This is a genomic window from Streptomyces sp. NPDC054842, assembly GCF_053611025.1.
In genome coordinates this window covers 56,178-110,974 of sequence record NZ_JBSGZN010000030.1, presented here as the reverse complement: position 1 = coordinate 110,974, position 54,797 = coordinate 56,178, and the positions used below count along the sequence as shown (strand labels likewise).

Here is a 54,797-nt window from a genome sequence, read left to right as displayed (position 1 = left end):
GCCCGGACCACTCCGGGCGCCCTCTTCGCGTTACGTCGGCCTTCTCGTGCGTCGGCCTTCTCGTGCGTCGGCCTTCTCTAGGGTTGGCGTCTCGCGCGTAGGCGTCTCGTACGCCGGACTTCTCGTACGTCGGCGCCGTCACGCTCCGTCCTCGCGGCCGGACGCGGGTCTCGGCGCCGTCGTCAGCCGCGGACCTCGACCGTGCGGGCCAGGCGGTCGTGCAGGCCCCGGCCGTCGCGGTCCCAGATCAGGGCCGGTACCGCCACGCACAGCAGCGCCGTCCGCAGCAGGGCACGCAGCGGGTTCAGCCGGCCGCCGCCCTCGGGGACGACGCGCAGTCCGAACAGGCGCTTGCCCGGCGTGAAGCCCACGGTGCCGACGGTGAGGACGCCCAGGACGAAGAAGACGAGCAGCGCCCAGTTCCCCGTCGTCCGGTCGTAGCCCTCGGTGAGCAGCCCGTATGCGATCAGCAGGCACAGGCCCCAGTCGACGGCGAGGGCGCCCAGGCGGCGGCCCGGGCGGGCGATCGAGCCAGGCCCCTCCTCGGGCAGACCGAGCTGTTCCCCCCGGTATCCGAAGTCGGCACCGGCTTCCTCCGCGGCCGCGCGGGGGCCGGACAGCCACGATCCGATTGCTTGCCTGTTGTCCACCCGTCCACGGTACTGCGCCCGGGTATGTGCCCTACCGGCCGGGGTATGCGTAGGCTGCTGTCGAACCCGGGCCGGTTAACTTGCGCGAAACAAATGGGTCACGCTTGAGAAATCCCCGGTCCCTAAGGTCGGGCGCAGCGTGTGCCACCGCACTGGCCGCACGAACGAACTACCACCCCGGTCCTAGTGGGCGGGAGTAGGAGGAGCTGGATGTTCCAGAACGCCGACGAGGCCAAGAAGTTCATCGCGGACGAGGACGTCAAGTTCGTCGACGTCCGCTTCTGCGACCTTCCGGGCGTGATGCAGCACTTCACGATCCCGGCCCAGGCCTTCGACCCGGCCGAGGAGCTGGCCTTCGACGGCTCCTCGATCCGCGGCTTCCAGGCCATCCACGAGTCCGACATGGCGCTCCGCGCCGACCTGTCCACCGCGCGCGTCGACCCCTTCCGCCGCGACAAGACGGTCAACATCAACTTCTTCATCCACGACCCGATCACGGGCGAGCAGTACTCCCGTGACCCGCGCAACGTGGCGAAGAAGGCCGAGGCGTACCTCGCCTCCACCGGCATCGCCGACACCGCGTACTTCGGCCCCGAGGCCGAGTTCTACGTCTTCGACAGCGTGCGCTTCAAGACCGCCGAGAACGAGTCCTTCTACCACATCGACTCCGAGGCGGGCGCCTGGAACACCGGCGCCATCGAGGACAACCGCGGTTACAAGGTCCGCTACAAGGGCGGCTACTTCCCGGCCCCGCCCGTCGACCACTTCGCCGACCTGCGCGCCGAGATCTCCCTGGAGCTGGAGGCCTCGGGCCTCCAGGTCGAGCGCCAGCACCACGAGGTCGGCACCGCCGGCCAGGCGGAGATCAACTACAAGTTCAACACGCTGCTCGCCGCGGCCGACGACCTCCAGCTCTTCAAGTACATCGTGAAGAACGTCGCCTGGCGCAACGGCAAGACCGCGACCTTCATGCCGAAGCCGATCTTCGGCGACAACGGTTCGGGCATGCACGTCCACCAGTCGCTGTGGGCCAACGGCGACCCGCTGTTCTACGACGAGGCCGGCTACGCGGGCCTCTCGGACACCGCCCGCTTCTACATCGGCGGCATCCTCAAGCACGCCCCGTCGCTGCTCGCCTTCACCAACCCGACGGTGAACTCGTACCACCGTCTGGTCCCGGGCTTCGAGGCGCCGGTCAACATGGTCTACTCGCAGCGCAACCGCTCCGCCGCGATGCGTATCCCGATCACCGGCTCGAACCCGAAGGCCAAGCGCGTCGAGTTCCGCGCCCCGGACTCCTCCGGCAACCCGTACCTCGCCTTCTCGGCGCTGCTGCTCGCCGGTCTCGACGGCATCAAGAACAAGATCGAGCCGGCCGAGCCGATCGACAAGGACCTCTACGAGCTGGCTCCCGAGGAGCACGCGAACGTGGCGCAGGTCCCGACCTCGCTCCCGGCCGTCCTCGACGCCCTCGAGCGCGACCACGAGTTCCTCCTCCAGGGCGACGTCTTCACGTCGGACCTGATCGAGACGTGGATCGACTACAAGCGCACGAACGAGATCGCGCCGCTCCAGCTGCGCCCGCACCCGCACGAGTTCGAGCTGTACTTCGACGTGTAAACCGTCACGGCTCCCGGCCCGAGCCCCGTCGCCGCCCTCACGGGCCGGCGGCGGGGCTCAGTCGTACGGCGGGCCGTCTCAGCGGCCCTTCCGTTCCTGGCGGCGCGACTCCAGCGGGCGCTCGCGGCGGTAGCGGCGCTCCCACCGTGCCTGCCGGTCGCGGCGGGCACGGTAGGCGCGGTAGCTGGAGTCCACGCGGGCGGCGGACCCGCCCGAGGCGCCGGGAGCGGCCGGCGCGCCGGTCGAGGAGGCGGTGGGCGCGCCCGTGCCGGCGCGCCCGAAGCGGACGTACAGGAAGAGGACGGCGACCGCGGCCAGCCAGAGGCCGTGGTGGGTGAAGCCGAGGACGACCAGGACCGCGGTCGCCGAAATGATCAAGGTGCCCATGACGGGACTCCTTGGGGCGTGGGTTACGGGTCTTCGAGAGGTGCTCCGACGCGGCGCTGGGGTGGGCGGCCGTCGGTGCGTAGAGACTAGCCCCGGCACCGCCGGCTGAAGCCTGTCCGGAGGGAAGCGGTGCCCGGCGGCTCCGGAACGCGTGCCCAGCGTAGGGACCCGCTCTCAGCGCGTGCATCCCTATTTCCGGCGGCCCCTGCCGTTCCCGGCCCCGGGTCAGACCCCGGGGGCCGCTCTGACCACGCCCGCGGCCACGGCGGCGCACAGCGTTCCGTGGTCCAGGGCGTTCTGGTCGGCGTAGTGCAGGGCGAAGTCCGCCACGGCGCGCTCGAAGGCGTCGGCGCCGCCGAGGTAGCCGGCGATGGCGACGCGGTCACCGGAGCGGGCGTGGGCGCGGGCGAGGGCGGCGCCGCACAGACGGGCGTAGTCGTGGAGTTCGTCCGGGCTCATGCCGGCGACGTCCGGGGAGCCCTTCATGTCGCGTAGCCGCCGCCAGTAGTACGGCCGTCCCTGGGGCCCCGTCATCCAGCCGAGGAAGATGTCGCCGGTGGCCTGGAGCAGCCGCTGGCCGGCGACGACGCGGTGGCCGGGGTGGTCGTAGGGGCCGGTGGGCAGGTGCTCCTCCAGCACGGACCGGCCGGCTTCCTTGAGCTGGAGGAGCAGTCGGTCGTCGGCGTCCCGGCCGGCGAGCAGCACGACGTAGCAGCGGACGCCGACGCTGCCGACGCCGACGGCCTTGCGGGCGGCGTCCATGAAGCGGTAGCGGTCGAGGAGCAGCCGGCGTTCCTCGGAGAGCGTGGAGCGGTAGTCGCTGAAGATCTTCCGCAGGGCGCCCATGTCGGACGGCCCCGCCGTCTCCAGCAGGGGCGGGTCCTGGACGATGCGGGGCCGGCCCTCGGCGATCTCGGTGAGTCTGCCGAGCGCCTGCAGGCTGGTCCGGCGGCGGGCCCGCGCGAGGGTGGACTCCAGGCGTTTGCGGTGGTGGGCGGAGCGGACCAGCGGGAGCAGCCGGTCGGCGTCGATGCGCTCGTACCAGACGGACAGCTCGCCCCGGCGGGCGAGGCCGCGCATGGCGTGCCGGTACTCGGCGGCCGAGGCGCGCGCCGCGCGGCGGGCCCGTGCCTCGCTGTGCCCGTTCTCGCGGGCGGCCACGGCGACGCTGGCGGCCAGCCGTTTGACGTCCCATTCGAAGGGCCCGGGGAAGGTCTCGTCGAAGTCGTTGAGGTCGAAGAGCAGGGCGTGTTCCGGGGAGGCGAAGAGGCCGAAGTTCAGCAGGTGGGCGTCGCCGCAGAGCTGCACGGTGAGGCCCGTGTGGGGGCGGGCCGCAAGGTCGGCGGCCATCACGGCGGCCCCGCCGCGCAGGAAGGCGAAGGGCGAGGCGGTCATCCTCCCGTATCTGACCGGGAGGAGTTCCTGGAGCCGGTCCCGGCCCTGGCGTTCGAGTACGGCGACGGGGTCGGGCCGGTCGAGGGCGGCCGGCCAGTCGGCGTGCGCGGAACGGGGGAGGATCTTGCGGACCGCTCTGCCCTTCTGGGCGCGGTCGGCCGGCGTGGTCATGAGCGGGGACGCGCTGCGGCGGCCGTCGCGACGAGCCCTCGTCCACCCTGACCGCCCATCGCCGTCCCGCCTTTCCCCGCGCCTGCGGTCCCTGCTCTCCCCCGGTCGCCCCAGTGAAGTCCGCCGGGCGGGCCGCACGCATGCCGGGTACGGCATTCGGGTGACGTGCCCCAAGGGCGGCCGGGTGTTCGGGAGGATGGGGGAGGTACCGGGGATCCGGTGCGCGGGCGGCCGGAGAGGCGGAGGCGACGTGGAAGCGCGGCGGCACATCGGAGTGGCGGAGCGGCGGGCCAGGCTGGCGCTGCGGCACCGGCTGGCGGGGGCGGCGCGCGCGGCCCGTGCCGAGGAGGTGGCGGATTCGCTCGTCGCCCTGCACGGGACCGATCCTGCGACGGTGTACCTGGCGGTGGGCGCGCGGCTGGCGGACCCCGGGAAGACCGTGGGCGAGCTGGAGCGGGCGCTGTACGAGGACCGCACGCTGGTGCGGATGCACGGGATGCGGCACACGGTGTTCGTGTTCCCCGCCGCGCTGACGGCCGTGGTGCACGCCTCGACGGGGCTCGCCGTCGCCGCGCGGGCGCGGACCGGGCTGCTCAAGGAATTGGCGGACGGCAGCGGGGGGCGGCTGACCGCGGAGTGGCTGGCCGAGGTCGAGGAGGCCGTGCTCGCCGCACTGGCCCGGCGCGGGGAGGCCACGGTGGACGAACTCGTGCGGGACGAGCCGCGGTTGAGGGAGCGGTTCACCTACGGCGCGGGCCGCGGCTACGAGAGCGAGCAGAACGTGTCGTCCCGGCTGATGCGGGTCCTCGGGGTCGAGGGGCGGGTCGTGCGCGGGCGGCCGCTGGGCACGTGGACGTCGACCCGGTTCCGCTGGGCCGTCGCGCCGCCGCATCCCGAGCTGGAGCCGGCCGCGGCGCAGGCGGACCTGATGGGGCGCTGGCTGGCCGCGTGCGGTCCGGCGACGGAGGACGACCTGAAGTGGTGGACGGGGTGGAAGGTCACCGATGTGCGCCGGGCGCTGGCGGCGGCCGGGGCGGTGGCCGTGTCGCTCGACGGCGGAGTGACGGGGTACGTGGCGGACGGTGACGCCGGGCCGGTGGCCGGGCCCGCCGAGCCGTGGGCCGCGCTGCTGCCGGGGCTCGACCCGACGGCCATGGGGTGGCGGGACAGGGACTGGTTCCTCGACCCGGAGCTGCGGCCCGCCCTCTTCGACCGGAGCGGGAACGTGGGGCCGACGGTGTGGTGGAACGGGCAGGTCGTGGGGGGCTGGGCGCAGCGGCCCGACGGGGAGGTGGTGTGGCGGGTGCCGGACGCGGCCCGGCTGGGCCGGGAGGGGCGTGCGGCCGTCGCCGCGGAGGCCGCCCGGCTGTCCGCGTGGGTGGGCGCGGTCCGGGTCACGCCCCGCTTCCGGACGCCGCTGGAGCGGGAGTTGGCGGCGGGGTAGGCCCCCGCCGCCGGCTCCCGTACCGGGGGCCGCGCCCGGGCCGCGTTCCTCGCGGGCGGGCGGAGCCCCCGGTGTGTGTCAGCGGGCGTACCGCATCAGCGCCCTGACCATGTGGCACGTGGTGTCGGACGGCGGGTGGACGCCGATGAGCGCGGCGGCGCTGTGGATCGTCTCGTTGCGGGCGTGGTCGGCCATGTAGACGCCGGAGTCGAGCAGGGCGATCGCCAGGCGCATCGCCTTGAGCCGGCGGTTGTGCGTGACGTACCAGTCGCGAGGGCGTCCCGGCGGGAGCGGACGCTTCTCCACGGGCTCGTACGGCAGGTCGAGCGGGACCGCCCTGCGGGCGGTGGATTGGGTGGGCTTCGGCTTCAGTGCGGCAGCGGGCACGGGCATCCTCCTGTCGCGGTCAGGGCCTCGCCGGAACGTCCGGCGGCACCCTCGAACACTGCTTCTATTCTACCGCCCGGCACTGACAAAAGCCTGTGGTCACAAGGGCGTTGACCTGGTGTGACGCAGGTGAGAGAGGGTGTTCCGGGTACCGTGTGAGCATGGAGATCTGGATCAACCCGGCCTGTTCGAAGTGCCGCAGCGCCGTGAGCCTGCTCGACGCGGAGGGCGCCGACTACACCGTGCGCCGCTACCTGGAGGACGTGCCCGCCGAGGACGAGATCAGGGCCGTGCTGGAGCGGCTCGGGCTCGAACCGTGGGACATCACCCGGACCGGGGAGCCGGCCGCCGGGGAGCTCGGGCTCAAGGGGTGGGCGCGGGACGCCGGTTCGCGGGACCGCTGGATCACGGCGCTGTCGGAGCACCCCGAGCTGATCCAGCGGCCGATCATCACGGCGGACGACGGGACCGCGGTGGTGGCCCGTACGGAGGAGGCGGTACGGGACGCCCTGTCCCGCTGACCATCCGGCACCCGCCCCTGTGGCCCACGTCACTCGCCTGGTCACCGTGACCGTTGAGTGACCTCGTTCGGTATCTCGTACCTAGCGGCGTACGTTCCCCCGGACCCAGGAGGCGCGCATGTCGCGTAGGAGAACGCTCAGCACCCCGAAGAAGCTCGCCCTGCTGGCCGGTGCCGCCGCCGTGGCCGGAGGCGGGGCCTTCGCCCTGGCGGCCACGTCGAACGCGGCGCCGGTCCAGAACGCGGGCAACTCGACGGTCTGCCAGGGGCTGGCGACCGCGGTCGGCAACAACCAGCGGTTCATCGACGCCCAACGGGCCGCCCCCGACGCCCAGTCGGAGGCCCGCATCGCCAACCGCGAGGCCGTCATCAAGGAGATCGGGCGCCAGCAGGAGGCGTCCGGCTGCGAGGTCGGGGAGTCGGCTCAGGACTCCCAGGCCACCGCGCCGGCCACCACCGCGCCCGCCACGACCGCTCCCGGGGAAGCAGCGCCCGGCGCGACGGCTCCCGGGGAGGCCGCGCCCGGCGACGAGGCCGGTGCCGGGGGCGGGGAGGCCGCCGCCGGGGAGCAGGTCTGCGCCGGTTCGACCGTCACGCTGTCCGGGGAGAACGGCGCGCCGGCCGCGTCCAGCAACCAGTTCCCGGCCGGGACGAAGCTCAAGGTGACCAACCTGGACAACAACAAGTCCACGACCGTGGAGGTCACCTCGGTCTCGGGCAGCTGCGTCCTGCTGAACAACGCGGCGTTCGAGCAGGTCAGGGAGCCCGGCAAGTTCCTGATCCGCAAGGCGCGCATCGAGAAGGTCGGCTGACCGCCCGCCGCGACGGCGCCCGCGGCGTGCGCGGCGTCCGAGGGGCCCGTCCCTCCCGTACCGGAGGGGCGGGCCCTTCTCGCACGCCGCCGCGTTCTCACCCCCGTGACCCCGGGCACACGAGCCGCCAGGTAACACGGGGTTCACACGTGGGCAACGGCCGGGAAACCGCCTGTTGACAGGCTGCCGGGCATCCCCAGCGGCGCCCCAGTGCCGCAGCGCCGCAGCACCCGCAAGTGCGCCTGCAGACCCACCCCGAAGGATGTGGCCCGTGACCTTCAAGGCTGAGTACATCTGGATCGACGGCACCGAGCCGACGGCCAAGCTCCGTTCGAAGACGAAGATACTGGCGGACTCCGAGAAGGGTGCCGACCTGCCGATCTGGGGATTCGACGGGTCGAGCACCAACCAGGCGGAGGGCCACGCCTCGGACCGCGTACTCAAGCCGGTCGCCACGTACCCGGACCCGATCCGCGGCGGCGACGACGTCCTCGTCATGTGCGAGGTCCTGAACATCGACATGACGCCGCACGAGTCCAACACCCGTGCCGCGCTGGCCGAGGTGTCGGAGAAGTTCGCCGCGCAGGAGCCGATCTTCGGCATCGAGCAGGAGTACACCTTCTTCAAGGGCGCGCGCCCGCTCGGCTTCCCCGAGGGCGGCTTCCCCGCCGCGCAGGGCGGCTACTACTGCGGTGTCGGCTCGGACGAGATCTTCGGCCGTGACGTGGTCGAGGCGCACCTGGACAACTGCCTCAAGGCGGGCCTCGGCATCTCCGGCATCAACGCCGAGGTCATGCCCGGCCAGTGGGAGTTCCAGGTCGGCCCGCTGGCGCCGCTGGAGGTCTCCGACCAGCTGTGGGTGGCGCGCTGGCTGCTCTACCGCACCGCCGAGGACTTCGGCGTCTCCGCGACGCTGGACCCCAAGCCGGTGAAGGGCGACTGGAACGGCGCGGGCGCGCACACCAACTTCTCCACCAAGGCGATGCGCGAGGGCTACGACGCGATCATCACCGCGTGCGAGTCGCTGGGCGAGGGCTCGAAGCCGCTCGACCACGTGAAGAACTACGGCGCCGGCATCGACGACCGCCTGACGGGTCTGCACGAGACCGCCCCGTGGAACGAGTACAGCTACGGCGTCTCGAACCGCGGCGCCTCGGTCCGCATCCCGTGGCAGGTCGAGAAGGACGGCAAGGGCTACATCGAGGACCGCCGTCCGAACGCGAACGTCGACCCCTACGTGGTGACGCGCCTGCTCGTCGACACCTGCTGCTCCGCCCTGGAGAAGGCCGGCCAGGTCTGATCCCCCGCTTCCCGTGAAGGGGCGCCCGCCGGTCCGGCGGGCGCCCCTTCCGCGTGGCAGGGGCCGGATCGCGCCAAGGTCCGTATCACGTGCCGAGAAGGTCCGTACGGGATCTGCTCCGGACCGGGCTCATCTGCTTCAATGGGGCCATGGCCAGCTTCCAGAAGGACACCGCGACGGGTCGCCACGACCTGGAGCCGTTCTGGCCGTCCCGTCAGCACCACGACTTCGACCGGGTGTGTTGCCGCGCGATGAACGCGCGGGCCCTCTAAAGCCGTACACCCCGGCCTTCGGCCAGCGCGCACGACGTACGTCTCTCGACAGCCGCGACCAAGAACTCGCCGCCGTCGACACCACACGACGACTCCTCGCGCGAAAGAGCTGACCTCTCATGGCGAACACCCGTTCCTTCTCCACCGCCGGCACTCTCACCGCCACCTCCCCGGGCAGCGCACGGCACCGGCTGCGCGCCGTCGACCGGGACGAGGTGATCGACGTCGCCGACTTCCTGCCGCCGGGCGCCACCTGGCTGCCCGCTCCCCCGCACACGCTGCCGACGCTGCCGGGCCGCCCGCCGATGGTCGGCTACCTGGTCCTCGTCCCGGCCGACCAGCAGCCGCTGCTGCCGGTCGCCGTGCCGGACGCGCCCGAGCCGGAGGGCCCCGGCGACGACGGGACCCAGCCCCTCGTCCGGGTCGACTCCGTACAGCGCACCGCGCGGGTCGACGGCCGCGCCCTGGACCTGACGTACCTGGAGTTCGAGCTGCTCGCCCATCTCGTCGCGCACCCCCACCGGGTGCACACCCGCGACCAGTTGGTCACCACGGTGTGGGGCTACGGGCACGTGGGCGACGGCCGCACCGTCGACGTCCACGTCGCCCGGCTGCGGCGCAAGCTCGGCGCGGAGCACCGCAAGGCGATCCAGACCGTGCGGCGGGTCGGCTACAAGTACGCGCCGCCGGCGGGGCGCTGACCGGGATCTCCTGTCAGCAGATTCCCGTTCCGGCCGGCCGCCCCGTCGGGCAGAGTCGCCGGTATGAGGCTTCTGATGCTGGGTGGTACGGAGTTCGTGGGGCGCGCCGTCGTGGAGGCGGCGCTCGCGGCCGGCTGGGACGTGACCGTGTTCCACCGGGGCCGGGGGGAGACTCCCCCGGGGGTGCGGACGCTGCACGGCGACCGCGCCGCCCCGGACGGTCTCGCGGCGCTCGCCGGGGGCGAGTGGGACGTCGTCGTCGACACCTGGTCGGCGGCGCCGCGGGCGGTGCGGGAGGCGGCACGGCTGCTGGCCGGGCGGGCCGGGCGGTACGTGTACGTGTCGAGCTGCTCGGTGTACGCGTGGGCGCCGCCCGCCGGGTACACCGAGGACGCTCCGCTCGTGGACGGCGCCTCGGCGGACGCGGAGCAGACCGACTACGCCCGCGACAAGCGGGGCGGCGAGCTGGCCGTGCTGGAGAGCTTCGGCGCGGACCGCTCGGTGCTGGTGCGCAGCGGGCTGATCCTCGGGCCGTACGAGAACATCGGGCGGCTGCCGTGGTGGCTGAACCGGATCGCGCGCGGGGGCCCGGTACTGGCGCCCGGTCCGCGTGACCTGCCGCTCCAGTACGTCGATGTCCGCGACCTCGCCGAGTGGATCGTCGGGGTGGCGGAGCAGGAGGTGAGCGGGGCGTACAACCTGGTCGCACCGCGCGGGCACACCACGACCGGCGGACTCCTCGACGCGTGCGTCCGGGCCACCGGCGGACGGGCGGACCTGCGGTGGACCGGTCCCGCGGCGGTCCTGGAGGCCGGGATCGAGCCCTGGACGCACCTGCCCGTGTGGGTGCCGCCGGACAGCGACCTGCACGACGCGCTGCACGGGGCGGACGTGTCCCGCGCGCTCGCGACGGGGCTGCGCGCCCGTCCGGTCGAGGAGACGGTCGCCGACACGTGGAGCTGGCTCCTCGGCCTCGGAGGCGTCGCCCCGCAGCGGTCCGACCGGCCGGCGGTGGGCCTGGATCCCGCCGTGGAGGCGAAGGTGCTCGGGGTGTGACCCCGCGGGTGCCCGGCCTCTTGCGCCCGGGCACCTCAAGCGGACGGGCGGCCCCCGGGAGTGCACTCGGCTACACCCCCGGACGGGGGGCCCGCCCCAGTGACCGGTGGACCCGGTGCCGGGAGACTGGGCGCATGGAGACGATGCGGGCCGGCGGTGACGGCGTCCGGGCGAGGGCAGGTGAGGCCGCCGTGGCGGGGGCGCGGGGGCTGGTCCTCGCCGTGGCGGGGTTCGCCGCGTCGACCGTGCTGCTGGTGCTGACCGCCGTGTCGGTGGCGCTGGTGCCGGTCGGCGTCGGCATTGTCACCACCCCCTGGCTGCTGACCGGCGTACGCGCGTTCACCGGCCGGGAGCGCGACCTCGCCGGACGGTGGTGCGGGGTGCGCATCCCCTCGGCGTACCGGCCGCCGCCCGCCGGCGCCCCCGCGTGGAGACGGTGCTTCGGCATGCTCCGGGACCCGGCGACCTGGCGGGACCTGCGGTGGCTGCCGGTCCGGATGACGGCCGGGTTCGCGACCGCACTGCTGCCGGCCGCCCTGCTGCTCTGCCCGCTGGAGGGCCTGGCATTGGCCCTGTGGTGGGTCTTCGAGGGCGGTACGCACGGCGGCCGGTGGTACGGCTCCGGACCGGCCGGTGCCCTCGCGGCCGGGGCCCTCGGCGCCGTGCTCCTCTTCGCCGCGTACCGGTTCTCCCCGGCGCTGCTGCGGGTCCACTTCCTGCTCGCCCGGTCGGTGCTCTCCCCCGGGCGGGCCGAACTGGCCGAACGCGTGCAGGTGTTGACGGACACCCGGCGGGACGCCGTGGACACCTCGGCGGCCGAGCTGCGGCGGATCGAGCGGGACCTGCACGACGGGGCACAGGCGCGGCTCGTCGCCATGGGCATGGACCTGGGGACCGCGGAGGCGCTGCTCGACAAGGACCCGGCCCGGGCGCGCGAGCTGCTCGCACGGGCCCGTCAGTCCTCCGCGGACGCGCTCACCGAGCTGCGCGACCTGGTGCGGGGCATCCATCCGCCGGTGCTGGCCGAGCGCGGACTGGGCGACGCCGTACGGGCGCTGGCGCTGCGCCTGCCCCTGGAAGCGGAGGTCGCCGTCGATCTGCACGGCCGCCCGGAACCGCCCGTCGAGTCCGCCGCCCACTTCGCGGTCAGCGAGGTCCTCACCAACGCGGTCAAGCACTCCGGCGCCGGCCGGGTACGGGTCGGCATACGTCACGCGGAGGGGGTCCTGCGGATCACCGTCACCGACGACGGCCGCGGCGGGGCGGTCGCCGGAGCGGGTTCCGGGCTCGCCGGGGTGGAGCGGCGGCTCGGTACATTCGACGGCGTCCTGACCGTCAGCAGCCCCGCGGGCGGTCCCACGACGGTGACCATGGAGATTCCGTGCGTGTTGTCCTGGCCGAGGACCTCTTCCTGCTCCGTGACGGACTCGTGAGGCTGCTGGAGGCCCACGACTTCGAGATCGCCGCCGCCGTGGGGAGCGGCCCCGAACTCAGCAGGGCGCTCGCCGAGTCGGCCCCGGACATCGCCCTGGTCGACGTACGCCTGCCGCCCTCGCACACCGACGAGGGCCTCCAGTGCGCCCTGGAGGCACGCCGCAGGAGGCCGGGGCTGCCGGTGCTGGTCCTCTCCCAGCACGTGGAGCAGCTGTACGCGCGGGAGTTGCTGGCCGACGGCACCGGCGGGGTCGGCTATCTGCTCAAGGACCGGGTGTTCGACGCGGAGCAGTTCATCGACGCCGTACGACGGGTCGCGGCGGGTGGCACCGCCATGGACCCGCTGGTCATCCAGCAGTTGCTGGCCCGGCGGAGCGCCACCGACCAGCCGCTCGGCCGGCTCACGCCGCGCGAGACGGAGGTGCTGGAACTGATGGCGCAGGGACGCTCGAACACGGCGATCGCGGGCCAACTGGTGGTCACGGAACGGGCGATCGCCAAGCACACGTCCAACATCTTCGCCAAGCTGCGCCTGGAGGTCTCGGACGACGACAACCGGCGCGTCCTCGCGGTGCTGGCGTACCTGGACCGGGGACGCTGAGTCCCGGTCCGCGACGGCTCCGGCTGCCGGCTCCCGCGGCCCCGCTGAACATGGTTCAAACCTGTTCGCGTAGATCAACTGCCTTTGTTTTCACGGCGTTTGAGGTGACTGATGCCGGAATCGGCCACCGGGATTCCCAAGTTCTTGCGGGGATCCTGAACGCCCCACCCGCCTCACCCGTATGGAACGGAGCCGCTTCACTCCTGTCGGGCGCCTCGCTGCCCCGCAAGGAAGTCAGAGGAGTTCCATGGGACGCAACACACGAAAACGCCGTTCACCGCTTGCCGTCCGCGCCATAGCCGCATCGGCGGCCCTGGCGATCGGTGGTGGCGGGCTGGTCTGGGCGAATTTCTACGCTTCCGCGCATGAGGAGAACTCGGCGCAGAACGACACCAAGGCCGCCGCCGCTCAGGTGGCCACCATCAAGTGCCCGGACGTCGGACAGCAGTTGACCAAGGTCCCGTACCGGGCACGCTCCGGCGTCGACAGGGAGCTGGCGACCCTCGACAAGCAGATCACCGAGGCGTACGCCCGGCTCGCCGCCTCGCGCGACGCCGCGGCCAAGGACGCCGGCTTCGTCCAGAACTCCATCCTCGGCCCGCTGAAGGACAAGCGGACCGCGACGATCGAACGGATCAAGATCGAATTCAAGCGGACCGGCAGCACCGCGCCGAGCTCGCTGGACGGACTCGCCCCCTGCACGGGCGTACCCGCGGACCCGCCGGAGACCACCGACGGACAGGCCGGCGACGGACAGGACCAGAACGGGGACGGCCAGGCCGACGGCGGCCAGGACCAGAACGGCGGCGGCCAGGACCAGGGCGCCGGCGGTCAGGGCGACGACGGCGGTCAGGACCAGGGCGGCCAGGCGGGCAACGGCGGTCAGGCGGGCAACGGCCCGGTGGCTGCCGACTTCGTGGACATCACGAAGGTCCAGCCCAACGTGGCCCGCAAGCCCCGCACCCGCTCCGGCGGCTCGGCCGGCACCTTCACCAGCTCCTGCGGTGTCAACGCCAACAAGAAGTTCAACACCGACAACGTGATCGTGGCACCCGGTGTCACCAACGGCGCCCACCACCTTCACGACTACGTCGGCAACCAGTCGAACGACGCCTTCGCCAACAACGACACGTTCGCCGCGGCCCAGACCAGCTGCGCGAACCAGGGCGACAAGTCGTCGTACTACTGGCCGGTGGTGCGTATCCAGAACGGTACGCAGGACTTCGACCAGAACAACGACGGCGGTGGCAAGGAAGGCAACGTCGGGCAGATCCAGCAGACCAAGCAGGCGTCGATCAAGTTCGTGGGCAACCCGCGGAGCAAGGTCGTCGCGATGCCGAAGTTCCTGCGGATCATCACCGGTGACGCGAAGACCACGACCAACGGTCTCGCGAACGCCAACGCCCACTGGAGCTGCACCGGGTTCGAGAGCAAGGTGCAGCTGACCGAGCAGTACCCGATCTGCCCCGAGGGCAGCGACGTGGTCCGCTCGTTCGCCTTCCAGAGCTGCTGGGACGGGCAGAACGTCGACAGCGCCAACCACCGTACGCACGTCGCGTTCGCCGACGCCCAGGGCAACTGCGCGAACGGCTTCAAGGCGATCCCGCAGCTGACGATGCGCCTGGTGTACGACGTGCCGGCGCCGACCATCGAGAACGGGCAGGTCAAGAACCCGTACGCGGTGGACGGCTTCCCCGAGCAACTGCACAAGCCGAGCACCGACCACGACGACTTCATCAACGTCTTCGACGAGAAGCTGATGAACAAGATGGTCAACTGCATCAACACCGGCAGGAAGTGCAGGTGACCGGCTGACCCGGTCCGCGTCAGGAGGCCGGCGGTGGGAGCTCCCACCGCCGGCCTCCGGCGTTCTCCGCTCGCCCCGGGATGCCCCCGAGGCCCCGTGAACCGGCGGGGTCAGCCGCCGTGGTGACCGGAGTGCGCGGTCTCGTCCCCTCCGCCACCGCCGCCGCCCGAGTGGTGCGAGGTCCCCTTCTCCATCGTCCCGCCGAGCCGGCCGCGCAGCGCCGTGACCGTCCCCGGCTCCCCCACGGCGACCCACTTGCTGCCGACGAGGTACGAACCGCCGTAGTCCTTCGCCTCGTTGAGCCACTCGCGCTGGCCCCGGTCGGTGGCGAAGGTGGCGAGGATGAACTTGCCGTCGGTGTTCTTGCAGACGGCCTGGCGGATCTCGTCCGCGTCCGTCTGGATGTCCGGCTCGCACTTCGCCTCGGAGGCCAGGTGTTCCAGGCTGCCGGTGGCCGTGGCCGGGACCTTGTCGTCCTCGGCGCCGGTGCCGCCCGGCCCGCCGCAGCCGGTGAGCAGCAGCAGTGCCGCAGCCGCCCCGGTCGCTCCGGCCGCGAACCCCTCGCGCGTCACCCTCATACGTTCCTCCGGTCCTCGCGGCGACCTGAACCCGTCGCCTCTCGTACGCACCGTCGAGCACGGACGCCCGTCCGGTCAGCATGCCGCACCCGCCGGGACGGGGGGCACGCGGACGGGCGGTCCGTCGCGACGCACGGTGCCGGGCGCGGCCGGTGCCACCGGCCTCGGAACCGCCTCGGGGCGGCGGTCCCGGCCCACGCCACGGGAAGCCCCGGCACAGGGCCCCGCCTTCGATACGGCTCCGGCGCCCTCCGCGCTCAATCGGCGCGTCATCCGGCCCGTCATCCGTGAAGCGGCGGACGGTTCCCCCGGGTGCCGGGCCCTGTGGGAGGCCCCGGCCCGAACCCTCCCGGCACCCAGGGCTGGGCGGGCCCGCGCACCGGGCGCCGGGGACGCGGACTGCCGGGTCCGGTGGCAGGAAGATCACGCGGCCGATGGTCCGGGCCGGGGTGCCTGTGCGAGGGTGGGAGGGTGAACGACGACTGGGACATGCGCGTGGCGGCGGCCTGGGCCACCTTCGACGACTACGACCAGGCACGGGCGGGCGAGTTCCGCGCGGTGATCGACGAACTCGTCGCCGAACTCCCGGAGGGCAGCCCCCTCGGCCTCTTCGAACGGGCCTGCGCCTGGGACTCGACGGGCCACTCGGACCGGGCGGTCCCCCTCTACCAGGAGGCGCTGGCAGGCGGCCTCGACAGCCACCGGACCCGGCGCACCAAAATCCAACTCGCCAGCTCCCTGCGGAACATCGGGCAGGCGGAGGAGGGCGTCAATCTCCTCACCCCCGAACTGCTGGCGCCCTCCGACGAGTTGGACGACGCGGTACGGGCCTGTCTCGCGCTCTGCCTCGCCGACCTCGGCCGTGAACGGGAGGGCCTCGCCCTGGTGCTCGGCGCCCTCGCCCCCCATCTGCCGCGCTATCAGCGGTCCATGGCGAACTACGCCCGGCTGCTGGTGGAACCGGGAGCGTAAAGCCCTCGTCCGCTCCCGCGGGCCGAGGTGACCAACCGACGATTCGCTCGTTCTGCTGAACGTGCAGTCACAGGATGTAGCCCCGCGCCCCGCACCCGAACCGGCCGTCGACGTCGAGCAGGCCGAGGCCGCGCTCGTCGAGCACTACCCGCGGCTCGTCCGGCTCGCCTACCTGGTGCTGCCGCCGAGCCTCGGCCGCAACCGCCGGGTGCTCACGGCGCACGCCCTCACCCAGCGCGCCCTGCCGCGCGGACGGACCACCGCCGCCCTGATCCCCGCCCAGGCGGGCGGCCGTGACAGCGACCCGGGGTACGCCGTCGTCCGCCTCCACGTGGTGCGCAGCGCCCTGGAGGCGGGCCTGCCGCTGAAGCGACTGGCCTGGCCGAAGCGGGCCCAACTGCCGCCGCTGCTGCCGCAGGTGTGGGGCCTCAGGCTCTTCCCGCGCTCCGGCGGTGCCGACGAACTCGCCCTGGACCAGCGGCTCTCCGGGCTCACCGGGCCGGCCCGCGCGGCCTTCGTCCTGCGCGCCCTGGAGCGCATGCCGGACACCGACGTGCGGGAGGTGCTGGAGGCGGCGGGCGTCGGGGAGCCCGGCGCGGCGCTCACGGAGGCCGGCACCGTGACGGCCGGGGAGGAGCTGCTGCTCTCCCCCGAGTTCGATCCCTGCTCGCTGCACGCCCGGCCCACCGACCTGATGCGGCGCAGGCAGCACCTCAAGGCCGCGCTCGCCGCCGCCGCGGCCGTCGCGGTGTGCGGCGCGCTGCTCGGCCTGCCCGGCGACGGCTGGGGTCCGGACGGGGCCGCCGCCCCCTCGTACGCGCAGAACCCCGCCGCCGAGGCCGCGCTCGACCCGGCGAAGGTCGTGAAGGTGCCGGCGACGGCCTGGCGGTCCGCCGCGCGCACCGACTTCTCGGTGTGGCCCGCGCGCGGAAACCTCACCGGGGACGGCGCGCTGCTGCGGCGGGCCCTCGCCGTGTGGGCCCGCCCCGGCGAGAGCGTGCAGGTGTCCGCCACCCCGGGCACGCCCTCGGGCGCCCCGCCCGGCCCGCCCCAGCTGCTGTACGCGGGGGACGTCGACTCCGCGCGCGTGGTCCTCCTCTACGACGGTCTGCGCATCGCCCGCTACGCCGAGCCGAAGAACGGGACGAACGGCGCCGCCCTCGACTTCGCCCGGGTGGACGGCGCGAGCGACGCCGAGTCGAGCGCGGTGGTCCTCGACCGGGCGGACGGCAACGTCCGCTATCTGACGGCGCCCTGGGTGCGCCGGGCCGCCGAGCGGGACCTGCTGGAGCCGGCGGCGGCCCCGGTCGACCTCGGGCTGTCGGCGGACGGCGTGACGGGGCCGCTGGCCAGCCCCGCGCAGCAGACCGGCACCTGCCGCTCCTGGCACACGCTGCAACTGACCGGCGGCACCGGCGGTTCACGCCCGCGGCTGCTGAGCGACCTCGGCGAACTCACCCCGGCGCACCTCACCGCGGGGCGGCCGTCCGCGCCGCGCGAGGCCTCGCCGCGCAGCTGGTCCGCCTACGCCTGCTCGCTCGCCTCGGTGCGCTCCATGGGCGTCCGGTCGGTGAACGCCTGGCAGTTCGCGCGGCAGCAGCTGCCGGACGGGAGCGGGGCGGCCGACTGGGTCTGCACCCGGGCCGAGACCTGGCGCGGCGCGGACCCGCGCGTGCTGGCGCAGTTCCACACGCCGGGCGGACTCTTCGGGGCGGTCGCGGCGAAGGCGGAGAACGCGCCCGCCTGCGGCTCCCGCGACCCGCACGTGCTGGCGGGCGTGCTGTGGAAGTCGGCCGCAGGCTCCTGGTACCTGCTCGCCGCGGGCAGCGGTGACATGACGTCGGTGGCCGCGACGGGCGGAGTCCGCGGCACCTCCCAGGGCAACCTGCTCGCCGTCCGCGCGAAGCAGGGCGCGCAGGCGGAGCTGACGGGCAGGCTGGCCAACGGCGCGTCGATCGACGGCTTGCGCTAGGGGCGTCCGCTTTCTGCCCCCGGGCGTCCGGGGGGGGTTCCGGGGTCCTGGTGTCCGGGCGTGCGGGCGTACGGGCAGACGGGCATACGGGGGTTCAGGCGTACGGGGGTCCAGGCGTCCGAGCGGGCCGGGGGCCAGGCGTCCGGGGCCCCGGGGGCCAGGCGTCCGGGGGCCGGTCGGGCGTACGGGGGTCCAGGCGTCCGAGCGGGCCGGGGGCCAGGCGTCCGGGGTCCCGGGGGCCAGGCGTCCGGGGGCCGGGCGTCCGAACACCCCAGTGCCCGGGCGTCGTTCGTCTCGGCGTCCGCTCGGCACCCGCTCCCGTCGCCGCCCGAAGTGCGGCCGACGGGAGCGCGGCCTCGCGAGGTGCGGCCGACCGCGACGCGGTCTCGCGCAACGCGGTGCCCTGGAGCGCGACTGCGTGCCACACCGGCCCGTTGACCGCGACTCCGGGCCGCACAGCTCCGTAAACATCCCCGTGGCACCGCCGCCGAGAACCCCCGACCTAGCTGACGTTCATGTCAACAAGTCCGCGCACGGGGGTTCTCCCGCGGGCTACCCGTCAGTACATTGACGCCATGTCCAATAAGCAGACGCCCCGCGAGCCGCAGCCTGCCGAGCCCGGGCGGACCGCCCTACAGGCGCGCAAGGTGTCGTTCTCCTGGGCGGACACCCCCCTGCACTGGGTGCCGGGCGATCCGTTCGCCACGCACACCATCAACGTGCTGCACCTGCTGCTGCCCGCCGGTGAGCGCTGGTTCGTTCACGTGTACCGGCAGGCGCTGCCCCTCGTCCGGGACGAGCGGCTGCGCGAGGACGTCATCGGCTTCATCGGGCAGGAGGCGATGCACTCGCAGGCCCACGACGAGGTGCTGCCGCACCTCAGGGAGCTGGGCCTCGACCCCACTCCGTACACCGCGCAGGTCGACTGGCTCTTCGAGAAGCTGCTCGGCGACCGCACCCTGCCGCCGGGCCGGGCGCGCAGGTGGTGGCTCATGGAGCGGGTCGCCGTGATCGCGGCCATCGAGCACTACACCGCGTTCCTCGGCGACTGGGTGCTGAACGCCGAGGAGCTGGACCGCCGGGGCGCCGACCCGACCATGCTCGACCTGCTGCGCTGGCACGGCGCGGAGGAGGTGGAGCACCGGTCCGTGGCCTTCGAGTTGTTCCAGCACCTCGACGGCGGTTACCGGCGCCGGGTGCGGACCTGGGCGACCGCCTTCGCGGCCCTGGTCTTCCTCTGGCAGCGCGGCCCACGGTTCTTCATGGCGAACGACCCGACTCTGACGGACGGCCGCGCCGGCTTCCGGGACTTCTACGCGAGCGGCAGGGCGGGCGTGCTGCCGTCGACCGGGGACATGCTGAAGTCGATCCCGCGCTATCTGAGCCGCGGCTACCACCCCTCCCAGGAGGGTTCGACCGAGCAGGCGCTGGCCTACCTCGCCGCCTCCCCCGCCGCCACGGCCGCCGAGCGGAGCGCCTCGTGACGCCGCGGGTGCGGACCCTCGTGGCCGTCGCCGGCACCGCGCTGCTCGTCCGGAGCGCACTGCGCCGCCGGATCGAGGCGTCGCCGCTGTGGCCGCTGCCCGCGCTGGAGGAGCCCGTCTCCGGCCGCCCGCGCTCGCGCGCGCTGCGGCTGCGGGTCGCCCGGCACGAGCGGATCGCCGACGGCGTCGTCCAACTGCGCCTGGAGGGCGGCCCGCTGCCCGCCTGGGAGCCCGGCGACCACCTCGACCTGGTGCTGCCCTCCGGACGCGTACGGCAGTACTCGCTGTGCGGGGACCCCGAGGACGCGTCCGCGTACACCGTGGCGGCGCGGCTCGTGGACGAGGCCGCGGGCGGGCGCGGCGGCTCGCGCGAGGTGCACGAACGCCTCGGCACGGGCACGGAGGTCGAGGTGCGCGGCCCGCGCAACCGCTTCCCGCTCGTGGACGCGCCCGCGTACGTCTTCGTCGCCGGCGGCATCGGGATCACGCCCGTGCTGCCGATGCTGCGCTCCCTCGGCGAGGACGTCCCGTGGCGGCTGCTGTACGCCGGACGGACCCGGGCGTCGATGCCCTTCCTGGAGGAGGTCGAGAAGCTGCCGGGCGGCCGGGTCACCGTCGTCGCCGAGGACGTGGACGGACGGCCCGGCCTGGACGGGCTGTTCGCGGACCTCCCCGACGGCGCGGCCGTCTACTGCTGCGGTCCGCAGGGGCTGATGGAGGCCGTCGCCGCCCGGCTGCCCCAGGGCGCCTCGCTGCACCTGGAGCGGTTCGTCGCCCCCGCCCCGGCCGGCGGCGACGGCGCCTTCGAGGTCGAACTGCGCCGCAGCCGCCGCACGGTGACCGTCCCCGCCGGCTCCACCGTCCTCGCCGCCGTGCGGGAGGTGCTGCCCGACACCGTGTACTCGTGCGCGCAGGGCTTCTGCGGGACCTGCCAACAGCGTGTGCTGGAAGGGGAGATCGACCACCGGGACGAACTGCTGACGGACGCGGAGCGTGACGACTCGATGCTGATCTGTGTGTCGCGGGCGCGGGGTGCGCGCATCGTGCTGGACATGTGACACCCCTGGACGGACCGGCCCGTTCCGGGGCGGAACCGATCGGTAAGGTGTTCGTATGACAACCGGGGTACGCCGCAGAATGGGCGTCGAGGAGCGACGGCAGCAGCTGATCGGCGTCGCCCTCGACCTGTTCAGCCGACGCTCGCCCGACGAGGTCTCCATCGACGAGATAGCCTCCGCCGCCGGCATCTCGCGACCGCTGGTCTACCACTACTTCCCCGGCAAACTCAGCCTCTACGAGGCGGCGTTGAAGCGGGCCTCCGACGATCTCGCGGGGCGCTTCGTGGAGCCCCGCGAGGGTCCGCTCGGGGCGCGGCTGCTGCGGGTCATGCACCGCTTCTTCGACTTCGTGGACGACCACGGGCCCGGTTTCTCGGCGTTGATGCGCGGTGGCCCCGCCGTCGGCTCCTCGACCACCAACGCCCTGATCGACTCGGTGCGCCAGGCCGCGTACGTCCAGATCCTCGCGCATCTCGGCGTCGAGAACCCGCCCGCCCGGCTGGAGCTGGTGATCCGGTCGTGGATCTCGCTCGCCGAGTCCACGGCGCTGATCTGGCTGGACGGGCGGCGCATCCCGCGCGGTGAGCTGGAGACGCAGCTCGTGCGGGACTTCGCCGCGCTGGCCGCGGTGAGCGCCGCCTACGACGCCGAGATGACCGACGTGCTGCGGCGCGCCTTCCAGAACGAGCCGGCCGAGGGGCCCTTCACGGACCTCGCCGTCCGGCTGATCTCGCTGGCGTCGCCTCCGGCGGCGTAGCGTCTGCCGTTCGGATCACGCCGACCCGAGCGACAGGCCCCGGCCGCGCGCCGTCACGCCCCGGACGTCACAGCTCGAACTTGCGGTAGGACGGGTCGAGGTCGCGCACCTCGGCGGAGGCGTGCAGGGCGAGACCGTCGGCGGGCTTCACGTGGGTCCTCAGCAGGTCCAGCACCTCCTCGGTCAGCTTCGCCTTGGTCTCCTCGGTCCGTCCGGCGAGCAGTCCGAGCGTGACGTGCACGATGGCGTGCCCGCCGGTGTCCTCCCCGACCACGGTGTCCTGGGTCGGGCGGAACTGCGTCTTGCAGGCGCCGATCTTCGCGGCCGCCGTGTCGACGACGCGCTCGTGCAGCGCCCGGGCGAAGCCGGCGCGGTCGAAGGCGGTGTCGAGCGTCGCGGAGTAGTCGACGGTGATCTGCGGCATGGGCACTCCTGTTCCAGGGGGACGTCCCGGTCACCCTAGCCGCAGCGCGAGCAGCGCGATGTCGTCCTCCCGGTCCCGGCCGAAGCAGTCGAGGAGGGTGTCGCACAGGGCGGCGGGTCCGGGCGGGGCGTCGGCGGCGGCGGTGCGCAGGTGCTCCATGGAGACGGCGAGGTCCGTGCCGCGGGTCTCGATCAGGCCGTCCGTCACCATCAGCAGCCGGTCGCCGGTCATCAGCACCGCCTCGGTGGGCTCCGGGCGGTCCAGTCCGAGTCCGAGCAGCGGGCCGGCGGCCTTGACGTAGGAGGCGGTGCCGTCGTCGCCGACGACCAGGGGCGGGATGTGGCCCGCGTTGGCGATCCGGACCCGCCCGCTCGCCGGGTCGGCCAGGGCGAGGCAGACCGTGGCGGTGACGTCGGGGTGGTAGTGCTGGAGCATCCGGTCGAGGCGGCGGGCGAGGTCGCCGGGGTCGGGGTCCTCGACGCAGTAGGCGCGCAGGGCGTGCCGGATCTCGACCATGACGGTGGCCGCGTCGAGCGAGTGCCCGACGACGTCCCCGACGGCGGTGAGCACACCGCGCGAGGTGCTGAGGGCCGCGTAGAAGTCACCGCCGATCTCGGTCTGCCGGGAGGCGGGCACGTAGCGCACGACGACGTCGGCGCCGGGGAGTTCGGGCAGCCGGTGCGGCTGCGGAAGGAAGCTGTGCTGGAGGGTGAGCGCGACGTGCCGCTCCACCTGGTACATCAGCAGCGGCTCGGCGGCGAGCGCGGTGGCCTGGGCCAGCCGGACGACGAGTGCCTCGGTCCGCGGGTCGGCGACCGGGGAGCGCGGGTGCCGCGCGGGCACGGCGAGGCAGACCGGGGCCCGTTCGTGGCGGGTCCTGGCGAGCACCAGGCGGGCGTCGTCGCAGACACCGGGACGGAAGAAGCCCGCGGGCCACAGCGGCGCGGGGACGACGGTGCTGCGCACCCCGGTGTGGCCGCTCATGAAGGAGCGGACCAGCCCGCCCACCGCCTCCCGCGTGCCGGGGTCCGCGGACGGTCCGCGGGAAGGGGGGTGCGACCGGGCGGGCGACCGGTCGCCGGATCTGCCCTCGTACAGTTCACCGTCCTCGGAGAGCACGAACACGGCTGCCGGTGTGCCGGTGAGCCGGGCGGTGCCCTCGGCTGCCGCGTCGGCGAGTTCGGTGAGGCAGCGCGCCGTCTGGACCGCGACGACCGTCTCGGAGAGCAGGGTCAGCCGTTCGACGAGCGTCTCGGCCCCGGAGAGCATCCGGGCGCCGCGCACCGCGGCCCGGACGACCGCCTCGATCTCCTCGGGTTCCGCGGGCACCGACAGATACGCGTCGCCGCCCGCCTCCAAACCCCGGCAGCGGTAGCCGGGTTCGGCGGAGGCGGCGGAGAAGTGGACGACGGGCAGGGCGGCGGTGGCGGGCCGCGCCTTGATCCTGCGGCACAGCTCGAAGCCGTTCAGGTCGGGCAGTCCGACGTCCACGAGCGCCACGTCGGGCAGGGTGCCGGCACGTACCCGGGCGTCGAGTTCGAGGAGGGCCTCGGTCGCGCCGGCAACGGGGACGACCCGGTGACCGGCACGACTCAGTACGGCGGCCAGCGCGTAGCGGCCGGCCGCCGCGTCGTCGACCACGAGCACGGTGGAGGCCGTGCCGTCGGCCTCCGGGTCGAAGCCGTTCATGTGCGAAGCCCCTCGGGGCACGGGGAGTGGGGACAGACCCCGTGGTCTGCCCCCACCAACGTACTGCGCTAGCGCGAGGTCCGGGCGAATACCGCGACGGTACGGCCCGGGACGGCGAACGTCCCCGATTCCGCCGCGTAGGCGGCGCTCTTCACGGTAGAGTCCGCGCCCGCCGCCTGCACGGGATGCAGCGCGTACGCCGTTCCCGCCAGGGCGCCGACCTTCTGTTCCCGCCTGTCCGGCGTCGCGTTGAACACGACGACCAGGTCGCCGAGTTCCATCGTGATCACTCCCGGTGTCTCGTCCTCGCCCGACAGCGGGAAGGACAGCTCGGACTGGACGCGGCCCGCCGTGCCGAGGCCGAAGACGTCCTCGGTGCTGCGGATCCTCAGCAGGTCCCGGTACGCGGCCGAGGTGCCCTCGATCTGCTCGCATCCCACCTTGACGGACGTCAACAGCGGCTTGGCGTACGGCCACTTGGACTTGTTGTCGGCGGCCGGCGGAAGTCCGCGCCCGAAGCCGTTGCCGTCCTGGCAGTTCCAGTGGACGGCGTTGAACCAGTCACCGCTGTCGTAGGAGTTGCGGTCCAGGGACTTGGAGCGCAGCAGGTCCGAGCCCGCCTGGGAGAGGGACGGTCCCTGGGAGAGGGCCGCCGTCGCCATGGCGAGAACCTGCATGCGGGCCCTGCTGTCCGCCGAGGTGCCCTTCGGGAGCTTGTAGGTGAGGGCGTCGAACAGCGACTCGTTGTCGTGCGCGTCGGCGTACGCGAGGGCGTCGCCCGGCGCCTCGGCGTAACCGGCGGGTGAGCCGTTGTAGTCGACCTCGGAGCCCTTGACCTCCTTGCCGTCGGAGCCGGTGAAGCGGTACGCGGCCAGGTTGCCGCTCAGGCCGACCTTGATGAGGTCCTGGTAGTGCAGCAGGCGGGCCTTCTGCTCGGCCGGGGTGCCGTTGGCGTCCGAGGAGTTGGGGTCGGTGTAGAGACCCGAGGCGAAGCCCTGGACGCCGGGGTCCTCGTCGAAGGGGCCGCCGCCGCGTACGGCGTCACGGGCCCGGTCGGAGAAGGTCGCGACGCCCGTGCCGGCCATGTTCTCCTGGGTGGCCTGCACGAAGCGGGCGTCGTCGGCGATCTCGCCGAAGTTCCAGCCCTCGCCGTAGAGGATGATCTTCTTCCCGTCGACGCCGTCCTTCTGAGGCGTCAGCGCGTCGAGTGCCTTGCGGACCGCCAGGATGTTGGCCTTGGGGTGGTGCCCCATGAGGTCGAAGCGGAAGCCGTCGACCTTGTACTCGCGGGCCCAGGTGACGATCGAGTCGACCACCAGCTTGCCCATCATGGCGTTCTCGGTTGCGGTGTTGGCGCAGCAGGTGCTGTTGGCCACGGACCCGTCGGCGAGGAGCCGCTGGTAGTAGCCGGGGACGATCCGGTCGAGCACGGAGGTGTCGGCCTGGCCGCTCGCGGCGGTGTGGTTGTAGACGACGTCCATGACGACCCGCAGCCCGTCCTGGTTCAGCGACTTGACCATGTCGCGGAACTCGACCGTGCGCCGGGTGCCGTCGGGGTCGCTCGCGTAGGAGCCCTCGGGGACCGTGTAGTGGTACGGGTCGTAGCCCCAGTTGTAGGCGTCCTTGGCCGCGGTCTTCGCCACGCACTCCTGCTGCTTCTCGGAGTCGGCGGGGTAGGAGGCGAGGTCGCAGTCGGTGCTCTGCCGGTCGGCCTTCTTCTCGGGGATCGTGGCGATGTCGAAGGCGGGCAGCAGATGCACGTAGGACGTGCCGGAGGCGGCGAGTTCCCGCAGGTGCTTCGAGCCGTCGCTGTCCTTGTCGGTGAAGGCGCGGTACGTGCCCCGGTCGGCGGCCTTCGTCGTGGCGTCCGCGACGGAGAAGTCCCGGACGTGCAGCTCCTGGATCTGGGCGTCCTTCAGCGGCACCGCGCGCGGCTTCTTCAGGGACGACCAGCCGGCGGGCGCGAGGGAACGGTCGGCGAGGTCGACGACGAGGCTGCGCTCGGAGTCGGTGGTCAGGGCGACCGAGTAGGGGTCGGTGACCTTGTTGGCGACGACCTTGCGGACGGTTGGCGCCCACACCTTCACGACGTAGCGGTAGGGCTTGTTCTTCCAGGACTTCTTGCCGGTGACCGACCAGACGCCGGTGGCGGCGTCCCGCTTCATCGCGACCGTCGCCCCGTCGAGGTCCAGGCTCACCGACTGCGCGGTGGGGGCCCACACGGCGAGCGTCGGGCGGCCCCGGTGGAAGGTCGGCCCGAGGTCCGCCTCCGTCGCGTCGTACACGTCGTCCAGGACTCCGGCGAGCTGGACACCGGTCGCCGCCAGCACCGCGCCGTTGGCCGCGCGCTGGGTGGCGACGACCTGGCCGCGCAGGGCGGCGCGCACCCGGTCGCGGTCGCGCGGGTCCACGGACCAGGCCGTGTAGCCCTTCAGGTGCGGGAACGCGGCCTTCTGCGCGTCGGTGAGGGCGGTCTTCGACAGCCGCAGCCAGCGCTCGTCGTCACTGGTCAGCGTCCCGTCCTTGACCGCGATGGAACCGTCGCGGGAGGAGAGGAGCTGGGTGGACGCGGCCCCTTCGGCGCCGTTCCAGGCGACCGTGTCCCGGTCGATCCAGACCGCCTTGGAGGTGGTCAGGTCGAGGGCGGCGGCGCTGCCCGCGGGCTGCGGGAGCAGGTACTTCTCCTGGCCGCCGAGCATCCACACCTCGTGGCCGTTGGCCGTGAGGTCGAGCGACTGGTCGGTGGGGAGGTCCTTGGTGTCGCCCTTGTGCAGGATGTAGCTGAGGCTGGTGGCTCCCTCGGCGAGCGGCACCTCGAAGACGGCGCCGTACGCGTCCTCGCGGGCCGGCTCCAGGGGCTTGGTCCAGTCGGTGCCGTTCGCGGCGCCGGTCCAGACGTGCAGTCCCCAGCCGTCGTAGTCGCCGTCGGCGCGGTGGTAGTGCAGGACCGCCTTGCTCCTGTCCTGCGCCGGGTAGTCGGGCCGCTCGGTGAGCAGGGCCTCCTTGCCCTGCTCGACCCAGACCTCGCCGGTCTTGGTGACGTCGATGGTGCGGTCGGCGGAGACGTCCTTGTTGCCGTCCTTGTCGATGACGAGGAAGCCCACGCTGGAGGCGCCCGGCTTCAGCTTGACGTGGGCGAAGGCCCCGTAGGCGTCCCGGCCGACGAAGTCGTGGCCCGCGGGCCAGGTGGTGGACTCGCCGTCGGCGAGGTCGCCCCAGGCGTACAGCCGCCAGTCGGTGTAGTCGCCGTCGGCGCGCTTGTAGTGGACGACCGCGTAGTCGCGGGAGGACGCGGTGGGCACCTCGGGGGCGGGCGGTGTGCCAGTGGTGCCGGCGGCGGTGTCGCTCGCGGTGCGTCCGGCCGAGTCGGTCACGACGGCCTTGTAGCGCAGGGCGGTGCCGGGCGCCACATCCTCGCCGATGGTCTGGGTGACCTTGTACGGGGCGTGGTCGGCGGAGCCGAGGGTGCGCCACTTGCCGTTGCCCACCTGGGCGGCGAAGACGACCCTGTTCAGCCGGCCGCCCTCGACGTCCGCGGTCAGCTCGACGGTGCCGGTGGCGCCCGCCTCCGGTGCCTTGAGGGTGACCGTCGGCCTGGTCGCGGGTGCGGCGAGCCTGCCCGCCGCCTTCCAGACGACGGCGGATCCGGCCGGGACGCTGACGGTCACCTTCCGGTCGGCGTCGCTGGTGACGTCGGAGGACGTCCCGTAGAGGCCGCGGAACCGCATGCCGGCGGAGCCCGTCGCGAAGGTCGCCTCCTTGGCCCCGGTCGCGTTGTTCACGGCGACGAGGTACTCGGTGCCGGTCCTGGCGTCCGTGCGCGAGAAGGCGTACACCCCGGCGCCGTCGGCCGCGTACCGCTCGGTCTGGACGCCGTCGGCGAGTGCCGGGTTGCCCTTGCGCAGTTCGGCCAGGGCGGCGATCCGGCGGTAGAGGGGCGCCTTGGTGTCGTAGGCGTCGTCGGCGTGCGTACGGTCGGTGCCGAGCTCGTCGTCGTCGAGGTAGTCGCCAACCTTCGAGGCGAACATCGTCTGGCGGGCGTCCTTGTCGCCGCCCGCGCCGGTGAAGCCCTGCTCGTCGCCGTAGTAGACGACGGGGTTGCCCCGGCTGAGGAACATCAGCTCGGTGGCGAGCCGGTCCTTCTTCAGGAGTTCGGCGTCGGTCGCCTTCGGGTCGTCCTGCTTGAGGAAGGAGCCGATGCGGCCCATGTCGTGGTTGCCGAGGAAGGTGACCTGCTCGTACGCGTTGGCCTTGTCCGTCGTGTACTTGTAGTCGTCACCGAAGACGGCGGCGAGCTTCTTGGCGCTGCCGCCCTGGGAGGCGTAGGAGCGTGCCGCGTCCTGGAAGGGGAAGTCGAGCGTGGAGTCCAGGCGGCCCCGGGTCACGTACGGCGCCGTGACGGAGGTGTCGGCCGAGTAGACCTCGCCGAACATGAAGAAGTCGTCCCGGCCCCGCTTCTCGGCGTAGGCGTCGAGGGCCGTCGCCCACTGGGTCCAGAACTCCATGTTCACGTGCTTGACGGTGTCGATGCGGAAGCCGTCGATGCCGTAGTCGCGCACCCACTTCTGGTAGATCCGCTCCATGCCCCGCACGACCTCGGGCCGCTCGGTCCACAGGTCGTCCAGGCCGGAGAAGTCGCCGTTCGTGGAGCTCTCGCCGGCGAAGGTGGAGTCGCCGCGGTTGTGGTACATCGTCGGGTCGTTGAGCCAGGACGGGACCTTGGCGTTCTTCTTCGCGGCGGGCACGGTGGGCGTGCGCGGGAAGGAGTCGGCGTCGACCGGCGGAAACGGCCTGCTGCCGTCCGCGTAGTCGGCGTCGTCGAACGGCTCGCCGTCCTTGGTCAGATACGGGAAGGCGCCCTTGGAGAGGTAGCCGTAGGACTTCTCCTCGTAGTCGACGACGTCGGCCGTGTGGTTGGTGATGACGTCGAAGAAGACCTTCATGCCCTTGGCGTGGGCCTTGGAGATCAGCTTCTCCAGGTCCTCGTTGGTGCCGAAGTGCGGGTCGACCTGCGTGAAGTCGGTGATCCAGTAGCCGTGGTAGCCGGCGGAGGCGTCGGCTCCGGTGCCCTGCACGGGCTCGTTCTTGAAGATCGGCGCCATCCAGATGGCGGTGGTGCCGAGGCCCTTGATGTAGTCGAGCTTCTTCGTCAGGCCCTTGAGGTCGCCGCCCTGGTAGAACCCCTTGTCGGTGGGGTCGTATCCGGTCGCGAGGCGTGAACCGGCGAGTCCGCCGCGGTCGTTGGCGGTGTCCCCGTTGGCGAACCGGTCCGGCAGGACGAAGTAGAACTGCTCGCGGGTGGCGTCGTGACGGGCGGGCTCGGCGGCGAGCCTGGCGTCGGACGGGGGCGCGGGCGGCGCCGCGGCGCGGGCCGCGAGCGGCTGGACGAGTGCGGCCGCCAGCGCGGCCACCGTGACGGCGGCGAGCCGTCCGCGGTGCGGGGTCAGTCCGGAGTGCGCGGCGCGGCGCGCCCCGGGCGCCGGCCATCTCGGTATCAGGGCCACAGGTGTGAACTCCTAGCGAATACGGCTCGATTGGGTCCGACCCCACCGCCGCGGCACGGCTTCGATGCCGGGCGCCGGCGTGACCGTACCGCTTACGCAAGCTTTACAGCAAGAGTCTTGAAAGCAGCGGAAAGAACTTTCACAAGGGAGGGTCGAGGGAAGCACGGCCCGGCCCGCCGGGGAGGTGGCGGGCCGGGCCGTGCCGGGCGGTGCGGGGAGTCAGCAGGCCGACTTGCCCGCGTACACGGCGAGCGCCGTGTTGGCGCCGAGGGTGGCCGTGAGCTGGCCCGAACCGTTCACCGTGACGGTGGTGTTGTTCTGCACGTTGCAGTACGTCCCGGCCGGGAGCGAGGTCTGGTAGGTGCGGCTCAGCGCGCCGGACTCGTGGTTGATCGCCACGAAGCCCTTGCTGCCGCGGCCGAAGGCGATGGCGTCGCCGCCGTTGTCCCACCAGTTGGTGACGGACTGGCCCCGGGTGGCGTTGCGGAAGGCCACCATGGACTTGATCTCCGGCCAGGCGTGCTGGCACTTCCAGCCGTTCTGCCAGCAGGCGGTGACGCTGCCGCCGTTGGGCGGTCCCGCGTCCGTGTCGGAGAACTCGTAGCCCGAGTTGATGTCCGGGGCACCGTAGGGCCAGGCCAGCATGAAGACGTTCGCCAGGGTGTAGTTGGCGCCGTCCTTGTAGCTGAGCGTGGAGCCGTTGCGCTCGGTGTCGTGGTTGTCGACGAAGACGGCGGAGACGCCGCTGCTCATGTAGCCCCAGCCCTCGCCGTAGTTCTTCAGGTAGGCGAGGTTCTCGTTGTTGAAGACCCGCTTGAGGTCGTAGGCGTAGCGGAACTCCTGGACGTCGCCGTTGCCGGTGTACTCGGTCGGCTGGACGGCCTCCCCGGAGCCGTAGATGACCTCCTGCTTCCAGTACGCCCCCGGATTGGTGAGCCGGGACTTGATGTTGGCGAGGTCGGCGGCCGGGATGTGCTTGGCGCCGTCGATGCGGAAGCCGTCGACGCCGTAGCCCAGAAGGGAGTTGATGTAGCCGGCGACGGCGGAGCGGACGTACTCCTCGCCGGTGTCCAGGTCGGCGAGGCCCACCAGCTCGCAGTTCTGCACGTTGGCACGGTCGCCGTAGTTGGTGACGGTGGCCGTGCAGTCGTTCATGTCGTTGGACGAGTACAGGCCCGGGTAGGTGTACTTCGTGTACGACGAACCGCCGGTGCCGGTGCCGGAGCCGGCCGACATGTGGTTGACGACGGTGTCGGCGACGACCTTCACACCCGCCGCGTGGCAGGTGTTCACCATGTTCCGGAAGGCCGTGGCGTCACCGAGCCGGCCGGCGATCCGGTAGCTGACGGGCTGGTACGAGGTCCACCACTGGGCGCCCTGGATGTGCTCGGCGGGCGGTGACACCTGGACGTAGCCGTATCCGGCCGGTCCGAGGGTGTTGGTGCATTCCCGGGCGACCGAGTCGAATTTCCACTCGAAGAGGACGGCGGTGACGTCCTTGGTGCCGGGGGGTGATGCCTGGGCCACTCCCGTGGGGAGGGTGACCGAGGCCGCCAGGGCCGCCGCGAGGGCGGCTATGACGGCCGGAGTTCTCCTGGCCATGTGATCTCCTGCACTTCGTCGTGCGGGTGGGGGAGGGTGCGGGGCCGGAGGTTGCAGACCGAACAACCCCGGTGTGGTCGGGACCGTAGCGCTTGCAGACAAGTTTCAGCAAGATGTCGCAAGAAATTCCAACTCGGTTCGCGACAGGGCCCCTTGGCACCCTCTCCCCCGCCCCCGGAAGCGCAGGAGGTTCACTCGGACCGTCAGACGGCCCACCAGACGGTGGTGTCCGCGGGCAGCTTCGCCTCGTCGTCGGCGATGGTCACCTCACCGCTGCACACCAGCACCCGGCCGTACGCCGGGACGGTGACCGACTCGCCGCCGGTGTTCGCCGTGCAGACGAACTCGCCCCGGCGGAACGCCAGTACGCCCTCGGGCGCGCGCAGCCACTCCACCGAGTCGCCCGCGCCGAGGTCGGCCCGCTCGCGCCGCACGGCCAGCGCGGCGCGGTACAGCTCCAGGGTGGAACCGGGCGTGCCCGTCTGCGCCTCGATGCTCAGCTCGCCCCAGCCGGCCGGCTGGGGCAGCCAGCTGCCGCCGTCACCGAAGCCGTACGATGAGCCCTCCCGGGTCCACGGGATCGGCACCCGGCAGCCGTCGCGGAACCCGTCCTGCCCGGCGCCCCGGAAGTAGGCGGGGTCCTGGCGCACCTCGTCCGGCAGGTCCACGACGTCCGGCAGGCCGAGCTCCTCGCCCTGGTAGAGGTAGGCGGAGCCGGGCAGGGCCAGCATCAGCAGCGTGGCGGCCCGGGCGCGCCGCAGTCCCAGCTCGCGGTTGCCCGCGGTGCGGATCTGCGTGCCGAGGCCCGCCTCGTTGGCGAAGCGCGTGGCGTGCCGGGTCACGTCGTGGTTGGACAGCACCCAGGTGGCCGGGGCGCCGACGGGGCGCATCGAGTCCAGGGTGCGGTCGATGACGGAGTGCAGCTCCGTGGCGTCCCAGTGGGTGCCCAGGTACTGGAAGTTGAACGCCTGGTGCAGTTCGTCGGGACGCACGTAGTTGGCGGTGCGCTCGATGGTCGGCGTCCACGCCTCGGCGACGAAGATGCGCTCGCCGGCGTACTCGTCGAGGATGGTGCGCCACTGCCGGTAGATGTCGTGGACGCCGTCCTGGTCGAAGAACGGCATGACATCGTTGCCCAGCAGTTTCAGCTGCTCGTGGGATCCCAGGTCCGGCAGCCCGGTCGCCTTCACCAGTCCGTGGGCCACGTCGATGCGGAAGCCGTCGACGCCCATGTCGAGCCAGAAGCGCAGGATCGACCGGAACTCGTCGCCGACCGCCGGGTGCTCCCAGTTGAAGTCGGGCTGCTCGGGGGCGAAGAGGTGCAGGTACCACTCGCCGGGGGTGCCGTCGGGCTCGGTGACCCGGGTCCAGGCCGGGCCGCCGAAGATGGACTCCCAGTCGTTGGGCGGCAGTTCGCCGTCCGTGCCCTTGCCGGGCCGGAAGTGGTAGCGGTCCCGCAGCGACGAGCCGGGGCCCTCGCGCAGCGCGCGCTTGAACCACTCGTGCTGGTCGGAGGAGTGGTTGGGCACCAGGTCGACGATGATCCGCAGGCTCAGCTCGTGCGCGTCGCGGATCAGCGCGTCGGCGTCCAGGAGGTTGCCGAACATGGGGTCGACGGCCCGGTAGTCCGCCACGTCGTAGCCGGCGTCGGCCTGCGGCGAGGCGTAGAAGGGGCTCAGCCACACGGCGTCGACGCCGAGGTCGCGCAGGTACGGGAGTCGGGAACGTACGCCCTCCAGGTCGCCCATGCCGTCGCCGTTGCTGTCGGCGAAGCTGCGCGGATAGACCTGGTAGATCACCGCGTCGCGCCACCAGTCGCGGTGGGCGGCGACGGTGGCGAGTGCGGAGGTCGGGGCCTGGTCGGCGGAGTGCTGGCTCATGGCGTCCTTGATGCGATGGGGGGTCCTCCCGGCCGGGCCGGGCCGGCGGGGGGAGCAGTTCGGTCGTGGAAGCGTGTGATGAGGCGGCCGCGACGCCGGCGGGGTCGGATGGACGCCGCGGCCGCCACCCGCGCGCGATGCGCGCGCGGGAGTCCTGCCGGGCGTCAGCCCTTGGTGCCACCCGCCGTGAGGCCGCTCACCAGGTTCTTCTGCACCAGGTAGAAGAAGGCGGAGACGGGTATGGCGACAAGCACCGCGGTGGCGGCCATGAGGTTGCGCTGCGCGTCGTGCTCACTGACGAAGCTCTGCAGGCCGACGGCGAAGGTGTACTTCGTGTCGGAGAGCATGAACGTCGAGGCGAACGCGACCTCGCCGAACGCGGTGATGAAGCTGTAGAAGGCGGCCACGGCCAGGCCCGGCTTGGCGAGCGGCAGGATCAGCCGCAGGAACGTGCCGAAGGGGTTGAGCCCGTCGACGCGCCCCGCCTCGTCGATCTCGAAGGGGATGGTGTCGAAGTACCCCTTGAGCAGCCAGGCGCAGTACGGCACCGCGGTGGAGCAGTAGACCAGGACGAGGCCGAGGTAGGTGTCGATGAGCTGCAGGTCCGAGAGGATCTGGTACATCGGCACGATGAGGACGGCGATCGGGAACATCTGGGTGACCAGCAGGACCCACATGAACTTCCGGTAGCCGGGGAAGCGCATGCGGGACACCGCGTAGCCGGTGGTGGCGGCGACCATCACGCCGATGGCGGAGGTGCCGAACGAGACGATGAGCGAGGTCTTCATCCACGCGAAGAAATTCGTGTGCTGGAGCACGAACGCGTAGTTGTCGAACGTCATCTTGTCCCAGATGCGCCCGGGGTGGAGGTAGTCGTCCTTGTCCGGGCCGAGCGACAGGTAGACCAGCCACGCGATCGGGAAGAGCGCGATGAGGCTCGCGACGATCAGGATGCCGTGGGACACGACGGAGCCGGAGCGGCTGTTCTCGCCGCGCCTGCGGCCCTTGCGCGGGGCGGCGCCCGGGGAGACCTGGTCCGCCGGGGCGGGTGTCGGAAGGGTCGTGGTGCTCATGCGGGCTCCCGCCTCAGATCGCGAGCTGCTGGTCATTGCGGTTCAGCCAGCGGCGGTAGATGGAGGTGAAGACGATCAGGATGGTCAGCAGCAGGATGCCGTAGGCGGCCGACTGCGCGAAGTCGCGCGGCTGCTGTCCGAAGCCGAGGTAGTACGCCCAGGTGACGAGGATCTGCGCGTCCGGGGCGGTGTTGCCGAACAGCAGGAAGATCACCGCGAACTGGTTGAACGTCCAGATGATGCCGAGCAGCACGACGGTGGAGCTGACGGACCGCAGGCCGGGCAGCGTGACGTGCCGGAACCGCTGCCAGGCGTTCGCGCCGTCCATCTCGGAGGCCTCGTACAGCGTCGCGTCGATGGACTGCAGGCCGCCCAGCAGGGAGACCATCATGAACGGGACACCGCACCAGGTGTTGACCATGATCGCGGCGAACCGCTGCCAGAAGGTGTCCTCCAGCCACAGCGGTGTCGGTAGGTGCACCGCTTCGAGCGCGGAGTTGATGACGCCGCCGTCGGCGAGCATGAAGCGCCAGCCGAACACGGTGACGAAGGTGGGCACGGCCCACGGCAGCACCAGCAGCAGCCGGTAGAAGGTGCGCCCGCGCAGCTTCTGGTTGAGCAGCAGCGCGAGGCCGAGCCCGATGACGTAGTGCAGCGTGACGCAGAGCGCCGTCCACACGATCGTCCAGATGAAGTGCGACCAGAAACGGTCGTACGACGTCGGCCCCCACAGGATGTCGGCGTAGTTGTCGAAGCCGATGAACTCGTAGGTGGCGTCGATGTGGTTGACGCCGATCGTGCGGGCCGAGTTGAGGCTGTTGGCGTCCGTGAGCGTCAGGTAGAGGCCCCGCGCGAGCGGATAGAGCACCAGCACCCCGAGCACGACGACCACCGGGGTGATCATCGCGTACGCGTACCAGTACTTCTGGTACGAGTGCTTGAGGCGCTCGATCCGACCGGGCCGGCGCCCGCGGTCACCACGCCGCTCGCCGGTCGCTCTGTCGATGGCGACTGTCATGATTCGACACCTTCTGGAAGATCAGGGGTTGGGCGCGCGCCCGGCGGCTGCTGGGCCGCGGCGCACAGGCCGGATGGCCGTCGGATCCGTCCCCCGGTGCGGGCGGATCCGACGGCCACGCGGGATCACTTCTTGAAGTCGGGGACCAGCTTGGAGATCGCGGTCTCCGCGTTGCTCAGGCCCTTGTCCAGCGACACCTTGCCGCCGGCGATCTTCGGCAGCTCGGTGTCGAGCGGACCCCACAGCGAGCTGTACTCGGGCAGCGCCGGGCGCGGCTGGGCGGCGGCGAGCACCGTCTGGTAGCCGGCGATGCCCGGGTCGGCCTTGACGTCCGCGGTGTAGGCGTCGTCACGCGTCGGCAGCGTGGAGTTCTTGAGGGCGATCGTCTCCTGGGACTTCGCCGAGGTCATGAACTTCACGAACTTGAGCGAGGCCTCCTGGTGGGCCTTGTCCGAGCCCGCGTACACGGAGAGGTTGTGGCCGCCGGTCGGGGCGCCCGCCTTGCCGGTGGAGCCGGCCGGGACGGTGGCGATACCGAGGTTCGCCTTGTCCTTGAACGCCGAGCCCTTGTAGAAGTTCGTGATCTCCCAGGGACCCTGGACGATCGCGGCGACCTTGCCGTTGACGAACGCGTCCTGGATGTGGGCGTACGCGTCGGCGGTGGTGTCGGCCTTGTGCAGGCCCTTGCCGCTGAACAGGCCCTGCCAGGTCTCGAAGCCCTTCTTGGCCTCGGGCGAGGCGACGGTGACCTTCTTGGCGTCGACGTCGACCGTGTCGGTGCCCTCGCCGTAGAGGAAGGACTGGGCGTAGTAGGCCTGGGTGGAGCCCCAGTAGCCGTCGACGCCGGTCTTCTTCTTGATCGTGGCGGCGGCGGTCTTGAGGTCGGCCCACGAGGTGGGCGCCTCCTTGATGCCGGCCTTCTCGAACAGCGCCTTGTTGTAGACGAGCGCGAGGGTGTCCGTGACGAACGGCACACCGTAGGTCTTGCCGTCGTACTTGGCCTGCTCGATCAGGTTCGACTTGAACTTGTCCTGCTCGGCGAGGGCGTCGGTGCCGTCGAGCGGCAGGAAGTAGCCCTTCTTCGCGAAGGCGGGGGTCCAGCCGACCTCGGAGCGCAGCAGGTCCGGAGCACCCTTGGAGCCCGCGGCGGTGTCGAACTTGTTCTGCGCCTGGTCGAACGGCACGTTGACGTACCTGACCTTGACGTCGGGGTTGGCCTTCTCGAACTCCTTGACGAGGGCCTTGTACGTCGGGGCCTCGTTGGTGGCGTTCGAGGTGTCCCACCAGGTGATGGTGGTGGGGCCGTCCGACTTGTCGCCGCTGTCGTCGCCGCCGCACGCCGTCGCCGTGAGGGCGATGGACGCCACCAGAGCGGTGGCCGCTATGCCACGCCGCATGAGATCTCCTTGAGGGTGAAAGCCCGAGTGGTTGGGGAAGCGGTCCCGCCCGCACCCCTTGCCGACTTGCCGACTGCGCCGTTGCGTCCGCCGGGCGACGTGAACGTAACAGCGTTGTAAGCGCCGCGAAAGAGCTTGCAGCAAAAAAGTGCAAGCACTGCCGAGAGTTACGTCCCCGTGACCTCACCGTTGCCGCCCGGGAACCCCGTACCGGGCCGATCAGCGGACTCCCGGGCCTCTGTGCAAGACTCTGCAAGCTCTTGCCACCGCTGCCGTATACGAGGATCATCGGCCCGTCAGCGCCTTGCAGGAGCCACCCCTTTCCCGCGGCGCACGCACGGGACGCCGAGCCGACCAGAACACGAGGGAGCCCGATGACGCAGCAGCCCGGAGCGAGCCGTTCAACCGGCCGCGCACGGCGCCTGGTTGGTGGGCAACGCGAGACCCGGCCGGTACAGTCCAATCCCGTGACCACACGGCTTGCCGACATCGCAGCCCAGGCGGGGGTCAGTGAGGCGACGGTCAGTCGCGTCCTGAACGGTAAGCCGGGCGTCGCCGCGACCACCCGCCAGTCCGTCCTGGCCGCCCTCGACGTGCTCGGCTACGAGCGGCCGGTGCGGCTGCGGCAGCGCAGCGAGGGCCTGGTCGGGCTGATAACCCCGGAGCTGGAGAACCCCATATTCCCGGCGCTGGCCCAGGTGATCGGGCAGGCGCTGACGCGACAGGGCTACACCCCGGTGCTGGCCACCCAGACCCCCGGCGGCTCCACCGAGGACGAGCTGACGGAGATGCTCGTCGACCGGGGCGTGGCCGGCATCATCTTCGTCTCGGGGCTGCACGCGGACACCTCCGCCGACATGCAGCGCTACGAGCAGTTGCGCGCCCGGGGCGTGCCGTTCGTCCTCGTGGACGGTTTCTCGCCGAAGGTGCAGGCCCCCTTCATCTCCCCCGACGACCGGGCGGCGATGAGCCTGGCGGTCACCCACCTCGTCTCGCTCGGCCACACCCGGATCGGTCTCGCCCTCGGCCCGAAGCGTTTCGTGCCGGTGCAGCGGAAGATCGAGGGCTTCGTGCGCACGATGCAGGAGCAGCTCGGCCTTCGCCCCGCGGAGATCGAGGAGCAACTGGTCCAGCACTCCCTGTACACGCTGGAGGGCGGACAGGCCGCCGCCACCGCCCTCATCGGGCGGGACTGCACGGCGGTGGTGTGCGCCAGCGACATGATGGCGCTCGGCGCGATACGCGCGGCCCGCCAGCTCGGCCTGGACGTGCCCAAGGGCATCTCCGTCGTCGGCTTCGACGACTCGCCCCTCATCGCCTTCACGGACCCGCCGCTCACCACCGTCCGCAAGCCGGTGCCGGCCATGGGCCAGGCCGCCGTGCGCACGCTGCTGGAGGAGATCGGCGGGACGCCCGCACCGCACAGCGAGTTCGTGTTCATGCCGGAACTGGTGGTCCGGGGTTCGACCGCCTCGGCGCCCGGGGACCGCGGTCGTCCCTGAGCGGGGCCACTCCCTGTACCCGGGACGGTGCGGGGAGCAGGAAATGCGGCCCGGACCCGACCAGGGGATCATCTGTGGGGGAAGGCTTTTCTGGCACACTCTGTCCCTATGGGTGAGACCACCGTGACGACACTGGAAGGCCGGAAGCAGGCCCCTCCCGCGTCCGCCGCGGACAGCACCGACGACCGCGCGGACCGGGCCCTGCTGCGCCGGCTGCGCGCCCCGCGGCGCCCCCGTCTCTGGTTCGAGATCCTGCTGATCGGCGTGAGCTACTGGACGTACTCGCTGATCCGCAACGCGGTCCCGGAGCAGCGGACGCAGGCGCTGCGCAACACCGACTGGCTCTGGCGGGTCGAGCAGACGCTCGGGATCGCCGTCGAGGAGTCGGTCAACCACACCGTGAACGCGGTGACATGGCTGATCGTCGGCATGAACTACTACTACGCGACGCTGCACTTCGTGGTGACGCTGGGTGTTCTGGTGTGGCTGTACCGCAGTCATCCCGGCCGGTACGCGGCGACGCGCACGGCGCTCTTCGCGACGACGGCGGTCGCCCTGGTCGGCTACTACTTCTTCCCGCTCGCGCCGCCCCGCCTGATGACCGGCAGCACCTTCGTCGACACGGTCCTGGTCCACCAGACGTGGGGTTCGATGGCCTCGGGCGACCTGAAGAACATGTCCAACCAGTACGCGGCGATGCCGTCGATGCACATCGGCTGGTCCCTGTGGTGCGGCCTCACGATCTTCGCCCTGGCCTCGGCGCCCTGGGCCCGCGTCCTGGGCCTCCTCTATCCGGCGGCCACCCTCGTGGTCATCGTCGCCACGGCCAACCACTTCTGGCTGGACGCGGTGGGCGGCGTCATCTGCCTGGCCTTCGGCTTCGCGGTCGCGGCCCTGTGGTACGGCGCCCTGCCGTACGCCCTGCCCCGCCGGGTGCCGGAGCCGGGCACGGCGCCCCGGCCACCGCTGCGGGCCTGACGGCGCCGCGGGTACGCCCGCGGGCCCCCGGGCGCCCGCGTCCGCCCCGGCTCGCTGGATCCGTCCCGCCCGCGTTCCAACGCCTGTGCCGGTCCCGCCCGCGCCCCGGCGTCCCGGGCGCGGCCCGCCCGCGTGCCAGCGGCCTGCGTGGGGCCCGCATCCGTCCCGGCGCGCTGTGTCGCCCGCGCCCCGGCGTCCTGCGCCCGGCCCGCCCGCGTGCCGGCGCCCTCCGGGCGGTCGGCTTCCAGGCCGTCGGCTTCCGGGCGGTCACCCTCCGTAGAACAGTTCGTCCACCACGGCGCGGGCCCGCCGTGTCGTGCGCCGGTAGCCCTCCAGCAGGTCTCCGACGTGGCCGGCCTCGTACCCCAGGTAGCGGCCCACGGCCGCCAGCTCCCGCCCGTCCGAGGGGAAGGTGTCCCCGGCCCGGCCGCGTACGAGCATCACCGCGTTGCGCACCCGCGTGGCCAGGACCCACGCCTCGTCCAGGATCCCGGCGTCCTCCTCGGACAGGAGCCCGGCGGCGGACGCGGCGGCGAGGGCGGCCCGGGTGCGCGTGGTGCGCAGCCCCGGCTCGGCGGCGCCGTGCCTGAGCTGGAGCAGCTGCACGGTCCACTCCACGTCGGACAGCCCGCCCCGGCCGAGCTTGGTGTGCAGGGTCGGGTCGGCGCCGCGCGGCATGCGCTCGGACTCCATCCGGGCCTTGAGCCGCCGGATCTCGCGTACGGCGTCGTCCCCGAGCCCGTCCGCCGGGTACCGGAGCGGGTCGATCAGCCCGATGAAACGGCGCCCCAGGTCCTCGTCGCCCGCGACCGGCTCCGCCCGCAGCAGCGCCTGCGACTCCCAGCCCAGGGACCAGCGGCGGTAGTAGGCCGCGTAGGACTTGAGGGTCCGCACCAGAGGCCCGGACTTGCCCTCGGGGCGCAGGTCGGCGTCGATGAGCAGCGGCGGGTCCGAGCTGGGCAGCTGGAGCAGCCGCCGCATCTCGGAGACCACGGTGTTCGCGGCGCGCGCGGCCTCCTGCTCGTCGGCGCCCTCGCGCGGCTCGTGCACGAACAGGACGTCCGCGTCGGAGCCGTAGTTGAGTTCGTGGCCGCCGAAGCGGCCCATGCCGATCACGGCGAAGCGGGTGGGCAGCGTCTCGCCCCAGGTGTCCCGGACGACGGCGCGCAGCGTCCCGGTGAGGGTCGCCGCCGTGAGGTCCGAGATGGCCGCGCCGACCCGGTCGACCAGGGCGCCCTGGTCGGCCACGGCGGGCGTCTCCTCGGTGCCGTACGAGGCGACGATGTCGGCGGCGGCCGTGCGGAACAGCTCGCGCCGACGGACCCCGCGCGCGGCCGTGACCGCCTGTTCGCCGCCGGAGGCGCGGCTCACCGCGGCGAGGATCTCCTGCTCCAGGTGGGCCCGGCTCCTGGCCTCCAGACCGCCGGCCGCGCCGTCGCCGAGCAGCGCGACCGCCTCCGGGGCACGCATCAGCAGGTCGGGGGCGAGACGTCCGGCGGACAGCACGCGTGCCAGGTTCTCGGCGGCGGCCCCCTCGTCGCGCAGCAGCCGCAGGTACCAGGGCGTCTTGCCCAGCGCGTCCGACACCTTGCGGAAGTTGAGCAGCCCGGCGTCCGGATCGGCGGAGTCCGCGAACCAGCCCAGCAGCACCGGCAGCAGGGTCCGCTGGATGGCGGCCTTGCGGGTGACGCCGGAGGCGAGGGCCTCCAGGTGCCGCAGGGCCGCGGCGGGGTCGGCGTACCCGAGGGCGACGAGCCGCTCGCGTGCCGCGCCCGGGCTCAACCGGGTCTCGCCGGGCGCGAGTTGGGCGACGGCGTCGAGCAACGGCCGGTAGAAGAGCTTCTCGTGGAGCCGGCGGACCACGGACGCGTGCCGTTTCCACTCGCGGTTCAGCTCGGTGACCGGGTCGGTGCGCAGCCCCAGCGAGCGTCCGATGCGCCGCAGGTCCGCCTCGCCCTCGGGCACGAGGTGGGTGCGCCGCAGCCGGTACAGCTGGATGCGGTGCTCCATGGAGCGCAGGAAGCGGTAGGCCGCGTCGAGCTGCACCGCGTCGGCGCGGCCCACGTACCCGCCGGCGGCGAGTGCCTTCAGGGCGTCGAGGGTGGTGCCGCTGCGCAGCGAGGTGTCGGCGCGCCCGTGCACCAACTGGAGGAGCTGCACGGCGAATTCGACGTCGCGCAGGCCGCCGGGACCGAGCTTCAGCTCGCGCTCGATCTCGGCGACGGGGATGTTCTCCACGACCCGGCGGCGCATCTTCTGCACGTCGGGGACGAAGTTCTCGCGCTCGGCGGCGTGCCAGACGAGGGGGGCCAGCGTCTCGACGTACTGCTCGCCGAGCGCGAGGTCCCCGGCCACCGGCCGGGCCTTCAGCAGGGCCTGGAACTCCCAGGTCTTGGCCCACCGCTGGTAGTAGGCGAGGTGGCTGCTGAGGGTCCGCACCAGGGGGCCGTTGCGCCCCTCGGGGCGGAGGTTGGCGTCGACGGGCCAGATGCTGCCCTCGACGGTGGTCTCGGAGCAGATCCGCATCATGTGCGAGGCCAGCCGGGTGGCGGCCTGGATCGCCTTGCCCTCGTCCGCCCCGTCGGCCGCCTCCCCGACGAAGATGACGTCGACGTCGGACACGTAGTTCAGCTCGTGGCCGCCGCACTTGCCCATCGCGACGACGGCGAGGCGGCACAGCGCCCCGTCGTCCGGTGCCGCGGCCCGTGCTATCGCGAGGGCGGCGCGCAGGGTGGCCGTCGCGAGGTCCGCGAGCTCGGCCGCGGTCTGGGCGACGTCGGTGGTGCCGCACACGTCACGGGCGGCGATGGACAGCAGGCAGCGCCGGTAGGCGACGCGCAGCGAGACGGGGTCGTCGGCCTCCGCCAGTCCCCGCTCGAACTCCTCCACGCCTGGGTGCAGGTCCCGCGGCTCGTACATGACGAGCGCCTGCCAGTCCTGCGGATGGCGGGCCAGGTGGTCGGCGAGCGCGGCGGAGGCGCCGAGCACGCCGAGCAGCCGGTCGCGCAGCGGCTTCGACGCGATGAGCGTGTCCAGCAGCTCGCGCTGCGCGGTATGGCCGTCCTGCGCCTCGACGAGCCGGACGAGGCCGAGCAGCGCGAGGTCCGGGTCGGCGGTGGCGCCCAGCGCGTCGAGCAGGACGGGATCGGCCCGCACGGGTGCCAGCTCGGCGCCGTCCAGGAGCCGCTCCGCCGCGGACGGGTCGGTGAAACCGTGCCGCAGCAGCCGAGTGAAGGTACTGCTTCTGCGCCCCGGCGCCGTCATCCTCGGCCTCCTGTCGGATCAAGGTCGTACGCATGTGAGCGTAACCGCACAGCGCGCGGGCGGCTCCGGGGGCGGTTTCGGGCGGACCGGGGGTGGTCACTTCGGCGCAAGCGGTGGCGCGGCGGCCCGCGGTCGGCTTCGGTGAGGGGGAGCCGTCCGGCCGGACGCACCGCGCCCGGCCGGCGTACGAGGAAGGGACGCATCCAGTGGACATGACCCTCGAAGTGATCGTGCTGCCGGTCTCCGACGTGGACCGGGCCAAGGAGTTCTACCGGGACAAGGTCGGCTTCCACGTCGATCTGGACGGCGAGGTGATGGAGGGGGTGCGGATCGTCCAGCTGACGCCGCCGGGCTCCGGCTGTTCCATCGCGCTCGTGGACGGGCTGCAGATTCCGACCGGGGCGCCGCAGGCGGGGACGTACCACGGCATGCAGCTGTGCGTGGAGGACGCCAAGGCGGCGTACGAGGAGCTCCGGGAGCGCGGGCTCGACGTCAGCGAGCCGCAGGCCTTCGCGCCGCAGGACGGTGCCACCTTCATGTACTTCACGGACCCGGACGGGAACGGCTGGGCGATCCAGGAGTACCGGCAGCGGGCGGCGAAGCCGCTGCACAAGCTGCTCACGGAGCTGGCGGCCGGGCGACAGTAGTTCACCCGCTCTTCACTCCTCGGGCCGGGGGACGTGGGTCACGGGAATGTTGGCGTGAGCATGCTCTGTCCGCACCGCTCTCGTCCTCGTCCCCCCAACCGGAGGTCTGAAGTGTCCGGCAGAATCGTGCACCGCCGCAGCCGCGCCCTCGTGGCGTCCGCCCTGGCCCTCGCCGCCGCCGCGGCCGGGCTCTGGACCGGGTTCGGCGGCTCGTCCACGGCGCAGGCCGCGGGCGTGGTCCCGACCCCGGACCACGTGGTCGTCGTGGTCTTCGAGAACCACGCCTACAGCCAGGTGATCGGCTCCTCCAGCGCCCCGTACATCAACTCGCTCAGGACCGGGGGCGCCAACCTCTCCCAGACCTACGCCGAGACCCACCCGAGCCAGCCCAACTACTTCGCCATGTTCTCCGGCTCCACGCAGGGCATCACCGACGACAGCTGCTACACGCCGGGCTTCTCCTCCGCCCCCAACCTGGCCTCCGAGCTGATCGCGGCGGGCAAGAGCTGGGCCAGCTACAACGAGACGCTGCCCAGCCAGGGCTCCACGACGTGCAGCAGCGGCTCGTACGCCCGCAAGCACAATCCGTGGTTCGGCTTCAGCAACGTGCCGACGTCCACGGCGAAGACGTTCGCCCAGTTCCCGACGGACTACACGACGCTCCCCAAGGTCTCCTTCGTCGTCCCCAACCAGTGCAGCGACATGCACGACTGCTCGGTGTCCACCGGCGACACCTGGCTGAAGAACAAGCTGGGCGCGTACGCGACCTGGGCGAAGACCCACAACAGCCTCCTCGTCGTCACCTTCGACGAGGACAACCGGCTCAGCGGCAACCGCATCCCGACGGTGTTCTACGGCCAGCAGGTGACCCCCGGCTCGACGTCGTCGACCACCTACAACCACTACGACCTGCTGCGCACCCTGGAGGACATGCACGGCCTCCCGCACGCGGGCAACGCGGCCTCCGCCAAGGACATCACCGGCATCTGGACGTCGTGACGTGTACGTAGCGGACAGCCGGGCCGGCACCCCGGCGACGGCGTCCGCGGAAGACGCCGCCCGGCCCCGCGCCGGGCGGCGTCGTGCCGCGGTCGCCCCCACGGTGCTCGCCCTCGGCACGGTCAGTCTGATCACCGACGTCTCCTCCGAGATGGTGACGGCGGTGCTGCCCCTGTACCTGGTGGCGGGCCTCGGCCTGTCACCGCTGGGCTTCGGGCTGCTCGACGGGATCTACAACGGCTTCTCGGCACTGGTACGGCTGGCCGGCGGGCATCTCGCCGACCGCGGGGGCGGCCGCCACAAGTGGGTCGCCGGCTTCGGCTACGGCCTCTCGGCGGCCTGCAAACCCCTGCTCCTGCTCGCCCACTCGCTGACCCCGATCGGCCTGGTCCTCGCCGCCGACCGGACCGGCAAGGGCCTGCGCACCGCGCCGCGCGACGCGCTGATCTCCCTGTCCAGCACCCCCGAGACGCGCGGCCGGGCGTTCGGCGTCCACCGCGCCATGGACACGGCGGGCGCCCTGCTCGGGCCGCTGGTCGCGTTCCTGATCCTGCGCGCCACGGTCGACGGCTACGACGCGGTGTTCACCGTCAGCTTCTGCGTGGCCGTGACGGGCGTGGTCGTCCTGGTCCTGTTCGTACCGGGGCACGCCTCCGCCGCACCCGGCGCCGTGCAGACGGCGCGGGCGGCCGGGGAGACGGCCAGGGCCGCCGGGAGGCAGGCGAGGGCGGCCGGGGAGACGGCAAGCGCCGCCGGGGAGACGGCGAAGGGCGCCGGGGAGACGGCGAGAGGCGCCGGACGTGCGATGCCCCCGCCCACGGTCCGTGCCGCCGTCGGGCTCCTGCGGGACCAGGGACTGCGGCGCATCACCGTGTGCGCGCTCCTGCTCGGCCTCGCGACGGTCAGCGACTCCTTCGTGTACCTGCTGCTCCAGCGGCGCCTCGGCGTACCAGACCGCTGGTTCGCGCTGCTCCCCCTCGGCACGGCGGCGGCCTTCCTCCTGCTGGCCGTGCCGCTCGGCCGGCTCGCGGACCGGGCCGGCCGGCGGCGGGTGTTCCTCGCGGGCCACGGCGCCCTGCTCCTCGCGTACGCGCTGCTGCTCTCCTCCTGGCACGGCACCGCCCTGCCGTACGCCGTGCTGCTCCTGCACGGCGGCTTCTACGCGGCCACCGACGGCGTGCTGATGGCCGCCGCGTCGGACAGCGTGCCCGAGGCGCTGCGCTCGTCGGGCCTGGCCCTCGTCCAGACCGGGCAGGCGCTCGCCCGGTTCGTCTGCTCGCTCGGCTTCGGCGCGGCCTGGACGGCGTGGGGCGACCGTACGGCGCTCACCGCCTCGGCCGTCCTGCTGGCCGTCTGCGCCCTGTGCTCGCTCGGCCTGCTGAGGCCGGCCGCGACGACCCCGGAAGGCCCCGCATGACCCTTCGCAGCCGCATCCTGGTGCTGGCCCTGTCGCTGCTCGTCCTGACCGGCGTCGCCACGGCGTCCGTCCTGCACGCCTCGGACCGCGCGGACCGCCGGGACCGGGCGCGGCCCGGCGGCCCGCGGATCACCGCGGGCACGGTCGCGCTGACCGGCGCGGGCGCCCGCATGGTGTTCCGGAACATGGCATGGGGCCCGCACCGCGACGAGCTGACCTCGGTCCGGGCGGCGGACCCGGCGGGCCCCCGGACGGCGTCCGGCGTGAAGTGCCTGCGCTTCCACGCCGCGGCGGGCACCGGGGTCTGCCTCCAGTCGGTCCGCGGCGCCGTCCAGGACACCTACCGGGCGGTGATCCTCGACGCCGGCCTGCGGGTGAGGGCCCGCTACGACGTGCCCGGCATCCCGTCCCGGGCGCGGGTCTCCCCGAGCGGCCGGTTCGCCGCCTGGACGGCGTTCGTGGGCGGCGACTCGTACGCGGGGACGAACTTCTCCACGCGCGCGGCGATCGTCGACACCCGCACGGGCCGGCTCACGCCCTCCCTGGAGACGTTCCGCGTCGTGCGGGACGGCCGCCCGTACCGGGCCGCCGACGTCAACTTCTGGGGCGTCACCTTCGCGGCCGACGACCGGCACTTCTACGCGACGCTGGCGACGAAGGGCAAGACCTACCTGGTCCGGGGCGACCTGCGCACCCGCACGGTCACCACGGTGCGCACGAACGTGGAGTGCCCGTCCCTCTCCCCCGACGGCACACGGATCGCCTTCAAGAAGCGGGTGCCGGGCCTCCCCGCGGACGCCCCCTGGCGCCTGTACGTCCTCGACCTCGCCACGCTGCGCGAGACCCCCCTCGCGGAATCCCGCAGCGTCGACGACCAGGCCCTCTGGCGGGACGACCACACCGTGGTCTACGCCCTGCCCGGCGACTACGGGGCCGACCTCTACGCGATCCCGTCCGACGGCACGGGACAGCCGCGGCGGGTCAGCACGGCGGCCGTCTCCCCGGCGTACCTGCCCTGACGGCCGGCCCCCGGCCCGCGTACGCGCGCGGACCGGGGGCCGGCCTCACCGCCCGCGCGCCGCCCCGGGGGCGCGGCCGCCGTCCCGGCCGACGTCCTCCAGCACCGCCCGGACGACGTGCCGGGCGTTGCGGGCCATCGACTCGTTCGTCGTGCGGTACGCCGGCAGGGCGATCAGGGCCTGGGAGAGCGTGCGGGCCCGGCCGCGGGTCCAGGACGCGTCGTCCACGCCGAGGGCCGCGCGGAAGACCTTCCTGCCCTCGGCCGGCAGCAGGTTCCAGGCCGGGAACAGGTCGCAGGCCGGGTCGCCGCGTCCCAGGCACCCGAAGTCGATCACCGAGGTGAGCCTGCCCGCGTCGACCAGCAGGTTGCCGGGCATCAGGTCGGCGTGCAGCCACACGGGCGGCCCGTCCCAGGCCGGGGTTCGCAGGGCGTCCTCCCACACGGCGGTCACCGCGTCGCAGTCGACGCCCTCCTCGGGGATCGCGCGGAGCGCCTCGACCGCCGCCCGCGTGTCCTCGTCGAGCGAGGAGAGGGAGCCGCCGCGGTGGGCGGCCGGCGCGTCCGGCAGGGTCACCGCGCGCATCGCGGTCACGAACGCCGCCAGGTCCTCGGCCAGCCGCTCGGGTGCGCTCAGCGCCCCCGCCTCGGGGTTCTTCCCGGGCAGCCACCGGTACACCGACCAGGGGTACGGATACCCCTCGGCCGGCTCCCCGGCGCCCAGCACCTCGGGGACGGCCACCGGCAGCAGCGGCGCGAGGCGGGGCAGCCACTCCCGCTCCGCGGACACGTCACCGACGCCGCCCTCGGCCAGCGGCAGCCGTACGACCATGGCGTCCCCGAGCCGGAACATGGCGTTGACGGTCCCCCCGGACGGAACCCGCTCGACCGGCAACCGGGCCCACCGCGGGAACCGCCCGGCCACGAGCCGCCGCACGAGCCCCACGCCGACGCCGACGCCGACGGGATGCCTCTCCCCTGCACTCATGGGGCGCATCCGACCGCAGCCACGGACGGGGCGTCAAACACTTTCCAGACGTGGAAGGGCCGACGGTCGGTGACCGTCGGCCCTTGGACAACACTCCGGCGGAGAACTCCACCGCGCCCCGGTTACTACAGCACCGGCAGGTTCTTCCGCAGCTCGAAGGCCGTGACCTCGCTGCGGTACTCCTCCCACTCGCTCTTCTTGTTGCGGAGGAAGAAGTCGAAGACGTGCTCGCCGAGGGTCTCGGCGACGAGTTCGCTGCGCTCCATGAGCGTCAGGGCCTCGCCCAGGTTCTGCGGGAGGGGCTCGATGCCCAGGGCGCGGCGCTCGGCGTCGCGCAGGGCCCACACGTCGTCGTCGGCGCCCGGCGGGAGCTCGTAGCCCTCCTCGATGCCCTTGAGACCGGCGGCCAGCAGCAGGGCGTAGGCGAGGTAGGGGTTCGCGCCGGAGTCCAGGGAGCGGACCTCGACGCGGGCCGAGCCGGTCTTGCCGGGCTTGTACATCGGGACGCGGACCAGCGCCGAGCGGTTGTTGTGGCCCCAGCAGATGTACGAGGGGGCCTCGCCGCCGGCGCCCGCGGTGCGCTCCGAGCCGCCCCAGATGCGCTTGTAGGAGTTCACCCACTGGTTCGTGACCGCGGAGATCTCCGCCGCGTGCCGCAGCAGGCCCGCGATGAAGGAGCGGCCGACCTTGGAGAGCTGGTACTCCGAGCCGGACTCGTAGAACGCGTTGCGGTCGCCCTCGAAGAGGGAGAGGTGGGTGTGCATGCCCGAGCCCGGGTACTCCGAGAACGGCTTCGGCATGAAGGTGGCCTGCACGCCCTGCTCCAGCGCCACCTGCTTCATGATCAGCCGGAAGGTCATGATGTTGTCGGCCGTGGAGAGCGCGTCGGCGTAGCGCAGGTCGATCTCCTGCTGGCCGGGGGCGCCCTCGTGGTGGCTGAACTCGACCGAGATGCCCATCGACTCCAGCATCGTGATGGCCTGGCGCCGGAAGTCCTGGCCCACGTTCTGCGGGGTGTGGTCGAAGTAGCCGGAGTTGTCGGCGGGGGTGGGCCGCGAGCCGTCCAGCGGGCGGTCCTTCAGCAGGAAGAACTCGATCTCGGGGTGCGTGTAGAAGGTGAACCCGAGGTCGGAGGTCTTGGCGAGGGCACGCTTGAGGACGTAGCGGGGGTCCGCGAAGGACGGCGAGCCGTCCGGCATGAGGATGTCGCAGAACATCCGGGCGGTCCCCGGGGCCTCGGCACGCCACGGCAGCACCTGGAACGTCGACGGATCCGGCTTCGCGATCATGTCGGACTCGTAGACCCGGGCGAAGCCCTCGATCGCCGAGCCGTCGAACCCGATGCCCTCGTCGAACGCCTGCTCCAGCTCGGCCGGAGCCACGGCCACCGACTTCAGGAAGCCGAGCACGTCCGTGAACCAGAGGCGTACGAACCGGATGTCACGCTCCTCCAGTGTCCGGAGCACGAACTCCTGCTGCTTGTCCATCTTCCGCTTCCACCCATCCTTGCCGGTCAGGCCGCCTGCTCCCACGCCTCGGGGACGATCGGGGCACATGAGCATCCCACCACAACACCATTTCGTGCGCGTTGCGGACCTTGATCGGCAGACCGACCATGGATGGAACGCCTCGTGCACGGCAGGTGTACTGCGCTGCTGCCCATACTGCCTGCTCACCCGGGTCCGGCGATACCGAGGAGCGGCCCTGGACGGGCTCCGGGCCGGGCCGGTGGTCGGCGGCACCGGGCACCTTCGGACATTCCCGCGACCTCCCTCCATACCCCGCCCCCGTTCCCACTACGATCAGCAAACCCGTCCGTCCCGCAACCACCAGCCCCCGAAGGACTCGCCATGGGTTCCGCCAAGAACAGCTCCAACACCTCGCGCAAGGCGCGGATAGAGGAGATGCGTCGCGCAGACCGCTCACGCGAGCGCCGCAACCGGATCCTCACGATCGGCGCGAGCGTGGTGATCGTCGCGGGTCTCGTCGCCGGCGGCACCTACCTCGTCACGTCGCAGTCCGACAAGGACAGCTCGGCGAGCGACTCCAAGGGGACGTCGGGCCACTTCGTGACCGGCAAGGACGGCGTGAAGACCTGGAAGGGCACCCTGGGCCGCACTCACGTCACCAAGACGGTGAAGTACCCGATGGAGCCGCCGGTCGGCGGCGACCACAACCAGGTGTGGATGAACTGCAACGGCGACGTCTACACCGAGCCGGTCGGCAACATGAACGCCGTGCACTCGCTGGAGCACGGCGCGGTCTGGGTCACGTACAACGACAAGGCCTCCGACGCCGACGTCAAGGCGCTCGCGGCGAAGGTCAAGAAGACGCCGTACACGCTGATGAGCCCGGTCCGGGACCAGAAGGACCCGATCATGCTCAGCGCGTGGGGCAAGCAGCGCACGGTGACCGGCGCGGGCGACCCGGCCGTCGACACGTTCTTCTCCACGTTCGTGCAGGGCAAGCAGACGCCCGAACCGGGTGCCGCGTGCACCAACGGCCTGTCGAAGTGAGCCGGAGGACACGGACGGGCTGGATCGCCGGGACCGCGGCGGCCGTGCTGGTGGCCGCGGGGGCGATCACGTACGCGGTCGCCGACGGCGGGGACTCCGGCCCGGGGACGCCCGCCGCGGACTCCGCGGACGCGGGTTTCGCGCGGGACATGGCCGTCCACCACCAGCAGGCCGTCGAGATGTCGTACATCGTGCGCGACCGCACCGACGACGAGGAGGTGCGGCGCCTCGCCTACGACATCGCGCAGACGCAGGCGAACCAGCGCGGGATGCTGCTCGGCTGGCTCGACCTCTGGGACCTGCCGAAGGTCTCCGCCGACCCGCCGATGACGTGGATGGACATGGGCGGCATGGCCTCCGGCAAGGACGGCGCGCTGATGCCGGGCATGGCGACCGACACGGAGCTGGACCGCCTCGGCAAGGAGAACGGCAAGACCGCCGAGATCACCTATCTGCGGCTGATGTACGCCCACCACGCGGGCGGTGTGCACATGGCCGAGGGCTGCGTGCGCCGGTGCGAGGTCGGCGTCGAACGCCGGCTGGCCAAGGGCATGGTCGCGGGCCAGCGGTCCGAGATGGACCTGATCACCGACCTCCTGAAGGCGCGCGGCGCCACACCGCCGGACTGACCGGCCGTCGGAGTGACCGGCGGCCGGGACGACCGGCCGCGCTCGGACCCCCTCCGCTCCGGCTCTCTCCGCTCCGACTCCCGCTGGCGGGCGCTCCGTCGTCCGGCGCCCGTCGCCCGGTGCCTCCGGACCGGTGACGGGTTTCTCGCCGGTGCCTCGGACCGGTGACGGATGCGTTCCACCGGCGCCCGGCGACCGGTGACCGGCGACCGGTGCGCAGCGACCGGACTCCGGTGCGCAAGACCGTACATGACGGGCATCGTCGCCCAATTCCCTTACGCATACGGTCCCTTGGGGTCTTCTTGGCCCTCGCATTCCCCTGGCATGAACGGTTCGTCGCGAGAGTGAGCCCAGCGTGATCCATTCCCTGTGCACCTATCAGCACGGGGGTCTACGCGGATCACGACCGGCCACTACATGCGACGAACCGCATCGCAGGGGGTTCAATGAGATCCAACCGCGCCACAGCGCGCGCCGGAGTGAGCCTGGCGGCGACACTGCCGCTCCTCGCCGGCGCACTGGCGCTCGGCATACCCGCGGCCCAGGCCGCGGACGGCCCGGGCCGCGACACCCTCACGGGCACCCGGCCCGCCTGGGCCACGGCCGCCGCGGACAAGGGGGCCACCTCCGACAGCTCCCAGGTGTCCGCCCGCGTCCATCTCGCCGGCCGCGACGCCTCCGGCCTGGCCGCGTACGCCGAAGCCGTGTCCGACCCCGGGTCGGCCTCGTACGGCAGGTACCTGAGCGCGAAGCAGGCGCAGGCCCGCTTCGGCGCCACGAAGGCGCAGGTCGCCGCCGTGACCTCCTGGCTGGAGTCGGCGGGCCTGAAGGTCACCGGCACGACGCGGCACTACGTCTCCGTGACCGGTGACGTGGCGGCCGCCGAGAAGGCGTTCGGCACGCAGCTGCACAACTACGCCAAGGGCGGCAAGACCTACCGGGCGCCGTCGCGGACGGCCTCCGCGCCGGCCGCCCTGAACGGCGCCGTGCTCACCGTCACCGGGCTGGACAACGCCCCGCACAAGGCGACCCACCAGGACCAACTGCCGCCGCCGGACGCGGTGTTCCGCAACGCCGGGCCGTTCTCCTCGTACCACGGCTCCAACATCGCGAGCACGCTCCCGGACGCCTACGGCAAGAAGATCCCCTACGCCGTCAAGGGGTACACCGGCAAGCAGCTGCGCGCCGCCTACGGGGCGGGCACCCGTACCGGCAAGGGGGTGCGGGTCGCCATCACCGACGCGTACGCCTCGCCGACCATCGCGTTCGACGCGGCCACCTACGCGAAGAAGCACGGTGACGCCAAGTACGTCAGCGGTCAGCTGCGTCAGGTGCTGCCCGGGAAGTACACGAAGACCGAGGAGTGCGGGGCCGCCGGCTGGTACGGCGAGGAGACCCTCGACGTCGAGGCCGTGCACGCGGTCGCCCCCGGCGCGGACATCACGTACGTGGGTGCCGCCTCCTGCTACGACGACGATCTGCTCGACTCGCTGAACAAGATCGTCGACGGGCACCTGGCCGACATCGTCTCCAACTCCTGGGGCGACATCGAGGCCAACGAGACGCCGGACATCGCGGCGGCCTACGACCAGGTCTTCCAGTTCGGCGCCGTCGAGGGCATCGGCTTCTACTTCTCCTCCGGCGACAACGGCGACGAGGTCGCCAACACCGGCACGAAGCAGGTCGACACCCCGGCCAACTCGGCCTGGGTGACCGCGGTCGGCGGCACCTCGCTGGCGGTCGGCAAGGACGACAAGTACCTCTTCGAGACCGGCTGGGGCACCGAGAAGGCCGCCCTCGCGGAGGACGGCGGGAGCTGGACGGGCTTCCCCGGCGCGTTCACCTCGGGCGCGGGCGGCGGCACCAGCCGGACCGTCCCGCAGCCCTTCTACCAGAAGGGCGTCGTGCCGGACGCGCTCGCCCACGCGAACGGCACGACCGCGATGCGGACCGTGCCGGACATCGCGGCGATCGCCGACCCCAACACCGGCTTCAAGGTCGGCCAGACGCAGACCTTCCCGGACGGTTCGCAGCAGTACGACGAGTACCGGATCGGCGGCACCTCGCTGGCCGCGCCGGTGATCGCCGCCGTCCAGGCGCTGGCCCAGGAGGCGCGCGGCGGCAAGGCGATCGGCTTCGCCAACCCGTCGGTCTACGCCAAGTACGGCTCGAAGGTCTACCACGACGTCACGGACAACCCGACGGGGTCCGGACTCGCCGTGGCGCGGGTCGACTTCGCCAACGGCTACGACGCGTCGGAGGGCCTCCTCACCTCCGTCCGCAGCCTCGGCAAGGACAGCTCCCTGAAGGCCGTGAAGGGCTACGACGACGTCACCGGCGTCGGCTCGCCCGCCGCGGGTTACGTGAACTCGTACCGAGTCCACTGACGTTCCGTCACCCCCCGTGCGCCCGCCCCTGGATGAGGGGCGGGCGTCGGTGTTCACCGGGCCCTCGTGCAGGGGCCGGCTCACGCGGATTGGGTGGTGAGTACCGCCTCCGCGACGTCCTCGGGGCGGTCCAGCATCAGGAGGTGGCCGGCGGGGCGGCGGGTGACGCGGAAGGCCGCGTCCAGCCGTGCCGCCAGGGCCCGTTGGCGGTCGATCCACCGTCCGGAGCCGGTCGCCAGGACGGTGACCGGGATGTCCGGCAGGGGCACGTGCCGCCGCAGGACGTCCAGCCGGACCGCCTCGTCGCGGTAGGTGGCGTTCTCGGCCAGGACCGCGTGCAGGGAGCGGCTCGTGGTGTACGCGCCCCGGACGAGGCCGTACGGAGCCGGGTCGCCGCCTCTCAGCCGTCCGGCCCGGACCGCCGCGCGGCGCAGGGGCGCTCCCAGGGCCCGGGGGACGCCCGCCGCGGCCAGGAACGTGCCGCACGCGCGCGTACCGGCGTCCCGTACCGCACGGGCCGCCCGGGGGCGCGGTTCCTCCTCCACGCTGGTGTCGAGCAGGACGAGTCCCGCCGTACGCGCCGGGAGGAGCCGGGCGAACGCCTCCGCGTGGAAGCCCGCGAGGCTGTGTCCGGCGACGGTCACCGGGGCGGTGATCCCCAGCCCGTCCAGGACGTGCGCGATGCGCCGCGCCTCGGCGTCCAGGGTGGGCCACGTCCGCGCGGGTCCACTGAGTCCCAGGCCGGGGCGGTCGAAGCGGACGACCGTGCGGTGCGGGGCGAGCAGGGGCACGACCGGGTCCCAGTCGAACCAGCACAGGCCGAGGCCGGCACTGAGGACGCAGACGGGGCCGTCGCCGTCCACCCGGACGTGGTGGGGCACGCCGTCGATGCGCAGGAAGGTCATCGGGCCGCCGCCCGCGTCGGCTCCGGGGCGGGCGCGCTCCGGGCCGGTAAGGCGGGTCCCGGCGCTTGCCGGTGCCGAAGGACCGTGAACGCGAGCGTCCCGAACCACAGCGTCAGGAGGCCGAGTTGGAGGCGCTGGGCGATGCCCAGGGACCAGTTGCCGTGGCCCCCTTCCAGCGCGGCGACTGCGGCGAGGGTCCAGGCCGTGGCGGCCAGTTCGAGGACGACGAGGGGCGGGCCCAGTCGGGCCAGCGCTGTGGCGGGGGTGTGGCGGCGGGCCGCGTGGGTGAGGGCCGCCATGGCGACGAGGACGGCGCACACCGCGAGGGTGCTGCTCGTCGCGTGCGCGGTGTGGGTCACCGGGACGAGTCCCGCGTGCTCCCGCTGGGCGCACAGGCGGTCCACCGTCGGCGCGCAGCTCAGCGGCAGCCGTGAGTCCACGGCGGTGGCGATGCCGAACAGCACGACGGCCGCCCAGCCCGCGGTCGCCCACCGGCCGCCGGGCGGCAGCCGCAGCAGCGCCCACAGGCCGCCGGCCCACAGGAGCACCCCGGCGACCAGGTCCGTCGTGCGGAACAGGCCGCCGAATGGCTGGTCCCGGGCGGCCAGTTCACTGACGTACGTCCGCTCCTTCGCGAGCTCCGTCGGCAGGACGACCTCCAGCGCCCAGGCGCCGTACGCCACGATGCCCAGCCCGACGAGCAGGGCGACGGCTCGGGAGTCCCGCCGGTCACCGCGGTCGCTTCTGAAGGAGGCCGTCGTCATGCGTCACATGATCGACCGAATGGCGGCGGGGGGCATGCCGGGCGGGGCCGTCCTGGTTGCCGGCGCAGCAAGCCAGGACCGCCCGCAGACGCCGTACGGCGGGAGGGGACGGGGCGGTACATCAGATGCCTGTCGCGGGGTTGGCGCGTAGCTCAGGGGACCCGGCAACGGACCTGGGTGCCTGCCCCGCGACAGGCGGATGTACCGCCCCGGCCCCGCCCCGCGGCCCCCGTCCGCGCCCGCCGTCCGCCCATCCGATTCCCCGAGCTCGTCCGACGGACGGGAGGAGAATATTCAGCCCGCCCGGCGACTGAGGACGAGCGCGCCGGCACGAAGGGGGCGCGGCCCACAGGGCCGGGACCCGGACCCGGCACGGCGGGGCACCGCCCACCCGGAGACCCCGCGGCCCCGACGCAGGCAGGCCGGGGTCCACCGAACCCCGGCCAAGGTCCCCGCCCTCGGGGGTGTCAGCGTCGCGCCGACTCCGCGGGCCGGGGAACGTGCGTCGCCACGAGGCGGCCTGCCGCGGACCCGTCGGAGACGAGGGCGCGTCGGCGGTCCACGGCGTAGGCCACCGCCGCGACCCCCAGCCCCAGCACCGCGAGCATCGCGCCCGCGACCGCGGGCGACGTCGCGCCGAAGCCCGCCGCGAGGGCGAGTCCGCCGATCCAGGCGCCGCCGGCGTTCGCGAGGTTGAAGGCCGCCTGGTTGGCGGAGGAGGCCAGGGACGGGGCCGCGGAGGCCTTCTCCATGACCATCAGCTGGAGCGGCGAACCGGTGACGAACGCCGCCGTGCCGAGCAGGGTGACCCCGACGGC

Annotated in this window: 44 protein-coding genes (1 of these 44 only partly in view); 25 read left to right on the top strand and 19 right to left on the bottom strand. The window is 72.6% G+C overall.

What is annotated here, in order from left to right; all coding sequences use genetic code 11:
* Window positions 1-182: 182 nt before the first annotated feature.
* Window positions 183-650: an RDD family protein gene (locus ACWGIS_RS23410; protein WP_453364407.1), complete on the bottom strand. Its 468-nt coding sequence runs from the start codon at window positions 648-650 to the stop codon at window positions 183-185.
* Window positions 651-860: 210 nt separating this feature from the next.
* On the opposite strand from ACWGIS_RS23410, the gene glnA (ACWGIS_RS23405) reads away from it, so the two are divergent.
* Entirely contained in the window at window positions 861-2,270 is a 1,410-nt protein-coding gene (gene glnA / locus ACWGIS_RS23405) for a type I glutamate--ammonia ligase (RefSeq protein ID WP_356167351.1), read from the top strand.
* 78 nt (window positions 2,271-2,348) lie between these two features.
* Here glnA (ACWGIS_RS23405) and ACWGIS_RS23400 read toward each other — a convergent pair whose 3' ends face one another.
* Window positions 2,349-2,657, bottom strand: coding sequence for a hypothetical protein (locus ACWGIS_RS23400; protein ID WP_453364406.1), 309 nt, complete (start codon window positions 2,655-2,657; stop codon window positions 2,349-2,351).
* A gap of 225 nt (window positions 2,658-2,882) precedes the next feature.
* Window positions 2,883-4,223, bottom strand: coding sequence for a DUF2252 domain-containing protein (locus ACWGIS_RS23395; RefSeq protein ID WP_453364405.1), 1,341 nt, complete (start codon window positions 4,221-4,223; stop codon window positions 2,883-2,885).
* 250 nt (window positions 4,224-4,473) lie between these two features.
* Here ACWGIS_RS23395 and ACWGIS_RS23390 point away from each other — a divergent pair, with 250 nt between their 5' ends.
* Entirely contained in the window at window positions 4,474-5,667 is a 1,194-nt protein-coding gene (locus tag ACWGIS_RS23390; RefSeq protein ID WP_453364404.1) for a winged helix DNA-binding domain-containing protein, read from the top strand.
* 78 nt (window positions 5,668-5,745) lie between these two features.
* Here ACWGIS_RS23390 and ACWGIS_RS23385 read toward each other — a convergent pair whose 3' ends face one another.
* On the bottom strand, window positions 5,746-6,054 hold the full coding sequence (locus tag ACWGIS_RS23385; RefSeq protein WP_453364403.1) for a hypothetical protein: 309 nt from the start codon (window positions 6,052-6,054) through the stop codon (window positions 5,746-5,748).
* Between the two features lie 161 nt (window positions 6,055-6,215).
* On the opposite strand from ACWGIS_RS23385, the gene ACWGIS_RS23380 reads away from it, so the two are divergent.
* The 9 genes from ACWGIS_RS23380 (at window position 6,216) to ACWGIS_RS23340 (ending at window position 14,557) form a co-directional block, all read left to right on the top strand.
* Window positions 6,216-6,575 (top strand): ArsC/Spx/MgsR family protein, encoded by a 360-nt coding sequence (locus ACWGIS_RS23380; protein WP_453364402.1) that lies wholly within the window; start codon window positions 6,216-6,218, stop codon window positions 6,573-6,575.
* A gap of 118 nt (window positions 6,576-6,693) precedes the next feature.
* Window positions 6,694-7,386, top strand: a complete 693-nt coding sequence (locus ACWGIS_RS23375) for a hypothetical protein (RefSeq protein WP_453364401.1) — start codon at window positions 6,694-6,696, stop codon at window positions 7,384-7,386.
* A 271-nt stretch (window positions 7,387-7,657) separates the two neighbouring features.
* Window positions 7,658-8,686, top strand: coding sequence for a glutamine synthetase (glnII, locus tag ACWGIS_RS23370; protein WP_453364400.1), 1,029 nt, complete (start codon window positions 7,658-7,660; stop codon window positions 8,684-8,686).
* Window positions 8,687-8,835: 149 nt separating this feature from the next.
* On the top strand, window positions 8,836-8,958 hold the full coding sequence (locus ACWGIS_RS23365) for a hypothetical protein (RefSeq protein WP_355729704.1): 123 nt from the start codon (window positions 8,836-8,838) through the stop codon (window positions 8,956-8,958).
* Between the two features lie 119 nt (window positions 8,959-9,077).
* Window positions 9,078-9,659 carry a winged helix-turn-helix domain-containing protein gene (locus ACWGIS_RS23360; protein ID WP_453364399.1) on the top strand — a complete coding sequence of 194 codons (582 nt, stop codon included), beginning with the start codon at window positions 9,078-9,080 and terminating at the stop codon, window positions 9,657-9,659.
* Between the two features lie 63 nt (window positions 9,660-9,722).
* The gene (locus ACWGIS_RS23355; RefSeq protein WP_453364398.1) at window positions 9,723-10,715 is read left to right on the top strand and encodes an SDR family oxidoreductase; all 993 of its coding nucleotides are present in this window, start codon (window positions 9,723-9,725) and stop codon (window positions 10,713-10,715) included.
* Between the two features lie 134 nt (window positions 10,716-10,849).
* The gene (locus tag ACWGIS_RS23350; protein WP_453364397.1) at window positions 10,850-12,148 is read left to right on the top strand and encodes a sensor histidine kinase; all 1,299 of its coding nucleotides are present in this window, start codon (window positions 10,850-10,852) and stop codon (window positions 12,146-12,148) included.
* On the top strand, window positions 12,097-12,750 hold the full coding sequence (locus ACWGIS_RS23345) for a LuxR C-terminal-related transcriptional regulator (RefSeq protein ID WP_453364396.1): 654 nt from the start codon (window positions 12,097-12,099) through the stop codon (window positions 12,748-12,750). The genes ACWGIS_RS23350 and ACWGIS_RS23345 overlap by 52 nt, the downstream gene beginning before the upstream one ends.
* A gap of 247 nt (window positions 12,751-12,997) precedes the next feature.
* Window positions 12,998-14,557, top strand: coding sequence for a DUF1996 domain-containing protein (locus ACWGIS_RS23340; protein WP_453364395.1), 1,560 nt, complete (start codon window positions 12,998-13,000; stop codon window positions 14,555-14,557).
* A gap of 110 nt (window positions 14,558-14,667) precedes the next feature.
* Here the strand turns inward: ACWGIS_RS23340 and ACWGIS_RS23335 are convergent, their stop codons facing one another.
* The gene (locus ACWGIS_RS23335) at window positions 14,668-15,135 is read right to left on the bottom strand and encodes a hypothetical protein (RefSeq protein WP_453364394.1); all 468 of its coding nucleotides are present in this window, start codon (window positions 15,133-15,135) and stop codon (window positions 14,668-14,670) included.
* A 489-nt stretch (window positions 15,136-15,624) separates the two neighbouring features.
* Here ACWGIS_RS23335 and ACWGIS_RS23330 point away from each other — a divergent pair, with 489 nt between their 5' ends.
* The 5 genes from ACWGIS_RS23330 to ACWGIS_RS23310 all read left to right on the top strand — a co-directional run bounded on the left by ACWGIS_RS23330 (window position 15,625) and on the right by ACWGIS_RS23310 (window position 21,378).
* A complete protein-coding gene (locus ACWGIS_RS23330; protein ID WP_453364414.1) occupies window positions 15,625-16,107 on the top strand; it encodes a tetratricopeptide repeat protein in 483 nt (160 codons plus the stop codon).
* Between the two features lie 61 nt (window positions 16,108-16,168).
* Window positions 16,169-18,079 carry a hypothetical protein gene (locus ACWGIS_RS23325; RefSeq protein ID WP_453364393.1) on the top strand — a complete coding sequence of 637 codons (1,911 nt, stop codon included), beginning with the start codon at window positions 16,169-16,171 and terminating at the stop codon, window positions 18,077-18,079.
* Between the two features lie 575 nt (window positions 18,080-18,654).
* Window positions 18,655-19,563 carry a metal-dependent hydrolase gene (locus ACWGIS_RS23320; RefSeq protein WP_453364392.1) on the top strand — a complete coding sequence of 303 codons (909 nt, stop codon included), beginning with the start codon at window positions 18,655-18,657 and terminating at the stop codon, window positions 19,561-19,563.
* Window positions 19,560-20,621 carry a PDR/VanB family oxidoreductase gene (locus tag ACWGIS_RS23315; protein ID WP_453364391.1) on the top strand — a complete coding sequence of 354 codons (1,062 nt, stop codon included), beginning with the start codon at window positions 19,560-19,562 and terminating at the stop codon, window positions 20,619-20,621. Before ACWGIS_RS23320 ends, ACWGIS_RS23315 begins: the two co-directional genes overlap by 4 nt.
* 55 nt (window positions 20,622-20,676) lie before the next feature.
* Window positions 20,677-21,378, top strand: coding sequence for a TetR/AcrR family transcriptional regulator (locus tag ACWGIS_RS23310; RefSeq protein ID WP_453364390.1), 702 nt, complete (start codon window positions 20,677-20,679; stop codon window positions 21,376-21,378).
* Between the two features lie 67 nt (window positions 21,379-21,445).
* On the opposite strand, the gene ACWGIS_RS23305 is transcribed toward ACWGIS_RS23310, so the two are convergent.
* The 8 genes from ACWGIS_RS23305 to ACWGIS_RS23270 form a co-directional block, all read right to left on the bottom strand.
* Window positions 21,446-21,802, bottom strand: a complete 357-nt coding sequence (locus ACWGIS_RS23305) for a 5-carboxymethyl-2-hydroxymuconate Delta-isomerase (RefSeq protein ID WP_453364389.1) — start codon at window positions 21,800-21,802, stop codon at window positions 21,446-21,448.
* Window positions 21,803-21,832: 30 nt separating this feature from the next.
* The gene (locus ACWGIS_RS23300) at window positions 21,833-23,491 is read right to left on the bottom strand and encodes a SpoIIE family protein phosphatase (RefSeq protein ID WP_453364388.1); all 1,659 of its coding nucleotides are present in this window, start codon (window positions 23,489-23,491) and stop codon (window positions 21,833-21,835) included.
* Window positions 23,492-23,559: 68 nt separating this feature from the next.
* The gene (gene pulA, locus ACWGIS_RS23295) at window positions 23,560-28,989 is read right to left on the bottom strand and encodes a pullulanase-type alpha-1,6-glucosidase (protein ID WP_453364413.1); all 5,430 of its coding nucleotides are present in this window, start codon (window positions 28,987-28,989) and stop codon (window positions 23,560-23,562) included.
* Between the two features lie 225 nt (window positions 28,990-29,214).
* Entirely contained in the window at window positions 29,215-30,597 is a 1,383-nt protein-coding gene (locus tag ACWGIS_RS23290) for an alpha-amylase (RefSeq protein WP_453364387.1), read from the bottom strand.
* Between the two features lie 203 nt (window positions 30,598-30,800).
* Window positions 30,801-32,477, bottom strand: a complete 1,677-nt coding sequence (locus ACWGIS_RS23285; protein WP_453364386.1) for a glycoside hydrolase family 13 protein — start codon at window positions 32,475-32,477, stop codon at window positions 30,801-30,803.
* 164 nt (window positions 32,478-32,641) lie between these two features.
* A complete protein-coding gene (locus ACWGIS_RS23280) occupies window positions 32,642-33,550 on the bottom strand; it encodes a sugar ABC transporter permease (protein ID WP_453364385.1) in 909 nt (302 codons plus the stop codon).
* Window positions 33,551-33,563: 13 nt separating this feature from the next.
* Entirely contained in the window at window positions 33,564-34,568 is a 1,005-nt protein-coding gene (locus ACWGIS_RS23275) for a carbohydrate ABC transporter permease (protein ID WP_453364384.1), read from the bottom strand.
* A gap of 125 nt (window positions 34,569-34,693) precedes the next feature.
* Window positions 34,694-35,965, bottom strand: coding sequence for an extracellular solute-binding protein (locus ACWGIS_RS23270; protein WP_453364383.1), 1,272 nt, complete (start codon window positions 35,963-35,965; stop codon window positions 34,694-34,696).
* A 467-nt stretch (window positions 35,966-36,432) separates the two neighbouring features.
* Here ACWGIS_RS23270 and ACWGIS_RS23265 point away from each other — a divergent pair, with 467 nt between their 5' ends.
* Together ACWGIS_RS23265 and ACWGIS_RS23260 are read left to right on the top strand one after the other, a co-directional pair.
* A complete protein-coding gene (locus ACWGIS_RS23265; RefSeq protein WP_453364382.1) occupies window positions 36,433-37,467 on the top strand; it encodes a LacI family DNA-binding transcriptional regulator in 1,035 nt (344 codons plus the stop codon).
* A 108-nt stretch (window positions 37,468-37,575) separates the two neighbouring features.
* Window positions 37,576-38,445: a phosphatase PAP2 family protein gene (locus ACWGIS_RS23260; protein ID WP_453364381.1), complete on the top strand. Its 870-nt coding sequence runs from the start codon at window positions 37,576-37,578 to the stop codon at window positions 38,443-38,445.
* A gap of 267 nt (window positions 38,446-38,712) precedes the next feature.
* Here ACWGIS_RS23260 and ACWGIS_RS23255 read toward each other — a convergent pair whose 3' ends face one another.
* The gene (locus ACWGIS_RS23255) at window positions 38,713-41,709 is read right to left on the bottom strand and encodes a bifunctional [glutamine synthetase] adenylyltransferase/[glutamine synthetase]-adenylyl-L-tyrosine phosphorylase (RefSeq protein WP_453364380.1); all 2,997 of its coding nucleotides are present in this window, start codon (window positions 41,707-41,709) and stop codon (window positions 38,713-38,715) included.
* 206 nt (window positions 41,710-41,915) lie between these two features.
* Here ACWGIS_RS23255 and ACWGIS_RS23250 point away from each other — a divergent pair, with 206 nt between their 5' ends.
* From ACWGIS_RS23250 to ACWGIS_RS23235, 4 genes are all read left to right on the top strand, one after another.
* A complete protein-coding gene (locus ACWGIS_RS23250; protein WP_453364379.1) occupies window positions 41,916-42,356 on the top strand; it encodes a VOC family protein in 441 nt (146 codons plus the stop codon).
* 111 nt (window positions 42,357-42,467) lie between these two features.
* Window positions 42,468-43,355 carry an alkaline phosphatase family protein gene (locus tag ACWGIS_RS23245; RefSeq protein WP_453364378.1) on the top strand — a complete coding sequence of 296 codons (888 nt, stop codon included), beginning with the start codon at window positions 42,468-42,470 and terminating at the stop codon, window positions 43,353-43,355.
* 1 nt (window position 43,356) lies between these two features.
* The gene (locus ACWGIS_RS23240) at window positions 43,357-44,772 is read left to right on the top strand and encodes an MFS transporter (RefSeq protein ID WP_453364377.1); all 1,416 of its coding nucleotides are present in this window, start codon (window positions 43,357-43,359) and stop codon (window positions 44,770-44,772) included.
* The gene (locus ACWGIS_RS23235) at window positions 44,769-45,791 is read left to right on the top strand and encodes a TolB family protein (RefSeq protein ID WP_453364376.1); all 1,023 of its coding nucleotides are present in this window, start codon (window positions 44,769-44,771) and stop codon (window positions 45,789-45,791) included. Before ACWGIS_RS23240 ends, ACWGIS_RS23235 begins: the two co-directional genes overlap by 4 nt.
* 45 nt (window positions 45,792-45,836) lie before the next feature.
* On the opposite strand, the gene ACWGIS_RS23230 is transcribed toward ACWGIS_RS23235, so the two are convergent.
* Both ACWGIS_RS23230 and glnA (ACWGIS_RS23225) read right to left on the bottom strand, forming a co-directional pair.
* On the bottom strand, window positions 45,837-46,778 hold the full coding sequence (locus ACWGIS_RS23230) for an aminoglycoside phosphotransferase family protein (RefSeq protein ID WP_453364375.1): 942 nt from the start codon (window positions 46,776-46,778) through the stop codon (window positions 45,837-45,839).
* 125 nt (window positions 46,779-46,903) lie between these two features.
* Complete coding sequence (gene glnA / locus ACWGIS_RS23225) at window positions 46,904-48,265, bottom strand: type I glutamate--ammonia ligase (RefSeq protein WP_121403381.1); 1,362 nt, start codon at window positions 48,263-48,265, stop codon at window positions 46,904-46,906.
* A 363-nt stretch (window positions 48,266-48,628) separates the two neighbouring features.
* Here glnA (ACWGIS_RS23225) and ACWGIS_RS23220 point away from each other — a divergent pair, with 363 nt between their 5' ends.
* The 3 genes from ACWGIS_RS23220 (at window position 48,629) to ACWGIS_RS23210 (ending at window position 52,310) form a co-directional block, all read left to right on the top strand.
* Complete coding sequence (locus ACWGIS_RS23220; RefSeq protein ID WP_453364374.1) at window positions 48,629-49,294, top strand: DUF3105 domain-containing protein; 666 nt, start codon at window positions 48,629-48,631, stop codon at window positions 49,292-49,294.
* Window positions 49,291-49,923: a DUF305 domain-containing protein gene (locus ACWGIS_RS23215; protein WP_453364373.1), complete on the top strand. Its 633-nt coding sequence runs from the start codon at window positions 49,291-49,293 to the stop codon at window positions 49,921-49,923. Before ACWGIS_RS23220 ends, ACWGIS_RS23215 begins: the two co-directional genes overlap by 4 nt.
* Window positions 49,924-50,369: 446 nt before the next feature.
* Window positions 50,370-52,310, top strand: coding sequence for a S53 family peptidase (locus ACWGIS_RS23210; RefSeq protein ID WP_453364372.1), 1,941 nt, complete (start codon window positions 50,370-50,372; stop codon window positions 52,308-52,310).
* 80 nt (window positions 52,311-52,390) lie between these two features.
* On the opposite strand, the gene ACWGIS_RS23205 is transcribed toward ACWGIS_RS23210, so the two are convergent.
* The 3 genes from ACWGIS_RS23205 to ACWGIS_RS23195 all read right to left on the bottom strand — a co-directional run.
* The gene (locus tag ACWGIS_RS23205; protein ID WP_453364371.1) at window positions 52,391-53,215 is read right to left on the bottom strand and encodes an alpha/beta fold hydrolase; all 825 of its coding nucleotides are present in this window, start codon (window positions 53,213-53,215) and stop codon (window positions 52,391-52,393) included.
* Window positions 53,212-53,979, bottom strand: coding sequence for a DUF998 domain-containing protein (locus ACWGIS_RS23200; RefSeq protein ID WP_453364370.1), 768 nt, complete (start codon window positions 53,977-53,979; stop codon window positions 53,212-53,214). Before ACWGIS_RS23200 ends, ACWGIS_RS23205 begins: the two co-directional genes overlap by 4 nt.
* Before the next feature lie 467 nt (window positions 53,980-54,446).
* Window positions 54,447-54,797: the 3' portion of an MFS transporter gene (locus ACWGIS_RS23195; protein ID WP_453364369.1), read on the bottom strand. Its footprint extends 876 nt past the window's final position; 351 of the gene's 1,227 nt are visible here — the last part of the coding sequence; its start codon lies beyond the right edge, outside the window — the gene reads right to left on this strand; it ends in the stop codon at window positions 54,447-54,449.

Excerpts from the sequence above, each read along its gene's own strand:
- glnA (WP_356167351.1), top strand. The coding sequence starts at position 861 with ATGTTCCAGAACGCCGACGAGGCCAAGAAGTTCATCGCGGACGAGGAC.
- ACWGIS_RS23400 (WP_453364406.1), bottom strand. The coding sequence starts at position 2,657 with ATGGGCACCTTGATCATTTCGGCGACCGCGGTCCTGGTCGTCCTCGGC.
- ACWGIS_RS23395 (WP_453364405.1), bottom strand. The coding sequence starts at position 4,223 with ATGACCACGCCGGCCGACCGCGCCCAGAAGGGCAGAGCGGTCCGCAAG.
- ACWGIS_RS23380 (WP_453364402.1), top strand. The coding sequence starts at position 6,216 with ATGGAGATCTGGATCAACCCGGCCTGTTCGAAGTGCCGCAGCGCCGTG.
- ACWGIS_RS23375 (WP_453364401.1), top strand. The coding sequence starts at position 6,694 with ATGTCGCGTAGGAGAACGCTCAGCACCCCGAAGAAGCTCGCCCTGCTG.
- ACWGIS_RS23365 (WP_355729704.1), top strand. The coding sequence starts at position 8,836 with ATGGCCAGCTTCCAGAAGGACACCGCGACGGGTCGCCACGACCTGGAG.
- ACWGIS_RS23360 (WP_453364399.1), top strand. The coding sequence starts at position 9,078 with ATGGCGAACACCCGTTCCTTCTCCACCGCCGGCACTCTCACCGCCACC.
- ACWGIS_RS23355 (WP_453364398.1), top strand. The coding sequence starts at position 9,723 with ATGAGGCTTCTGATGCTGGGTGGTACGGAGTTCGTGGGGCGCGCCGTC.
- ACWGIS_RS23350 (WP_453364397.1), top strand. The coding sequence starts at position 10,850 with ATGGAGACGATGCGGGCCGGCGGTGACGGCGTCCGGGCGAGGGCAGGT.
- ACWGIS_RS23340 (WP_453364395.1), top strand. The coding sequence starts at position 12,998 with ATGGGACGCAACACACGAAAACGCCGTTCACCGCTTGCCGTCCGCGCC.
- ACWGIS_RS23335 (WP_453364394.1), bottom strand. The coding sequence starts at position 15,135 with ATGAGGGTGACGCGCGAGGGGTTCGCGGCCGGAGCGACCGGGGCGGCT.
- ACWGIS_RS23330 (WP_453364414.1), top strand. The coding sequence starts at position 15,625 with ATGCGCGTGGCGGCGGCCTGGGCCACCTTCGACGACTACGACCAGGCA.
- ACWGIS_RS23320 (WP_453364392.1), top strand. The coding sequence starts at position 18,655 with ATGTCCAATAAGCAGACGCCCCGCGAGCCGCAGCCTGCCGAGCCCGGG.
- ACWGIS_RS23310 (WP_453364390.1), top strand. The coding sequence starts at position 20,677 with ATGACAACCGGGGTACGCCGCAGAATGGGCGTCGAGGAGCGACGGCAG.
- ACWGIS_RS23305 (WP_453364389.1), bottom strand. The coding sequence starts at position 21,802 with ATGCCGCAGATCACCGTCGACTACTCCGCGACGCTCGACACCGCCTTC.
- ACWGIS_RS23300 (WP_453364388.1), bottom strand. The coding sequence starts at position 23,491 with ATGAACGGCTTCGACCCGGAGGCCGACGGCACGGCCTCCACCGTGCTC.
- ACWGIS_RS23290 (WP_453364387.1), bottom strand. The coding sequence starts at position 30,597 with ATGGCCAGGAGAACTCCGGCCGTCATAGCCGCCCTCGCGGCGGCCCTG.
- ACWGIS_RS23285 (WP_453364386.1), bottom strand. The coding sequence starts at position 32,477 with ATGAGCCAGCACTCCGCCGACCAGGCCCCGACCTCCGCACTCGCCACC.
- ACWGIS_RS23280 (WP_453364385.1), bottom strand. The coding sequence starts at position 33,550 with ATGAGCACCACGACCCTTCCGACACCCGCCCCGGCGGACCAGGTCTCC.
- ACWGIS_RS23275 (WP_453364384.1), bottom strand. The coding sequence starts at position 34,568 with ATGACAGTCGCCATCGACAGAGCGACCGGCGAGCGGCGTGGTGACCGC.
- ACWGIS_RS23270 (WP_453364383.1), bottom strand. The coding sequence starts at position 35,965 with ATGCGGCGTGGCATAGCGGCCACCGCTCTGGTGGCGTCCATCGCCCTC.
- ACWGIS_RS23260 (WP_453364381.1), top strand. The coding sequence starts at position 37,576 with ATGGGTGAGACCACCGTGACGACACTGGAAGGCCGGAAGCAGGCCCCT.
- ACWGIS_RS23255 (WP_453364380.1), bottom strand. The coding sequence starts at position 41,709 with ATGACGGCGCCGGGGCGCAGAAGCAGTACCTTCACTCGGCTGCTGCGG.
- ACWGIS_RS23235 (WP_453364376.1), top strand. The coding sequence starts at position 44,769 with ATGACCCTTCGCAGCCGCATCCTGGTGCTGGCCCTGTCGCTGCTCGTC.
- ACWGIS_RS23230 (WP_453364375.1), bottom strand. The coding sequence starts at position 46,778 with ATGAGTGCAGGGGAGAGGCATCCCGTCGGCGTCGGCGTCGGCGTGGGG.
- glnA (WP_121403381.1), bottom strand. The coding sequence starts at position 48,265 with ATGGACAAGCAGCAGGAGTTCGTGCTCCGGACACTGGAGGAGCGTGAC.
- ACWGIS_RS23220 (WP_453364374.1), top strand. The coding sequence starts at position 48,629 with ATGGGTTCCGCCAAGAACAGCTCCAACACCTCGCGCAAGGCGCGGATA.
- ACWGIS_RS23210 (WP_453364372.1), top strand. The coding sequence starts at position 50,370 with ATGAGATCCAACCGCGCCACAGCGCGCGCCGGAGTGAGCCTGGCGGCG.
- ACWGIS_RS23205 (WP_453364371.1), bottom strand. The coding sequence starts at position 53,215 with ATGACCTTCCTGCGCATCGACGGCGTGCCCCACCACGTCCGGGTGGAC.
- ACWGIS_RS23200 (WP_453364370.1), bottom strand. The coding sequence starts at position 53,979 with ATGACGACGGCCTCCTTCAGAAGCGACCGCGGTGACCGGCGGGACTCC.